This window comes from Bacillus yapensis (assembly GCF_005280205.1).
GTDB lineage: Bacteria > Bacillota > Bacilli > Bacillales > Cytobacillaceae > Robertmurraya > Robertmurraya yapensis.
Map to the genome: position 1 here is coordinate 1 of NZ_SUND01000019.1, position 57,671 is coordinate 57,671.

General features: G+C 37.5%; 49 protein-coding genes, 1 pseudogene and 1 other annotated feature (1 of these 51 running past the window's edge). Of the genes and pseudogenes, 9 read left to right on the forward strand and 41 right to left on the reverse strand.

The features are described from left to right. Positions 1-115: 115 nt before the first annotated feature. The 14 genes and pseudogenes from radC to FAR12_RS19220 all read right to left on the reverse strand — a co-directional run. Positions 116-589 (reverse strand): annotated as a pseudogene (radC, locus tag FAR12_RS19155) (RadC family protein); the annotation flags it as partial. A gap of 55 nt (positions 590-644) precedes the next feature. Beyond that, positions 645-1,217 (reverse strand): Maf family protein, encoded by a 573-nt coding sequence (locus tag FAR12_RS19160; protein WP_126410387.1) that lies wholly within the window; start codon positions 1,215-1,217, stop codon positions 645-647. Positions 1,218-1,538: 321 nt separating this feature from the next. Beyond that, positions 1,539-2,597, reverse strand: a complete 1,059-nt coding sequence (locus tag FAR12_RS19165) for an SPOR domain-containing protein (protein WP_170972258.1) — start codon at positions 2,595-2,597, stop codon at positions 1,539-1,541. Positions 2,598-2,707: 110 nt separating this feature from the next. Continuing rightward, positions 2,708-3,703 (reverse strand): LysM peptidoglycan-binding domain-containing protein, encoded by a 996-nt coding sequence (locus FAR12_RS19170; protein WP_126410389.1) that lies wholly within the window; start codon positions 3,701-3,703, stop codon positions 2,708-2,710. After that, the gene (locus FAR12_RS19175) at positions 3,700-4,344 is read right to left on the reverse strand and encodes a PilN domain-containing protein (protein ID WP_126410390.1); all 645 of its coding nucleotides are present in this window, start codon (positions 4,342-4,344) and stop codon (positions 3,700-3,702) included. Before FAR12_RS19175 ends, FAR12_RS19170 begins: the two co-directional genes overlap by 4 nt. Further along, positions 4,345-5,331, reverse strand: a complete 987-nt coding sequence (gene pilM / locus FAR12_RS19180; RefSeq protein WP_126410391.1) for a type IV pilus biogenesis protein PilM — start codon at positions 5,329-5,331, stop codon at positions 4,345-4,347. Between the two features lie 12 nt (positions 5,332-5,343). Continuing rightward, a complete protein-coding gene (locus FAR12_RS19185) occupies positions 5,344-6,102 on the reverse strand; it encodes a prepilin peptidase (RefSeq protein ID WP_126410392.1) in 759 nt (252 codons plus the stop codon). Between the two features lie 42 nt (positions 6,103-6,144). Then, a complete protein-coding gene (locus FAR12_RS19190) occupies positions 6,145-6,576 on the reverse strand; it encodes a type IV pilin protein (RefSeq protein ID WP_126410393.1) in 432 nt (143 codons plus the stop codon). Between the two features lie 99 nt (positions 6,577-6,675). After that, positions 6,676-7,881: a type II secretion system F family protein gene (locus FAR12_RS19195; protein WP_126410394.1), complete on the reverse strand. Its 1,206-nt coding sequence runs from the start codon at positions 7,879-7,881 to the stop codon at positions 6,676-6,678. Position 7,882: 1 nt separating this feature from the next. Continuing rightward, complete coding sequence (locus tag FAR12_RS19200; protein WP_126410395.1) at positions 7,883-8,923, reverse strand: type IV pilus twitching motility protein PilT; 1,041 nt, start codon at positions 8,921-8,923, stop codon at positions 7,883-7,885. Between the two features lie 11 nt (positions 8,924-8,934). Further along, on the reverse strand, positions 8,935-10,599 hold the full coding sequence (locus tag FAR12_RS19205) for a GspE/PulE family protein (protein ID WP_126410396.1): 1,665 nt from the start codon (positions 10,597-10,599) through the stop codon (positions 8,935-8,937). Positions 10,600-10,623: 24 nt separating this feature from the next. Then, complete coding sequence (locus FAR12_RS19210) at positions 10,624-11,907, reverse strand: G5 domain-containing protein (protein WP_126410397.1); 1,284 nt, start codon at positions 11,905-11,907, stop codon at positions 10,624-10,626. Between the two features lie 18 nt (positions 11,908-11,925). Beyond that, entirely contained in the window at positions 11,926-12,663 is a 738-nt protein-coding gene (locus tag FAR12_RS19215; RefSeq protein WP_126410398.1) for a PRC-barrel domain-containing protein, read from the reverse strand. A gap of 137 nt (positions 12,664-12,800) precedes the next feature. Beyond that, complete coding sequence (locus FAR12_RS19220) at positions 12,801-14,618, reverse strand: hypothetical protein (RefSeq protein WP_126410399.1); 1,818 nt, start codon at positions 14,616-14,618, stop codon at positions 12,801-12,803. 284 nt (positions 14,619-14,902) lie between these two features. Between FAR12_RS19220 and FAR12_RS19225 the strand changes: the two genes are divergently transcribed. Genes FAR12_RS19225 through FAR12_RS19235 form a run of 3 tightly spaced genes read left to right on the forward strand, consistent with a single transcriptional unit; the run spans position 14,903 to position 17,158 of the window. Then, positions 14,903-15,406, forward strand: a complete 504-nt coding sequence (locus FAR12_RS19225; RefSeq protein ID WP_126410400.1) for a type IV pilus modification PilV family protein — start codon at positions 14,903-14,905, stop codon at positions 15,404-15,406. Between the two features lie 5 nt (positions 15,407-15,411). Next, positions 15,412-15,927: a hypothetical protein gene (locus FAR12_RS19230; protein ID WP_126410401.1), complete on the forward strand. Its 516-nt coding sequence runs from the start codon at positions 15,412-15,414 to the stop codon at positions 15,925-15,927. Continuing rightward, positions 15,911-17,158 carry a hypothetical protein gene (locus tag FAR12_RS19235; RefSeq protein ID WP_126410402.1) on the forward strand — a complete coding sequence of 416 codons (1,248 nt, stop codon included), beginning with the start codon at positions 15,911-15,913 and terminating at the stop codon, positions 17,156-17,158. Before FAR12_RS19230 ends, FAR12_RS19235 begins: the two co-directional genes overlap by 17 nt. A gap of 255 nt (positions 17,159-17,413) precedes the next feature. Here the strand turns inward: FAR12_RS19235 and FAR12_RS19240 are convergent, their stop codons facing one another. From FAR12_RS19240 to FAR12_RS19250, 3 genes are all read right to left on the reverse strand, one after another. Beyond that, on the reverse strand, positions 17,414-19,129 hold the full coding sequence (locus FAR12_RS19240) for a GGDEF domain-containing protein (protein ID WP_126410403.1): 1,716 nt from the start codon (positions 19,127-19,129) through the stop codon (positions 17,414-17,416). Between the two features lie 106 nt (positions 19,130-19,235). Further along, the gene (locus FAR12_RS19245; RefSeq protein ID WP_126410404.1) at positions 19,236-20,531 is read right to left on the reverse strand and encodes a bifunctional folylpolyglutamate synthase/dihydrofolate synthase; all 1,296 of its coding nucleotides are present in this window, start codon (positions 20,529-20,531) and stop codon (positions 19,236-19,238) included. A gap of 106 nt (positions 20,532-20,637) precedes the next feature. After that, on the reverse strand, positions 20,638-23,283 hold the full coding sequence (locus FAR12_RS19250; protein WP_126410405.1) for a valine--tRNA ligase: 2,646 nt from the start codon (positions 23,281-23,283) through the stop codon (positions 20,638-20,640). 59 nt (positions 23,284-23,342) lie between these two features. Further along, positions 23,343-23,574, reverse strand: a binding site (T-box leader). A gap of 186 nt (positions 23,575-23,760) precedes the next feature. On the opposite strand from FAR12_RS19250, the gene FAR12_RS19255 reads away from it, so the two are divergent. Further along, a complete protein-coding gene (locus tag FAR12_RS19255) occupies positions 23,761-23,952 on the forward strand; it encodes a hypothetical protein (RefSeq protein ID WP_126410406.1) in 192 nt (63 codons plus the stop codon). Positions 23,953-23,966: 14 nt separating this feature from the next. Here the strand turns inward: FAR12_RS19255 and ysxE are convergent, their stop codons facing one another. From ysxE to FAR12_RS19275, 4 genes are all read right to left on the reverse strand, one after another. Then, complete coding sequence (gene ysxE / locus FAR12_RS19260; protein ID WP_126410407.1) at positions 23,967-25,028, reverse strand: spore coat protein YsxE; 1,062 nt, start codon at positions 25,026-25,028, stop codon at positions 23,967-23,969. Positions 25,029-25,130: 102 nt separating this feature from the next. Continuing rightward, entirely contained in the window at positions 25,131-26,225 is a 1,095-nt protein-coding gene (gene spoVID / locus FAR12_RS19265) for a stage VI sporulation protein D (RefSeq protein ID WP_126410408.1), read from the reverse strand. 193 nt (positions 26,226-26,418) lie between these two features. Further along, positions 26,419-27,243 carry an aminoglycoside adenylyltransferase domain-containing protein gene (locus FAR12_RS19270; RefSeq protein WP_126410409.1) on the reverse strand — a complete coding sequence of 275 codons (825 nt, stop codon included), beginning with the start codon at positions 27,241-27,243 and terminating at the stop codon, positions 26,419-26,421. Positions 27,244-27,485: 242 nt separating this feature from the next. Continuing rightward, positions 27,486-28,067 (reverse strand): TetR/AcrR family transcriptional regulator, encoded by a 582-nt coding sequence (locus FAR12_RS19275; RefSeq protein ID WP_246010451.1) that lies wholly within the window; start codon positions 28,065-28,067, stop codon positions 27,486-27,488. Positions 28,068-28,268: 201 nt separating this feature from the next. Between FAR12_RS19275 and FAR12_RS19280 the strand changes: the two genes are divergently transcribed. Next, the gene (locus tag FAR12_RS19280) at positions 28,269-28,979 is read left to right on the forward strand and encodes an SDR family oxidoreductase (RefSeq protein ID WP_126410410.1); all 711 of its coding nucleotides are present in this window, start codon (positions 28,269-28,271) and stop codon (positions 28,977-28,979) included. A gap of 285 nt (positions 28,980-29,264) precedes the next feature. Here the strand turns inward: FAR12_RS19280 and FAR12_RS19285 are convergent, their stop codons facing one another. Continuing rightward, complete coding sequence (locus tag FAR12_RS19285; RefSeq protein WP_126410411.1) at positions 29,265-30,161, reverse strand: PhzF family phenazine biosynthesis protein; 897 nt, start codon at positions 30,159-30,161, stop codon at positions 29,265-29,267. A 700-nt stretch (positions 30,162-30,861) separates the two neighbouring features. On the opposite strand from FAR12_RS19285, the gene FAR12_RS19290 reads away from it, so the two are divergent. From FAR12_RS19290 to FAR12_RS23570, 3 genes are all read left to right on the forward strand, one after another. Continuing rightward, entirely contained in the window at positions 30,862-31,794 is a 933-nt protein-coding gene (locus FAR12_RS19290; RefSeq protein ID WP_126410412.1) for a HamA C-terminal domain-containing protein, read from the forward strand. A 35-nt stretch (positions 31,795-31,829) separates the two neighbouring features. Continuing rightward, entirely contained in the window at positions 31,830-34,346 is a 2,517-nt protein-coding gene (locus FAR12_RS19295) for a DEAD/DEAH box helicase (RefSeq protein WP_126410413.1), read from the forward strand. Between the two features lie 92 nt (positions 34,347-34,438). Next, positions 34,439-34,654: a hypothetical protein gene (locus tag FAR12_RS23570; protein ID WP_212734400.1), complete on the forward strand. Its 216-nt coding sequence runs from the start codon at positions 34,439-34,441 to the stop codon at positions 34,652-34,654. A 131-nt stretch (positions 34,655-34,785) separates the two neighbouring features. Here FAR12_RS23570 and FAR12_RS19300 read toward each other — a convergent pair whose 3' ends face one another. The 7 genes from FAR12_RS19300 to hemA all read right to left on the reverse strand — a co-directional run bounded on the left by FAR12_RS19300 (position 34,786) and on the right by hemA (position 41,898). After that, the gene (locus FAR12_RS19300; RefSeq protein ID WP_126410414.1) at positions 34,786-35,091 is read right to left on the reverse strand and encodes a DUF4870 domain-containing protein; all 306 of its coding nucleotides are present in this window, start codon (positions 35,089-35,091) and stop codon (positions 34,786-34,788) included. Between the two features lie 568 nt (positions 35,092-35,659). Continuing rightward, positions 35,660-36,946: a glutamate-1-semialdehyde 2,1-aminomutase gene (gene hemL, locus FAR12_RS19305; RefSeq protein ID WP_126410415.1), complete on the reverse strand. Its 1,287-nt coding sequence runs from the start codon at positions 36,944-36,946 to the stop codon at positions 35,660-35,662. 48 nt (positions 36,947-36,994) lie between these two features. Further along, entirely contained in the window at positions 36,995-37,972 is a 978-nt protein-coding gene (hemB, locus tag FAR12_RS19310; protein WP_126410416.1) for a porphobilinogen synthase, read from the reverse strand. Positions 37,973-37,984: 12 nt separating this feature from the next. Then, positions 37,985-38,746 (reverse strand): uroporphyrinogen-III synthase, encoded by a 762-nt coding sequence (locus FAR12_RS19315; RefSeq protein WP_126410417.1) that lies wholly within the window; start codon positions 38,744-38,746, stop codon positions 37,985-37,987. Beyond that, positions 38,743-39,678: a hydroxymethylbilane synthase gene (hemC, locus tag FAR12_RS19320; RefSeq protein ID WP_126410418.1), complete on the reverse strand. Its 936-nt coding sequence runs from the start codon at positions 39,676-39,678 to the stop codon at positions 38,743-38,745. Before hemC ends, FAR12_RS19315 begins: the two co-directional genes overlap by 4 nt. A gap of 21 nt (positions 39,679-39,699) precedes the next feature. Then, positions 39,700-40,533: a cytochrome C assembly family protein gene (locus tag FAR12_RS19325; RefSeq protein ID WP_126410419.1), complete on the reverse strand. Its 834-nt coding sequence runs from the start codon at positions 40,531-40,533 to the stop codon at positions 39,700-39,702. A 15-nt stretch (positions 40,534-40,548) separates the two neighbouring features. Further along, entirely contained in the window at positions 40,549-41,898 is a 1,350-nt protein-coding gene (gene hemA, locus FAR12_RS19330; protein ID WP_126410420.1) for a glutamyl-tRNA reductase, read from the reverse strand. A gap of 243 nt (positions 41,899-42,141) precedes the next feature. Here hemA and FAR12_RS19335 point away from each other — a divergent pair, with 243 nt between their 5' ends. Further along, positions 42,142-42,627: a LiaI-LiaF-like domain-containing protein gene (locus FAR12_RS19335; protein ID WP_126410421.1), complete on the forward strand. Its 486-nt coding sequence runs from the start codon at positions 42,142-42,144 to the stop codon at positions 42,625-42,627. Positions 42,628-42,700: 73 nt separating this feature from the next. Here the strand turns inward: FAR12_RS19335 and yihA are convergent, their stop codons facing one another. The 12 genes from yihA to ilvB form a co-directional block, all read right to left on the reverse strand. Next, a complete protein-coding gene (yihA, locus tag FAR12_RS19340; RefSeq protein WP_126410422.1) occupies positions 42,701-43,282 on the reverse strand; it encodes a ribosome biogenesis GTP-binding protein YihA/YsxC in 582 nt (193 codons plus the stop codon). Further along, entirely contained in the window at positions 43,282-45,606 is a 2,325-nt protein-coding gene (gene lon / locus FAR12_RS19345; RefSeq protein ID WP_126410423.1) for an endopeptidase La, read from the reverse strand. Before lon ends, yihA begins: the two co-directional genes overlap by 1 nt. A gap of 194 nt (positions 45,607-45,800) precedes the next feature. Further along, positions 45,801-47,468, reverse strand: coding sequence for an ATP-dependent protease LonB (lonB, locus tag FAR12_RS19350; RefSeq protein WP_126410424.1), 1,668 nt, complete (start codon positions 47,466-47,468; stop codon positions 45,801-45,803). A 444-nt stretch (positions 47,469-47,912) separates the two neighbouring features. Beyond that, the gene (clpX, locus tag FAR12_RS19355) at positions 47,913-49,178 is read right to left on the reverse strand and encodes an ATP-dependent protease ATP-binding subunit ClpX (RefSeq protein WP_126410425.1); all 1,266 of its coding nucleotides are present in this window, start codon (positions 49,176-49,178) and stop codon (positions 47,913-47,915) included. Positions 49,179-49,626: 448 nt separating this feature from the next. Continuing rightward, a complete protein-coding gene (gene tig / locus FAR12_RS19360; RefSeq protein WP_126410426.1) occupies positions 49,627-50,910 on the reverse strand; it encodes a trigger factor in 1,284 nt (427 codons plus the stop codon). A gap of 158 nt (positions 50,911-51,068) precedes the next feature. Continuing rightward, complete coding sequence (locus FAR12_RS19365) at positions 51,069-52,097, reverse strand: tetratricopeptide repeat protein (RefSeq protein WP_126410427.1); 1,029 nt, start codon at positions 52,095-52,097, stop codon at positions 51,069-51,071. 115 nt (positions 52,098-52,212) lie between these two features. Further along, a complete protein-coding gene (gene leuD / locus FAR12_RS19370; RefSeq protein WP_126410428.1) occupies positions 52,213-52,812 on the reverse strand; it encodes a 3-isopropylmalate dehydratase small subunit in 600 nt (199 codons plus the stop codon). Between the two features lie 13 nt (positions 52,813-52,825). Beyond that, on the reverse strand, positions 52,826-54,235 hold the full coding sequence (gene leuC, locus FAR12_RS19375) for a 3-isopropylmalate dehydratase large subunit (RefSeq protein WP_126410429.1): 1,410 nt from the start codon (positions 54,233-54,235) through the stop codon (positions 52,826-52,828). Between the two features lie 80 nt (positions 54,236-54,315). Next, positions 54,316-55,428, reverse strand: a complete 1,113-nt coding sequence (gene leuB, locus FAR12_RS19380) for a 3-isopropylmalate dehydrogenase (protein WP_126410430.1) — start codon at positions 55,426-55,428, stop codon at positions 54,316-54,318. Between the two features lie 19 nt (positions 55,429-55,447). Continuing rightward, positions 55,448-56,461, reverse strand: a complete 1,014-nt coding sequence (gene ilvC / locus FAR12_RS19385) for a ketol-acid reductoisomerase (RefSeq protein ID WP_126410431.1) — start codon at positions 56,459-56,461, stop codon at positions 55,448-55,450. A 30-nt stretch (positions 56,462-56,491) separates the two neighbouring features. Next, entirely contained in the window at positions 56,492-57,010 is a 519-nt protein-coding gene (gene ilvN / locus FAR12_RS19390) for an acetolactate synthase small subunit (protein ID WP_126410432.1), read from the reverse strand. Next, positions 57,007-57,671: the final stretch of an acetolactate synthase large subunit gene (gene ilvB / locus FAR12_RS19395; RefSeq protein ID WP_126410433.1), read on the reverse strand. 1,054 nt of this gene lie beyond the right edge of the window; only the last 665 of its 1,719 coding nucleotides appear in the window; its start codon lies beyond the right edge, outside the window; its stop codon occupies positions 57,007-57,009. The genes ilvN and ilvB overlap by 4 nt, the downstream gene beginning before the upstream one ends.

Consider the following 57,671-nt stretch of genomic DNA (forward strand, 5'->3'; position numbering starts at 1 on the left):
ACATGCTACACTCCCCGCTCGGTTTCCCTTACGGATAAGTTGGCTGATGATAGGGTAAAGATTGTGATATCTCCCTACTGCTTTGCTAAAGCAGATTTCCTAAATGCCCTTATGGGCGCACCACCTCTCTAGGGTGTACGATCGAAGCATTCAAACTTCCAATAAAAATGGTTTGTTTGTGGAGCACCTGATTTTTCGTGTTTAAATATAAACAAACAAAATGCTCCTGTGATAAAAATCGCATATCATTCATGACATAGTTCGCGCCATCTTCAGGAGAACGGATGACATATCGGTCATCATAGGCAAGGTTAGAAATTCTTCTCCCAATTTCAACAGCAGCTAATACTTGTATAGCTTTTGCTTTTCCAATTCCTTTTATTGCAGTAATTTCAGCTAAGGTGGCATCTTTTAATAAACGTAGGCCATCAAAGCTCGTCAATAGACGATTTGAAAGTTGTAGAACGGATTCATCCTTCGTTCCTGTTCTAAGTAAAATCGCAATTAATTCATGATTAGAGAGACTTTCAGAGCCACTCTGTTCAAATCGTTCTCTTGGGCGTTCGTTTTCTGGGAAATCTCTAATCATTAAAGTTTCCGCTTGCAAGTCTTATTCCTCCTTGTGTCCTAGTCGCTCTAGAACATTAAAAGGGAAGAGGATATCCAAGCTCTTTTAATTCTCTGATAGTTCGAGATAGAGGCAAGCCAACCACCGAATAATAATCGCCGTTGATCTTCTTTACAAGAAGTCTTCCAAAGCCTTGGATTCCGTAAGAGCCTGCCTTATCTAATGGTTCTCCGGTGCTCACATAGCTTTTGATATCATCATCTGATAAGTTCCAGAACTCGACATCGGTCTTTTCGTAAAATGTTGTACTTTTTGTTGGTTCTATAATCGACACACCTGTATAAACAGTGTGTGTCCTACCAGATAACAACTTGAGCATTTCTACTGCTTCATCGCTATTCCCTGGCTTTCCCAAGACTTGTCCATCTGCAACGACAATCGTGTCAGAACCAATGACAAATGCATGAGGGTTTGCCTGTGAAACATGTTTGGCTTTTCGCTCAGCCAAATCCATTACTATTTCTTCAGGGGTATTTTCTGGATTGTAGGACTCATCAACATCCGAGCTCGCGATTTCAAAGTTTAGTTTTAAACTTTCAAGAAGTTCTTTTCGCCGTGGAGAAGAAGAGGCTAAAATGAGGGTTTGCATCAGATCACCTAACCTTACCGTATCAGAAAGGGAGATACAACTTAATCGTACCAAATATTTCTGATATTTTCTATTGAATAAATTTAAAAATTTCTACAATTTAATTATTTCTTTTATGTAAGTAGATTTTTTCATTCTTAAACATGAAATAAGTAGCCCCATCGAATAATACGACGTATAAAGTCGCTACTAAGTTTCAATATAAATAAGTTTACACCAAAAAGGAGCCTTTTCCAAATGGATAAGCTCCTTATTTTTTACAATTCAGACTATCTACTCATCACTATTTCCCAGAAAATAATCGAATGAACTCGAAATTTGTTACTTCAGTTGGTTATAAACTCCTAAGAAATTGAGCAAATGCTGTTGAGCATTTATAAGGAGGGTGGCATCATTTTTTTCTCCATAGCTTTTGATATTTTCACTCGCCCCATCAAGCTCTGCTTTTATCTGTTTAACCTGTTCGTTTTCAGCTGCTTTTAAGCCATTCCATTTTTCTAATTGTCCATTTAAGGAATCTAGTCTATCGGATGGAATCGAATTTGAAAGACTGGCGGTTGTAATTGTTTCCAAAAGAGACTGATAGAGGGAAGGAGATAATTCTAGTATATTTTTATCTGATTCCTGTAATTCGGATAATGATGGACCTCCGAAGGCAACTTCCTTCGAGAAGGTCTCAATTCCCTTGCTTTGTACTTGAGTTCCTATTGATTTGGCATTCTCTATATTATCCGCAAGCCCTACGTATATATAGGAGTTATTTTCGATTTCAATGACTTTTGTCGGAACACCCTTTGTTGCCATTGATTGTGCCTCAGCCTCAGCGTTTTCAGGTGTAGAAAAAACACCTGCTTGAACCATATAGGTTGTGATTGAAGGGAGATCGATTGAAGCTTGTCCAGTTTGACTTTGATCCTCATTCGGTGTATCCTCCGTTACAGGTCCTGCACTAGGCTCATTCGCCGAATCAGATATGACCATTTTTAACATCAAAATTCCAAGACTTCCGCCTAATAAGACAGCGAGAAAAATCGTTAATATAATGGAGGGAAGGACACCTTTTTTTCTAGGTCCTTTCAGCGGACTTCCTTTGTACCCTTTACCTTTTTTTGTTTTTGATTGGGTAACAATGGTATATTCCTTTAGCTCATCATCCTCAATTTCCGGAAGAATCCATTCAAATTCATCTTCTTCCTGTGCTTCTTGGGCGGCTGCTGTTTCTTGCTCCGTAGCCTTTTCCACAGCATGTAGAGGTGATTTTTCTAAAACTGGTATGTCATTCTCCTCTTTTTTAGGAGTTTGTTTATGCTCTTCTTGTATAGGACTCTCTTTTCCATTTATTTTGATCGTGATAGTTTTAAAATCTCCTGGCTTGTCCAATGTGTGTCCTCCTTCCATGTCGAATGCAGGTTTGCATCAAACATAACATAATGGACAAAAAAAATAACAAGACTTTTGTCGTCTTGTTATAGAGATTTTCGTCAAATTTTTTAACGTGAGGGAATCCTTAAAACTTGCCCAACACGAATTTGATCACCTTTTATTTGGTTGTCTTCCTGAATAAGAAGGATTCCAGATTTATACTCATCAGCGTAAAATTGCTTAGCAATCTTCGTCAACGTATCTCCTGATTGCACGATGTACTCTTGCGATTCCGTGCTCTGGTTTTCAATAAAAGTATTAACATCTTCACCCGTCTGCTCAGATTCAACTGAGTTCCCGTTTTGAATTGGTGCTTCAGACTTTGAAGGTTCCTCACCAGAATATTCACCAAAATTACTTAAAGGATTCTTTTTATCCGCTGGCTCAGGTGCCTCCATTTTTGGAAGTCTATCGATTAAGTCTGCTAGAGTTGGCATATAAAAAGCAACTAATACAATTTCATATCGCAAAGGCAGATCCGATTGGCCTTCTTCTATTATTTCCTCGTCTTCTTCGGTAAAATCGATAGATTCGATAATTGTAATCCGCTCTGAGTTTTCCAGAATGCCAATAAACTCTTCGAATTCAAAATAAGTTGGGGACTCGACATTGATCGTAACAGTTATCTTTTTAAGACCTGACGGTAGAGAAACGGACTTCCCGCTATCTTCTGTTTCTGATTCGACATCCTGACCTGTTGCTATACTTTCTAGATCTTCAGATTCCTGGTTATCCTCTAGTTCCTCACCATCCTCAAATTCCATATTCTTTACAAAACTACCAGATACGACTTCTGCTTTCTCAATATCAAGAAGTAGCTGCTGAGACATCGGCTTAACCGGTACCAGTTTTTGCAGGGTAACAGAACTATCAAAAGTGGTTCGATTTGTATCTGTTATCTTATTTTGTAAGGTTGATAAAATTTGTTCTTGAGTTGTTAGCTCATTCTCCTTTAATGAGATTTTCTCCAGCTTAGGATATAGGACAAAGTAGAACACGCTTATAAAGAAAAGAATTAGCACGAAAATAGTTGTGACTGTAATTAACTTTTCCTTTCGATTCATATACCATCTCCTCCTTCTGTGGCGGAGGAGTTATTTTTCTTAAAAAACTCTCGATTTAATTTAACTTCATATTGCCCGAGGTAGCGAGGAATATATTTTTCATTTGTCAGTCTACTTTCATCTGGTCCCTCGTCCGTTTCACCAAACTTTTTATCATAAAATTCGGTCTCAGTATCTAGGCTATTTAATTTTGCATTGCTCACCCAATCCGATTCGAGTAAAGCATTTAAATAATAAGCTGCTTCACGGCTTGTTTCAAATTGCACTTCAAACTGAACTGTGCCCGTTTCTTCATAAGTAAAGGTTTGAATAAAGCCGCGCTCAGGAAGCAAAGCCGTTATATTTTGCAAAACTGGGACTGCTTTTATCGGATAAGCCTGTGCCCACTGAACAGTTCTTTCCAGCTCCGATAATGAGTCAGAAGCTTCATACGATAAAATCTTCTCCTGTTCAGCAGCTACTAACTGCTCGGTTGTGGAAATTTGCTGTTCCAAGCTAGCCAGTTTATTTTCATAGGATCGATTAAGAAAGTAAGCAAAAAATCCACCGAAAAGGAGGATTGCGGCCGCTATGATCGTTAGCAATAAAAGGGATTTATTTTTTACCTCCCGTTGAGGTAAAAGGTTGATCTCGATAAGCATTTATTCCACCCCTTTTAAGGCAAGCCCTAGTGCAAGATTGAAAGTGTACGGAAGATCTTTGGGTCCATTTTGAAAAGATGAGATGGTTTCTAGAGGAACAGCGAATTGTCTTTCTAAATCCTGTTCAATCTGAGAAAGCATCAGATGGTCACCTGCCAATAACAGCTTCGAAACCTGCTTATTACCCTGATGTAAAGAATATCGATAAAAATCCATTAAGCGGTTGATTTCTTTATAGACATCATCTAGTTGAAAAGACAAATCAGATGGCTCCCCTACATACTTTAATTCATATTTCCCATCTCTAGTTAGCTTCTTATCCCACTTCTCCTCATCAAACTCCAAAGGAAGATGATGCATAAAGAATGGGATCGTATTTTCAAAGATACAAATATTTACATCGTTCAATCCAAATTGGACAACAAGCAAATTCTCACCCTTATTTGCATCATTTAGATGATGGTACAGACGATACAAAGCTAAAGGAGAGATCTCTGCTTCGATTGGAGTTAACTTTGCGTCAGTAAGAAGTTCTCTATATTCTAGAACCGGCTCTTCCTGAGCAGCAAAAATCAAAACTTCCTGCCTTTCCTTATCCTTTGAGATGACAACTGCATCGAAGACAGGTTCATCAAATGGCAAATGAATACTAGTACCTAGCTCTAAATACAAGTATCCTTTTAGCTCATCTTCCTTCACTTCTGCAGGAATAGATACCTTACGAATGATCACAAAAGACTCTGGAATTAAGAAACGAACATTGCGCTTCCCTAGCTTCCAATCTTCTACACACTCTTCTAATATATGTAATAGAGTTTCATACTCATTGATTTTCCCATTTGTAATAATTCCATTCGGCAACAACCGCTCTTCCCATTTACTAGGGACCAGTGGCTTTGTTTGCTTTAATTCTAGGTAGCGAATGGAATGGTCATTTATTATTATATTTGCAACTCGTTTTTTCCGAGAAAAGAGTGATAAACCCATATGATGTACCCCTTATAAACCTGTTATTAATTGAAGATACAATAGAATAATTTTTTCATAAAAGAAATAGGCTACCAAAGTTCCCAAAGCAATAAAAGGACCAAATGGGATTGGCTTTTTTCGTTCAATTAGCTTAAATAGTAGAGCAATACCGCCAACTATTCCGCCAAAAAGAGTTGCTAGGAAAAATGATAAGAGCATCGTCTTTGTTCCTAACACAAACCCTATTAAGGCAAACAGTTTAATATCTCCTCCACCCATGCCGCCTTTACTAACAATCGCAATGACTAGCAATAGGGTAAATCCAATGACAGCTCCCAGGAGCGAATCCCACCACGGAGTGAGAGGAACTATGAAACGTTCCAATAAAAAAATCCCCGCAAACACGATTAAAATTTTATCAGGGATTAGCATATACGTAATATCTGAAACAAAGATGATGACCAATAAAGAGATCATTGTCCAAGCGACAATCAACTCAAGAGACCAGCCTAATACGAAGGGAGCTAGCGCAAAAAGCATACCTGTTACAAGCTCCATAATGGGATAGATAGGGGAGATGCGCGACTGACATTGACGGCACTTTCCCCCTTGAATGATATAGGATAGCACTGGAATTAATTCCAATGCCGTTAACGTATGATGACAGTTCGGACAAGCCGATCGTGGTGTAACAATAGATTTCTTTTCAGGCACACGAAGACCTACTACGTTGAAGAAGGAACCGAGAAAGAGACCATATAAAAAAGGTAGAATATAAGCTGTATTCATTGTCTCAATCCCCCGTCTACTACTTTATAAATATTTTTTATCTTAACTTCCAGATTTAACTTCCTTAACTTTCACATTATCAGAAAGTAAGTTTTCCTCAGTTACATTACTGATTGTTTTGCCATCTCTGGTAATAGTAATTGCTGCGTATGTGTATGCCCCGTCCTCTGGAGTAATTGTAATAGAATAATCAGTTTCAGATTTAATATCTAAAAACTGCTCTAATGTTTTATCACCATCATCAGTCAATAAAGTTGGAGCATTTATTGTTGTTGAAGAAGCATAAAGTTTTGCTGCGTTTAAAACTTGTATAGCGTCGGCTTTTAGGGCATCCTCTTTTGATTTTTCAATAATTCCACCAATACTAGGCACAGCAATCGCCGAAACGATCCCCAAAATAACAATAACCGCCAATAATTCCACTAATGTCAAACCACGCTGATTTTTAAGTCTCTTTTTCAAGTTCTTAATCATTCTGTCATCTCCTTTTTTATAGTACTTATTTACTATTATAATTTTACTCTACGAAACTTGTAAATAAAAATAATACTTTGTAAATCTTTGTCTTTTTATCTATCCTACCTGGTTAAAAATTTCAAACATCGGTACCATAATAGAGGTAACGATCGTTCCGACAAGACCCGCCAAAAGCACAATCATCAACGGTTCAATCAATGCTTTTATCCGATCGGTACTATTTTCGACTTCCCTCTCGTAGAAATCAGCTACTTTTCCTAACATCGAGTCTAGAGCACCCGTTTCTTCTCCAATCGCGATCATTTGAGTAATAAGAGGAGGGAATACCCAGTGCTTTCTCATCGGCCCCGTCATCGATTGTCCGCTTTCAAGTGCGTCACGTGACTGGCGAAGGACTTTTGCAATCACTTCATTTTCAACAACATTTTCGACAATCGACATCGCTTGTAAAATCGGTACTGAGCTGCTGAACAAAGAGCTTAATGTTCTTGTCATCCTTGCCAAAGCAGCTTTTTGTAGCATTTTCCCAAAGAACGGGATTCTCAATACAAAATAATCCAAATAATATTTCGAGTTTTTGTTATTTCTCAGGATAAGAATAACAAAAACGAAAGCCAACACTAGCAAAACGACTAACCACCAAAATTTCTGCATAAAACTACTTGCAGATAAAACAAATTGCGTAATGGCAGGGAGTTCACCGCCAAATTCGGCAAACATATCGACAAAGGTTGGCACAACTGTTACTAATAGAAAAATAACAACGGCTATCGCGACAATACCCACGGCAATTGGATACGCAAGAGCAGACTTGATTTTTGCTCTTGTATGATGTTGCTTTTCGAAATGGACAGCCAGACGCTCAAGCGTTTCATCCATACTTCCACCTGCCTCACCTGCACGAACCATGTTCACAAACATTGATGGAAATATCTTTTTATGCTTCGCTGTAGCACTCGACAGAGATTTCCCTTCTCTTAAATCTAGTTCAATCTCTATTAGTGCCTTACGCAAAGGTTTGCTTTCTGTTTGCTCTGCCAAAATATTCGTCGATTCCACAACAGAAACTCCAGCTTTCAACAACGTTGAAAACTGTCTTAAGTAAATCACCATATGCTCTAGCTTCACCGGTGAGCCAATCGAGATATCCCTTGTCAAAATAGACTCTTGCACTTCAGTTATCTCTAAAACTCTTATTCCATCAGTCCGGAGCCTTTGCATTGCGTCTCGTTTAGAAGAGGCATTTACAAAGCCTTGTTTCTTACCTCTTCGATCTCTACCAACATATTTGAACCTTGCCATCTTAGCCGATATTCTCCTGTAAATATGGTTCCGCCAAGTCCTTTGCAATGATATCTGCATGAACGAGCTCTCGAATACTTGCATCTAACGTATGCATGCCTTGAGCTCTTGAAGTCTGCATAACATTGACAATTTGATAGATTTTCTCATTTCGGATCAAATTAGCTACCGCTGAATTATTGATCAAAACCTCTGTCGCGACCCTTCGACCTTTATTGTCCCTCGTCTTGAAAAGACGCTGTGACACGATTGATACAAGGACAGAAGCCAGTTGAATTCTTATTTGTGACTGTTGAGAAGGCGGAAAGACATCAATAATACGATTAATGGTTGCCGGTGCACTTGAAGTATGTAATGTTCCAAATACTAAGTGACCTGTTTCTGCCGCAGTAATTGCAGTTTGAATGGTTTCTAAATCACGCATTTCCCCTACGAGAATGACATCAGGGTCCTGTCGTAGTGCTGCTCTTAATCCATTAGCAAAATTATTCGTATCAAAGCCAACCTCACGCTGGTCAATAATCGAATGGCCATGTTTATGCAAATACTCAATCGGATCCTCTAACGTAATGATGTGTTTTCGCATCGTTTGATTCATATGTTGAATGAGCGATGCCAAAGTGGTAGACTTTCCGCTTCCCGTAGGTCCAGTAACCAATACTAACCCCTGTGGTTTTTCAGCAATTTTTTTAAGTACATTTGGAAGCATTAGCTCTTCAATTGTCGGGATCTTTGTTGGTACAATTCTCACAGCTAAGGACACACAAGAACGCTGAAAAAATGCATTCACACGAAATCTGGAGACTCCCTGAATTCCATAAGAAAAATCCAGTTCCCCTTTTTCCTTAAATTGAGCCCACATATTGTCAGGAATCATCGATTTTGCCATGCCCTCTGTATCTTCTGGAGTAAGGATGTCCTTCCCATAACGCTTCAATTCACCATTGATCCTTAACACAGGTGGAACTCCGACAGTAAAATGAATATCCGATGCCTTTAATTCATAGCCTGATTTTAGCAAATAATCGATTTTGTCCTTCATGTTCTCCACCTCTATTCAGGGATTGCCACTCGTAATATTTCTTCTGTAGTCGTCAAGCCTTGTTTCACTTTTAACAAACCATCGTCAATGAGAAAAATCGTTTTGCCTTTAATCGCTAATTCTCTCAGTTTCGCAAACGACTCTCTGTTCATAATCACTCTTCTCATTTCATCATTCATGACAAGCACCTCTTGTACCGCAATACGTCCCTTGTAGCCTGTCATATTACAAGATGAGCAACCTTTCCCACGGACGATTTTTTCAATTCGCATGCCCCGTTTGGCAAAAATCTCTTGCTCCCGCTTCGTTGGGAATTGTTCCTCGGCACAATCTCTACAAACTCTCCGAACTAGTCTTTGTGCCACTATTCCACTTAGGGCAGAAGCTACGAGAAAAGGCTCGACACCCATATCAAGGAGCCGCGTAACTGTTCCGAAAGAGTCATTCGTATGAATCGTACTTAATACTAAATGACCTGTTAAAGATGCACGGATGGCAACTTCGACCGTTTCCTTATCACGGATTTCTCCAACCATAATGATATTTGGATCCTGTCGTAAAATGGAGCGCAGACCTGCAGCAAAGGTCATCCCAATATTCGGATTCACCTGTATTTGATTGATGCCTTCTAACTGATACTCAACTGGATCCTCAACTGTAATAATGTTTACCTCTTCAGTATTCAGCTTGTTTAAGGCAGCATACAAAGTTGACGATTTCCCTGACCCTGTCGGTCCTGTAATTAAAACAATTCCGTTTGGTTTTTCAATCAAATCGGAAAATCTTTTTAAATTGAGCTTATTAAACCCAAGTTTATGAATATCGTTCAAGGAGCTAGATAAATCGAGAATTCTTAACACCATTTTTTCCCCAAAAACCGTTGGCAATGTGGAAACACGCAGGTCAATTGGGTGAAACTCTAAATTCACTTTCATTCTTCCATCTTGTGGAACGCGGTGTTCCGTTATATCTAAGTTCGCCATAATCTTTATACGAGCTGTCAATAAGCTCTGCAAATGCTTCGGTAAAGTCCGCTCCGTTCGTAGTACTCCATCAACTCGGTAACGAATAACCACCTTTGTTTCCTGCGGATCAATATGAATATCACTTGCCTTCATTACAACGGCATTGGATAGTAGTTGATTCACCAAGCGGACAACTGGGGAATCATCTGCACTAATGCTTTCTTCCTTAACAGCATCATTAACAGGGAGTTCACCCATTAACTCCTCGAAGCCTTCATCGATATCGTAATACTTATTAATCGCACGCAAAATATCGTCTTTTGTGGCAATCGCTGTTTCAATTTGAAATCCCGTCGAAAGACGTAAATCGTCAATGGCAAAATAGTCCATTGGATCAGCCATCGCAACGAAAAGCTTGTCTCCATCTTTCTTTAGTGGAATCAACTGATTTCTCTTCGCCGTTTCTTTTGGAATCAAATGGAATAGCTTTGTGTCAAAGGGATAGCGATATAAGCTAATCAGTGGAATTCCCAGCTGAAATTCTAACACTTCAATTAGCTGTTGCTCGGTAATATATCCTCTTTGAAGCAACGCATCTCCTAGCTTTTGGTTATTATTTTTCTCCGATAATGTAGATTGAAGCTGATCCTCTGAAATAAGACCAGCTTCAACAAGTAAATCTCCAAGACGTTTTCGGGTTTGTTGCTTCATTTTTTGCTCCCCGCTTTTTGGTGATTATTTTGGTATTTCGTTTTCTTTCCCCCATAGAGACTCATCTAGATTCGAATCCTTATTCTCGGGAGCTTCATTTGTGCTCGAAGGAGATTCAGTTGCCGGTTCAGCCCCATTAGTAGTAGGAGGGAGGCTAGTACTTTCTTCATTGACAATTAATCCTTGTACTTCGATCTGATGAATAGGTGGATAAAAATCTTCAGCTACTTGTTCTTTTTTTATCACAGTACCTTGTTCATCGCGCTGCTCTTTGTACACTTTAATTAATTGCCCTTCCTTACCCTCAACCTTAACTTTAATTTCAGTAGGACTAAGTTTTGGGTTGAATTGGCGAATGATTTTAGGCTTGAAGCTTTCCTTCTCAGCCGTGGTTACGACATATTGATATAATAGCTCAGGTCCTCTTAACGAAACTATGATGCCATTATCCTCTTCGGTAAACTCTATAAAATAACTAAACTCATTGGGATTAGAAAAAATAAGGTCTTGATTCAATTCGATATCTGCTTTCGCTTCAAAACCAAGGGTTGCGTATGTTGGAAGCTCATTACTAATATGCCTTTCGATGATCGTAAAATTGGTTGGTAACACCACTTCATAGATCGCAGTAGCAATCTTGCTTAAAGTTTGCGAAGAACTGTTTCCAATTTCATTGTCTATGTAATTTAGTAATGAGAATTGTGAGGTTGCCCCGATTTCGATAGACTTACCTAGAAATAGTCCAAGCTCTCCCTCGTTATCAACCTGGATCGACGACTCATGGAGTGTAGCCATTTCACTTTCTTGGCTATTTGCTAAATAATCTTCAAGGCGAAATTGGTAGTTTCCTGCTTCTAGCATCGAAGCAGTTGCCAATAGATCGCTTTCTAATACATCAACCTTAAGATTTTCTAACGGTAAAGATGTAGAAAATGAGGATAAGAAATCCTCTAATCGCTCCAATTGAACCATCACAAAATTTGTCTGTCCCATTTTTACTTGTTTAATGGAATTCTCAAGGTCAAAATTAAAAATGCTTACATCTAGTGGCTGACTTTTTTCCTTGTATTTCAATGTAATCGTTGTTTCATTGAGCCATTTCGACAATTGTTCTTCTGATAGCTGAAGAGCTTCTTCTGATGATTTCCCGTCAATTGTGAGAGTACCAATCGTAGTCCCTTTAGAAAATAGCTCATTATGATTTATGACAGAAACATACGCGTAGGCACCGAAATGTGAGAAACCCATAATGTACGTTATGCTCATGGTTAAAACCAGAAACAGCTTGATCACTTGCTGATTCCTCACATTGATCGGCCTCCTTAATTACGCCTCTACATTCATAGAAAGTTCAACAACGATGCTTGGACCTTCTTGTTGTGCTCTTTCTACATGTTCTGGAGTTAAGATCGTGCCTTCATAAAATAGAACATTTCCATTTTTATCATAGACATCCTTCGTTAACGTCTTTCCAGAAAGTAATTCAATTTGCTTTTCTTTTAATGCACGTACTTCTTCATCTTCTACTGTGCTCGTTAGTTCTTCAACTAATTCAGGTGCTGTTCCATCTAATTCTTCCACAGAATTTAAGAAGTGAGAAGCAGCATCCTCATTCACAATAATAATATCCTTACCAAATGTAACGACTGAATCTGATGAAAGGGCAACTTCTTTATCTGCAACCTTTAATTGCATGCCAAGAATATTACCTGTATCTTGATCGACAAAGTATTCAATAACTTCCCCGATTAATTCACCTTTTCTCGTCATTACTTTTGTGTTTGTAATCTTAATCTTTTTGTTAACCAATTGATTGGCAATAGGTATTTCATTTAAATCAATTACAGCGCTCTCACTATCCACTGTGACAGCAAATTCTCCAATTCCGACAACCTTTTTAAAAGGAATTGCTTTTACACTAACCTGAAAATCTTCATGTTCAATCGTTAAAAAATCAACTGAACCTTTATCAGGATTAATTACTAAAGATTTAACTTTCCCTACTTGATTTCCGTCTGCGATGCTAATAATTGGTAAACTGCTAATTTGAGTACTTTTCTTCATTAAATTTTCACCACACCTAATCTATAAGTTCACGAAACTATAATATCTGAATAAATTTTACCATGAAGTACCCGAATTCGACATATATAGATAAAATTTACTCATTTGATACATCATTTTAACATGTTATAGGAATTTCATCGTGTTTTTCCGCAATTTTGTTCATATAAAAATTGAATTTCCATATCCAAAATTGGATAATTTGTGAATTTACTACGTAAATCAGTTAAAAGTTCCTGCAATTTTTCTAATTGCTTCTTGCTTATGTAATGCTCAATTAGCAAGCTAGCAAATGTATAATAATCCTGAGCTGGTAAGTCTGGATGTAGATGGTCATTAATATACTGCTCGTATTCGTCAGCTTTCATGTGTTTCCTCGCTAAGTGAAGCTGAGAAACCATTGTGTGAAAGAGCTGTTGTTGGAGAACTGATTTTTGTGTCTCTGCCTTGGTTGGAGGGACCTCTTCAAACGCAGTTACATCATTTTCAAGCTCAGAAGTAGCATCTGATTCTGGCAGTTCTTCACCTAGTACCAAATCTTCGTCAATAGTGCTTGCCTCTAGTTCTTGCTCGTCCTCTAGTACTAGTTCGTCTGTATCAAGGTCTAAAGAAACAGCTGCTTCACTTTGAGCTAGATTTAATTCATTTAATAGAGCTGATTCCTGCTCTTCTGTATCTACTAGTACATTGTCATCATCTTCTCGTGATAGTTGCTCTACATCAAGCTTCACATCATTTTCAGATGTTATAGTTTCAATCAGAAGTTCCTTATCAACAAAAGTAAGCTCTGGAATAACATCCTCGCTCAATTCTGAAGCGATTAGTTCCTCCATTACCTCATCAGTTTCGGAATCGTATGTAGACTCTTCAGTAAGTTCATCCTGCTCTTCAACAGACGATGCTTCGCTTACCTTTTCATCAATTAACTCAAGTTCCTCTTGCTCCACTTCATCAGGCTCTTCTGTATGGGATTCAACAACTTCAGTCTGAGTGACTACTACTTGATTTTCTTCAAGCTCAACACCTTCTATCAGTTGCTCAATCTCAGACATGTAACTTTCTTCTGGAAGCTCTTCTTCCTGCTTGGCTATAGACTCTTCATTCAGTTCTACTTGTTCTTCAGCAACTGATGGTTCGTCAACCGTTTCAGGACTGAGGATATCTTCAACTAACTCAAATTCCACAGACTCTACTTCAGAGATTTCTTCTGCAAGCGATTCTTCGATAGTTACTTCAGTCTTGGAGACTTCTGTATGTTCTTCCTCAGCCTCGGCATCGTCTATTAACTGCTCAATTTCAGACATATAACCTTCCTCAGGAAGTTCTTCCTCCTGAACGACGGTACCGTCCGAATCTTCAGCAATTTCTTCACGTTTCGATAAAAATTCGATTTCCTCTTGTGGCAACGAATCAATATCTACAGTCTCTTCGATAGTATCCTCAATGAGTTCATCGACTTGGAACGCTTCCTCAGTAGGATTATTTTCATCCTTAGAAAGTAGGTCCTCATCTGTCTCAGATGGAGTATGTATCTCCATTGAAATCTTTTCTTCTTCAAGTTCAGCTACTAATGCAATGTCACTCGCAACTGGAAGATCATCCTCATCAAGATTTACTGGCGTATCTTCAGTCAGTAGTTTTTTCTCCGATTCAACTGGAACATTTTCAATCTGTACATCTTCTTTCACATCTTCTTCAACGGTCTTGCCATTCGCGTATAAAAGTTTACTAAACTTTCTATCCAAAATGTATACAGTGAGAACGATGAGTAAGAGAATGATTCCCCCTGCTTGCCAGACTGGGAGGCTACTTTTGACCATAAGGCCTAGATTTGCAAAAACAAATGCAATCAAGATAAGTAAACCTTTCCCTTTATGGGATAATCCTAAGGGCAAGAAGTAAATAATGGGTACTAAAATAATGAGTGAAATTATTGACACAATAAGCTCTTCCATTCATTCACCCCTTTTTGGTATAAAAATCCTATATTTCCGCATTCATATATGACTTTGGATGTCTACATTTTTCTCTCTTTATTTACATTTCTCGACTCTTACATATTGTATAATAAAATAAATGATTTTGAAAGATTACTATAAAAGTTAATTTCAAGGGCCTTCAGTAGTTTTCATAATTCTTATTCTAATTATTATGAACTACTACTAATCTAGTATATTGAACACAAAATTTGTCGTATAATTGATTCAGTTCTATATAAGGTAATTAAGGAGGATTTTTGATGGATTTTCAAGAAGAAAAAGGCTTTACGCTTATAGAAATTCTATTATCCATTGTCATCTTAACGATTATCTTAGTATCGATCATGAATTTCTTCCCACAGATGGGTCTTTTTAATCGACATAATCTCGAAAAGACCGAGGCTATTAATCTAGCAAAAAAGGAATTAGTAGAGTGGCAGAATAAATTTTCAAAGTTAACTAGGGTCAATTTTGAGTACTTTTTGGATTATCCATCCAAGAGTATCATCCCCGAATATGAACACTCTGTAGATCATAATGGCACACGATATTATATCTTTGAGGAAAAAGAGCCCTCTACTGATTATAAAGTTGAGGTTTCTTTAAAGAAGGATTCAGATTTAGAGGAAGATTTAAAGAAAAATTCAGTCTCAGTAGATTTAGATAAGTTAACAAAAATACATCGAGTACACGTGAAAATTTTGAACGACAATAATACTTTAATTAGTGAAATCTACGGTTATTATTTGAATATAGAGGAGTAAGAGAAATGTTTAAAAAAAATGAAGTTGGGATTACTCTCATAGAACTTCTCCTTACACTCAGTATAACAGTCACAATCGGAATCTTAATTTGGAGTGTCTTTTTTCAAGGATTCAACTATTCCAACAAAGCCATGACAAATAACCAATTGCAACAGGAGGCAAATATCATAATTAATGGTTTGGCAAAATACCATCGCAACTTTGAAGTAAATTTAGAGGAAGATTCAAATTCAGAATTGAATTCATACATGGTTAAGTCCTCAAACTGTAAAATTAGTATATCCGCAGTTCCCCCAAATACAACGGAAGTTTTTCAGCATCCACAACTCTGTTTTAAAGCAAATATAACTGATGATGAAAATAATGGCACTGAAAGTACAATTATAATTCACCCAGATGCAAAAGATGTTTCTTTGACCATTAAAGTTAGTGGTACAGATGATCAGAATAGTAATTCTATTATTATTGACACTGTACTATCTCGTTTGAAACGTGGTGATATAGATGAAGAAAATTACTAATGAACAGGGGTATGCTCTCATAACTGTTTTGTTAATAATCGTAATTTTTATGATGCTAGCTTTTTCCTTTATGGGACAAGCTGCTAACAGTATTAAACAAAATGGTGTTATCGAGGAGAACTCTCAATCAGTTGCATTGGCTGAGATGGGCGTTATATATTTCGAGCATGCAGTACGTGCTCTCAATACATCTGTTATTAATGAAATTAAAAATTATGATGAAAATGATGAAAATGATGAAGAGAATTGTAAACTCTACCAGGAACAATACGAAAAACTAGCGATTTGTAAAATGACAAATGCTCTAAACTCAATTACTCTCTCTAAATCTATTGAAGGAAAAACAGACTCTCTTTTTAGTATTAATAGTTTAGTAGATGACGATGACAACGTTTTAAAAATCATAATTTTCAGCACAGGTAAAGAGAAAGATAAGGAAACTACGATTAAAGCAACATTAACAATTGATTATACTCAATTAATACTTAAGGAAGACGAGGATAACTCTGAGAATCCAGTTGAAGAAATTATCATCGGAAAAATAATACCTGATCCAGGGGATTTATCAACTTGTAGTAAGTATAGGGAAGAGTTTACTAATATTATATGCCAGGTTGATGGGGATGCAAATTATGGAAATCAGCTAGAGTTTGAAGATTCAACATTTAAAGTGACCGGCAATTTGACAGTTGGAAATATGAATAATGAAGATATTAATAACTCTACCCTATTTATTAAAGGAAATATGAATGCTGGTAACATGAACAAACTAAACAATGTGAATTTACATGTAGGCGGAGCAGGTACTTTCGGAAATTTTAATGGTGGTGGATTAATTGATTCAACAATCGAAATAGTAGGAAATGCAACAATAGGAACTATGGATCTCAAAAACTCTAAGATATTTATTCGAAGTAAGACAGTAATGGGAAATATTAATAGCATGGAAGACTCTATTATTTACATTGATTCAGATGCTACAATTGGCGGTGTAAATTTAAATCACGAGTCTACTATTTGTGTAAATGGTCAACTAACTATTGGCCACATTAATGATCATAGCAATAACACGAGCAAAATTTATGCAAAATCTACTATTCCTGCAAACAAACAAGGGGTTATTACTAGTCTAACTGCTTTTGACAATTCCTGCGGCCGGAACACAGATGAGGGTTTACCGATAATATGGGGAGATGCGCCAGTTACAACAGAAGAATATGAATATCAATAAAAGTTAAAGTCAGAATTAACTTTTGGATCAGAGTATTTCTATTTTTGTTATTCCATATTTTCATATTAGAAAACTATTGATTGAATCGTAATGTGGTAACTCCTATAAGAAGACCAGGAGAGACTTCCGGCGTACAAAGCACTTTATAGCTCTACCACGCCCGCGGAAAGCGTCCGTCTGGAGTGGAAATCTACAACTTATACTCAGCAGCAAAAAGAGGAGATCCCAATCTAATTATGGGACATCCTCTTGCTCTTATTTCACATATTCCGCAACTTTATTTCTTCCGTTCTGTTTTGCACCTACATAAAGTGCTCTATCTGCGTGCCTAATGAGTGACATGGCATCTTCTGCATCGATTGGGGCACAGGCAACTCCTATTGAAGCTGTAATCTGAATCGTCATTTCCGCTTGCTCTTCTTGAATATGCTCTGTTAAAACAAATGGTCGATTCGCAATGATCTGTCGAATAATCTCCGCCATTTGTAGTGCAGCATATTTATCAACATCAGGCAGCACGATAAGAAACTCTTCTCCTCCATATCTAGCCACGATTCCAGTCTCTTCCTCGATATAACCCGCTAGGCGATTCGCAATCTGTTGCAGAATTTCATTTCCGCTTTGATGCCCATAGGTATCATTCACAGATTTAAAATGGTCTATATCTAGCATAATAACGGACAGACACTTTCTTCTACCGCTTACTAGCAAGTTATATTCTTCATTCAACTTTCTTTCAATGTAGCGATAATTATAAAGCTTCGTTAAGGCACATCGTTCACTATCTTCTCTTGTTCGTTCATAGTGCTTAGCATTTTCAATCGAAACAGCAAAATAAGAACTGAGAATATCGACAATCATTAGCTGAGCTTTTTCATAGGCACGTTTTTGTTGGGATGCCAAAAGAAGAATTCCGATTACTTCATTACTTCGGACAATTGGAACACAAATAATACTTTCCACTGACTTTGGCATATACCCTTCTACAATATCTTTCCATTCTTTTTGTGAATGGTATAGAACAGCCTTTCCAGATTGCCAAACATGTCCGCTAATGCCCTCGTTCTTTTTCAACGGTAGAACATCCATAAATTCATCAGTGTCTTTTTCGACTCTTCTGATTAATTGTAGCTCGTCATCCACAACATCCAATATGTATGCAAAGTCAACAGGGAACATCCCTGTAAGCTTTTGAATATATAAGTCTATTACTTCTTCCACATTCAAGCGCTCGGCAAGCTCATGACCGATTTCAGCAGCATTTTGCAGGTAATGATTTACCTTATCACTAGAATGATAGAGGTTTAATATCACTGCTAAACTCGCAAAAGGAATACTCACAAAAACAATCGAAATTAATCCTACCTCTTGATACAGAATGTATAATATAAGGCCAATTGGGAGTATAAGAGTCGTAGTCACAGCCTCCCAAATGAAATCTTGGTCGAAAACATCCCTTTTACGTTTTTGTACAACATATGCAAAAAACGTTAAGATGAAATGATTTAGGAGGAAATAAACAAATGCATAACCAAATGCTAATAAAAGATTTTTCGGGCTATCCATTAGATCGATACCATGTGTACCACCAATCGCATAATAAATAAGCCCACTGGCGACTGATACAACAAAAAACATGAACCAGTTCAACGGTAACCGATACATGTGCTCCTTAGGTACTCTTATTCGAATCAAGACTACGATAAGTGCTAATTGCATAAAAATAACTTCTGCAAAGAGACCAAAAGTGAGGAATACTGTAAGTGATACCCATTGAATGTAGAAAATAGGTGTATTGTTGATGATTAACGGCGTACCTGCAACAAAGAGTGTCAAAAATAAAAAACACAAAACATCAAAATTCAGTAAGTTAGTAGCAGGGGGATAGAAATGATAGGTAAGTCCAATTCCAACCGGCACTACTGAGAGCCACAAAAGCCAAATATTTCTTTTTACATGTGGTTCTATCAATCGAATCCCCTCCTCTACAAGTTAGTAAAATAGTCATAGTTTCCAATTATTAGTTTATCAAATTTTCTAACTTTTGTCACATATTTTACTATTTCACAGCGGTGAATTATAGAGTTTTTTCTACAAACGGTTTGACCTCTGATAAGAAGTAGAGGGAGCCCGTGATTATAAGCATCTCTTCCTTATTTAGTAATTGAAATTCTTCCGTAATTGCCTGTTTCCAATCAGATTGAATCCTTTTGTCTGTTCCTGTACTAATCGCAAAAAGCTGTTCAGCATCCGCTGCTCGAGGATAATCAAAGTCAACAAAAGTAATAGAATCCGCAATTGAATCTAGTTTTGCGATCATTTTGTTCAATTTCTTATCCCCTAGAGCCGCAAAAATCACTCTCTTTTTCTTATCTTTGTATCGTCTGCTTAGTTCATTTACAAGAGTAGTAATTCCTTCTTCGTTATGTGCGCCGTCAAGAACGATTAGAGGATAGTGAGAAACAATCTCGAAACGACCTGGCCAGTACGCCTTTTTCAATCCAGAAAGAAAATGAGCATCATCAATAGCAAAGTCCTCTTTTAAAAGAAGTGCTGCCATTACAGCAAGAGCTGCGTTCTCTGTCTGATGCTGTCCATACATCGAGATTTCGATATTTTCAATCGTTTGGAAAGCTGTTCGAACAGTAAAACGTTCTCCCTTTTCAATCGACTCATGATTTTCAATGGAAAACTGTTCCCCAAGCTTATAAATAGGTGCGTCTTGCTCGAGTGCTTTTTCCTCGATCACGCTGTACGCCTCCGGCTGTTTTACCGCTGTTAAAATCGGTGCGTTTCTCTTAATAATCCCTGCTTTTTCAAAAGCAATCTTCTCATGGGTTTCGCCTAAAATACTCGTATGATCTAACCCAATGCTTGTAATAATTGATAACATCGGTTCGATAATATTCGTAGAATCAAACCGGCCTCCAAGTCCAACCTCATACAACACAATATCAACCGACTGAATATGGGCAAAATAATAGAAAGACATCGCTGTGATGACTTCAAATTCAGTTGGTGCCCCTAGATCCGTCTCTTCAAACTCTTCACTCAACGGTTTGATCAAGTTAGTCAACTTAATTAGCTCCTCATTGCTCATAGGGAAACCATTGATAGAGATTCTTTCGTTGAACTGCTCAAAATAAGGTGAAGTAAAGGTACCTACTCTTAGCCCTGCTTCTTCTAAAATCGAACGCAAAAACGTGACGGTTGAGCCTTTCCCATTTGTACCGCCAATATGAACAGTTTTCAATTTTTTCTCGGGATGATCAAGTCGCTCCATCATCCATTCCATTCTCTTTAAACCGGGTTTTATCCCCAACCTTAAACGGGCATGAATCCAATTCAAAGCTTCCTCATATGTATGAAACATCAATGTATCCACCCTTTTTTCTGTGTCAGCCACAGCCTTGAAAAAATTTTTTATACACGGAAGACGAATCCTACTAGATGGATTCGTCTTCTCTTAACCTATTTGCTTATTCACCTTTTAATTCTTTAATACGAAGTTCTACAATTGTTTTCTTTTCAAGATAATCTTGTTCTTTCGCACGTTCTTCTTCGATAACCTTCTCAGGTGCTTTTTTTACAAAGCCTTCATTGCTTAATTTCTTTTGAACGCGCTCAACTTCCTTATTCCACTTATCAAGTTCCTTCTCAAGACGAGCAATTTCTTCTTCAATATTGATGAGCCCTTCAAGTGGTAAAATGATTTCTGCTCCTGTTACAACAGCAGACATTGCCTTATCAGGAGTTGAAACTTCAATGCCTAATACAAGCTCTTCTGGATTACAGAAACGCTCAATATAGGAACGGTTCTTTTCTAATGTATCAAGAATCCCGGCATCTTTCGCCTTAACAATCATTTTAATCTTTTTGCTTAATGGAGTATTTACCTCTGCACGAATGTTACGAACAGAACGAATCATTTCCACTAATAGCTTCATTTCAGCTGATGCTTCACTGTCGGAAAGCTCTGCATTCACTTCAGGCCATTTAGCAACAGTAATGGACTCTCCTTGATGAGGGAGGTTTTGCCAAATTTCTTCTGTAATGAATGGCATGAATGGATGAAGTAAACGCATTGTATTATCAAGAACATAAGCTAAGATCGAACGAGTCGTCTTTTTCGCTGCTTCATCATCTGAGTACAATGGTAATTTAGCCATTTCGATGTACCAATCACAGAAGTCATCCCAAATGAAGTTATAGAGAACACGACCAACTTCACCAAACTCATAACGGTCTGACAATCTTGTTACGGTATCGATCGTTTCGTTTAAACGTGTAAGAATCCATTTGTCTGCAACAGATTTTTCGCCACTCAAGTCGATTTCATCGTAAGTTAAGCCTTCCATATTCATAAGGGCAAAGCGAGAAGCATTCCAAATCTTATTGGCAAAATTCCAAGTTGCTTCAACTTTTTCGATGCTAAAACGTAAATCCTGTCCTGGTGAGCTTCCAGTTGATAAGAAATAGCGTAAAGAATCTGCACCATACTTATCAATAACATCCATTGGGTCCACACCATTACCAAGAGATTTACTCATTTTACGTCCTTGCTCATCTCTTACTAAGCCGTGAATTAAAACATCGTTGAATGGACGCTCTCCTGTGAATTCAAGCCCTTGGAAAATCATTCTCGATACCCAGAAGAAAATAATATCGTAACCAGTTACAAGTGCCGCAGTTGGGTAGAAGCGTTTAAAATCAGCTGCTTCCGTATCTGGCCAGCCCATTGTTGAAAACGGCCATAAAGCTGAACTAAACCAAGTATCCAATACATCTGTATCCTGCTCCCAGTTTTCAATATCTGCTGGAGGTTCATGATCAACATAAACTTCACCTGTTTCTTTATGGTACCAAGCAGGAATGCGGTGTCCCCACCATAACTGACGGGAGATACACCAATCACGAATATTCTCCATCCAGCGTAGATATGTTTTTTCAAATCGGTCTGGGACAAAATTAACTTTCTCTTCTTTTTCTTGAAGAGCAATTGCCTCATCAGCAAGTGGTTGCATTTTAACGAACCATTGAGTAGATAAATACGGTTCAACTACTGCTCCACTTCGCTCTGAATGCCCAACTGAATGCATATGCTCTTCAATTTTAAAGAGGATGCCTTCTTCTTGAAGGTCCTTCACAATTTGCTTACGGCACTCAAAACGATCCATTCCTTTGTATTTACCAGCACGGTCATTCATTGTACCGTCCTCGTTCATCACTAGGATACGTTCTAAATTGTGACGGTTTCCAATTTCAAAGTCGTTCGGATCGTGAGCTGGCGTAATCTTAACAGCACCTGAACCAAATTCCATATCCACATAATCATCGCCGACAATTGGAATTTCACGGCCAACGATTGGTAAAATAACGGTTTTCCCAATTAGATGCTTGTAACGGTCATCCTCTGGATGAACTGCAACAGCCGTATCACCAAGCATTGTTTCAGGACGAGTCGTTGCTACTTCAATATGACCTGATCCGTCTGCTAGCGGATATTTCATATGATAGAAAGCACCTTGAACATCCTTATAAATAACCTCAATATCGGATAAAGCCGTTTTTGTAGAAGGATCCCAGTTGATGATATACTCACCGCGGTAAATAAGCTCTTTTCTATATAAAGAAACAAATACTTCACGAACAGCCTTTGACAAACCTTCATCAAGAGTGAATCTTTCGCGGCTATAATCTAGACCTAGACCGAGCTTAGACCACTGCTGACGGATATGTTCCGCATACTCTTCTTTCCATTTCCAAGTTTCTTCAACAAACTTTTCGCGACCTAAGTCATAACGACTTTTTCCTTCGTTACGAAGCTTTTCTTCAACCTTCGCTTGTGTAGCAATTCCGGCATGGTCCATTCCAGGTAACCATAATACATCATAGCCCTGCATTCGTTTCATACGAGTTAAAATATCTTGAAGCGTTGTATCCCATGCATGTCCTAAGTGAAGCTTCCCAGTTACGTTTGGAGGCGGAATTACGATTGTGTAGGGCTCTTTCTTTTCGTCACTTTGCGCTTCGAAAAATTTCCCCTTTAACCACCAATCGTAGCGACCCTTTTCAATGGAATTGGGATCATACTTTGTAGGCATTGCTAATTCATTAGATTCCATAGTCTATCTTCCTTTCCTGATTACTAACCTTATACAAATAAAAAACTCCATTCGCCTTAGAAAAGGACGAATGGAGTTGCTTCGCGGTACCACCTTTTTTCCAACCAAAATAGAATACTTGATTGGCACTTAAATCGATAACGGTTTTCCCGTCTTTTACTACTCGAAAGTTCTTTCATAAAAGATGCTCAAGGGCGACTTCCTTTGGAATTACTTAGAAAACCTTTCAGCTAATGGTTTTCCTCTCTAAAAGTCAGTGTCCATAGTACTCTTCCCTATCAAAGCCTATTCCTTATTTATATATTCATTATACTACCTAAAAACGAAGGGTAACGTCAATAAGGATATCCGATTTTTTTATATTATATACATGTTTCTGATCATTGTTCCATTCAGGAAAAGTTTTAGACACAATCCAGAAACTGTGGACATAAATTAAATTAAGGCTCTTTTACTAGTAGAAATGGAGGGAAAATGATGAGGAGAAGATATAATCCGTATTCGCTTCCGCCTTGGCTGCGAAAGTCGCGAGGGGTGCTTGGGCAGTTTATTATTCCATTTTGTATTTTTCAAGGAGTTCGAACACTCCTGTTCCCAACTGCGTTTGATGTACTATTTTTAATCGCCCTTATATTAATTGCTTTTGCTTTCAAAATGGACTTGATTTAGGAGCCCGTTTTATATTAATCTTGGGCTCCATCCTGTCCCTCTGCTTCAGCCTGTGCTGCCTCTTGTGCTAATTTCTTCTGCCTTTCAATTTCATCGATGCGCATGACAATATATTCAATATTTTTCAACTGCCAATATTGTCTTTGCAATCTTTGAACAAACTTTCGCTCATTCTTGTTTGTGGATTTATAATAATCTTCTACAATTCTTATAAAAGGACCTGGTTGTGCAAAATAGCTTAAGAGCAGATGCAATTCGTCTTCTTTTAAAGGAAAATACTTAAAGTATGTGTAGAGCCAATCTACACAATCCTCACTATTCTTTGGGTAGGTCTTCAAGGCTCTTGATAAAAATGGCAACAAATCATGCATTGGAGAACCTTGTCTGCTATCCTCGAAGTTAGCAAAATAGCCATATCCCCTGTCATCAAAAATAAAATGCTCTGTCGATAACTTTCCATGGGAAATGACAACCCGTGCTTTGTTGTCATCCTTTGTTTTCTCAAACCATTCTTTAAATTGATTGGTTGAATAGCGAAGGGCCTGACTAATATCATTATAATAAAGACAAAAGAGCAGCTCGAACGGAGACATATACCACTGATTTTCACAATGCTCTAAGAACCCTTCAACAAATTCATTTTCCGTTTCCCATTCGTGAATGGTAGCCTCATAATGCTCCTGTTTCTCTTCTTTATTTATTGAGACCTCTCGGACTGATAAGGTATGAAGCCTAGCTAATTCCCTGAACATTTGCTTATGCCGCTCATCCTGATCTTCCTTTACTTCATTCGGTAGCCACGGCATTAAATAATACAAATGATTTTGGTGAATAATGGCATATCGTCCATCTAACGTCGGGTAAATAGGAACAATTCGATTGTAGCCCCTTTGATAAAGGTACTGTACGTTTTTAATAAAATTGGTACCGTGTGTCGGAGGAATTTTTTTCAATGCAAAGACACCTTTGTCCCCATAAATTCTACTCACCTTCCCAAAATCTTCCACAAAATGAGGGGTTACCCCAAAATGTTTCAAAATCGGAGAAACTTCCTTCAATTGATTCCTTTTACTCACCCGAAACCACTTCTTCCCTGTACATAATAAAATAGCCGAGCAGGTTTTTCCTCCCCACCCAGCCTGTTTTCATCATGTGTATATTAAGGTCCCTTAGCTACGTTAATTGTGAGCAACTGTAGCTGGAATATAGAGAACCTGCCCCTCATAAACATCTTGATTAACCTCTAAATGATTCACCTTCAACAGTTGTTGAACAGAAATATCATATCGCTCAGCTAATAAATCAAGCGTATCTCCATTTTGAACAATGCAGACCCTTAGCTTTGCTACATCCTCCTCATTCTCTTTACGAGCCAAGAATTCAGTTATTGAGATACCTTGCTTTTTCGATTTCTTCTTTTTCTTTTTCTTACTTTCAACTTCCTCTTCTGCAGGAGATTCTTCTTCGAAGGATGGCTCCTCGTATTCTATCTCCGCTTCTTCCACCGTCTCAGGCTGGTTCAAATTAGCCTCAGCATTCGATCCATATTCACTTCTTTGAGCTGAGAAAGATATATCTGGATAGTCTGGCTTTTCTGCTTGATAGACTTGAAGAGTTGGAATACTCTCTTGCTCAATTTCAATTGGCGCAGCCTCATCTTCAGGCTCTTCAGAAGTTTTTCGTGCTTCAACCTCAAACGGTTTAAATAGTTGTGCAGTCGGAGAAACCGGTTCTTCAAATTCCTGTACCTCTTCTTCTAGACTTTCCGATTGGTTCAGCTCAGGTCCACGGAAGGCAAACTCGTGCACTTGCACTTCTTCTTCGACCTCTAATTCTTCCTTCTGTTCATCGCCTTTTAAGCCGGTAATCGTTAAATCCGCAGTTAGCTTCATACAGCTTCGTTCAGGAAATGCATAATCAAAGGATTCAATTTCAACATCAAGATCATAGATACTAGCAATCCGGTGTTGTGGAATCGTAATATCCACTGGGAACCGATGGGAAAATTCTGTGATCCCTTCTCCTCTTTCCTCTACCTGCTGAATAAATTTAGGTGATGCAGGGAATTCTTCTTCTTCCACTTCTACGGAGTGGCGTTTGTACTCTCCTGTTAATTGCAATGCCCCTTCGATCGTTACGTACTGATCATTTTCATGAATGGTTATATTTGGGTCAAGCGAAATTGTGATTAACTCCGCTACTTCCTGTCCTTTTTGAAACCATACCGATTCTTCCAAGGAAAAACGTAAGAATGACTCATTTCCTTCAGACAAAGCGACTCCTCCTTTCGTATCCTCCCATTAATCACCATGTCATTAACAATTTATGAGTAGGCAAAGTCTTTTATGATAAATTTGCATATAAAAAAAGCCACCAAAAGTGGTGACTACATCATTTCACATTTTATTCAACAAACGCGCCCTTTTCTTGAATAAGCATTCACATGATAATTAGCTGGTCTAGTCTTTATTCAACCTGACTTTTATACACATCATTACAATAATCAAGTATGTATTTCATACACTGTATAGTATCATTAACCCGTTGTTTCTTAGAATAACAGTAACGAACGTTTACACCTTCTCGAATACTAATCGCTTCTAGAATGATATCATGCCATCTTTTTGGCATATAACTGATTGCATATTTACCCGCATCTACTTTTGAAATGACATCATGTTCTTTAAGTGTATAGAATTGACGCAACATCCCAGTAATAGACCATTGTAATTCCCAATCCACAAATTTGTTAGGCACTAGAAGCGCTATTCCTTTGAATCTTTCATTTCTTATTATTCGATTTAACCAATAGGTGTTCATATTGTTTAACACATAATCCACTAGATCACTTTCATCAACATCAAAATGAAATGAAGTTATCTTAGGTCCAATTATGTTGACTCCTTTGTCTTTCAAAATCCACCAAGTAATCGGATTAGTAACATGATTGCTCCAACCTACCTTGCCTTGGTTTACGCATAAACATTTTTTTATTTCAGTTTGCTTCTTGCCCATGTCTTCCCAAAGTAGGTAGCATCCGTCCATCCCTGTCTTTTTGTGTTTATCTTCTAATTCTCTATGGATATTAGATAATACTTTTACCTCTGCTTTAGTTAGTTGGCGATTTACAATTCCAACAAAGTCAATATCACTAGAGCCACTAATATAAGCGTTTAGGGCAACTGAACCGTATAAATATAATCCTTCAAGTGTATTAGGAATTCGCTCATGAAATAATGACATATACTCACTTAGAATTTTTTGGACAGGTATGGGAACTTTTGAATCCATATAATTATTCCTTCTTCCATTTGAGCTTTTTCCATTCGAATAATTCAATTTACAAACAAAAAATCCCTTCTTTTATTCAAAAAAATGGCCTTTACATAAAAAAAAAAGCGAATTTCTTATTCTGGAATTGCGCCCTATTGCTGAAGATAATATATAATTACTATTAGCTGGTTTTATTGAAGATCATAGGACAACAAACACTACTCGTTAATTAAATAAAACTATTTGGCCTATTATTAAATTTAGGAGGTTATGTTATTCCTTTTGAACAATGTCCAAACTTGATCTGCCATATATTCGGGTGGATGCGGCTTTTGGTTTATAATCCACCATTCTAAAGTTCCTACAAAAGCCGTTGCAGTAAACTCTATAATTATTTCCTTGTCCATCCCTTGATTAATACCCTGCATATCGATCTTTTCTTGAATACTAGAAGTAAGGTTTTTTTGTATACCTTCCCTGAATATTGAAGTTTTTTGACTAGAAAGCATTGAAGAAAAGAATAGAAAATTCTCCTGTATATAATTAAATAAAGATTTCAAAGCCTCTTTAGCCTCATTCTCATCTACTTTTTCCTGTATAAACTTAGTTAAAGTACAAGAAGAAATCATTTTGTCCAAATGATCTTCTATACACCTATTGAGTAGGTCATATTTATCAGTATAGTGAAGATATATGGTTCCTCGATTTACATTTGCCCGTTCAGAAATATCATTTATGGTAATCCGATCAAATTCCTTCTCAGAAAAAACTTCAAGAAACGCCCTGTTTATGGCTTCTTTTGTTCTAAGAATTCGTCTATCTGTTTTATTTCCAATAGCCATCTTTCATTCACCTCCGTTTTTAATGAACACAATTCAAACGTTTGTTGTATATTGAACAAACGAGTGATGATTAGCGATTGTAATTCCTTTTCCTATCTCTATAATAATAATCAACGGCCGCATTATGTACAACACGTGTTGAATAAAATTTGTTTTAAATTTTGGAATAAACATTGAAATTACCTAAAGGAGCGTTAACAATTGGAAAATTTGAAATCTAAGGTAATCATTATAACAGGAGCATCGAGTGGAATTGGAGAAGCAACTGCTAAGTTTTTAGCCAAAAACTGTGCAAAAGTAGTATTAGCTGCCAGAAGAGAAGAACTACTCAAAATAATCGTAAACGAAATAAAAAAGGAAGGTGGGGAGGCTGTTTATATGCAAGCCAACGTGACTTCGGTGGACGATATGCAAAAACTCGCCCATTTTGCTGTGGAACAGTATGGTCGTATTGATGTCCTTATTAATAGTGCTGGAATCATGCCGAATTCTCCTTTAAATGAACTTAAAATCTATGATTGGGATCAAACGATTGATGTGAACATTAAAGGTGTGCTGTATAGCATTGCATCGGTTTTACCAACGATGAGAAACCAGCAATCTGGACATATTATCAATATATCTTCTCTAATGGGACACAAAGTAATTCCAAGTACAACTGTTTACAGTGCGACCAAATTTGCCGTGCGTGCTATAACTGAAGGTCTTCGTCAAGAGGAGTCTCCTAACTCTAATATCCGTTCAACGAACATCTCACCGGGTATGACAGCAACAGGAGTTCTTGAAGAATATCAAGATTATCCTAGCATTTCTCCTTACAGTGTGGCTAGAGCAATTGCATTTGCTATAAATGAGCCCGCTGATGCTGGAGTTAATGAAATTATAATCCGCCCTACACTTCAATCAATCTGATCTAACGATATTACTAGAATGACTGCCCTTGCATGTTATCATGAAGGGCTTTTTAAATTCATTTCCAACTATAAATGCTCCTTTTTAAACTTACCTGTACCAATACTTTAAGTACGGTTCTTCACAAGTTTCTATAAACTTTTAACTATTATCCTCAACAATCTGGCCCTTAAATGAAACTAGACGCATTCTGTATTAGAGAAATGCGCCCTTTTAAGGATCGATACTATTACTAATCCTATACGCTGGCCCATGCTTATTAAACATTTAGCCAGCTGATATCAATTAATTGTATTCCACTTCAAAATCTTTAACGTAAACAGCATTTCCGGTAATCTCTATATCGTAACAATCTTTATTTTTAGAAACCTGCACCATAACCCTGCCATCTTTTTCAATTTCGTGACCTTGCTCTACTATAAGATTTAGAGATTCTTCAAAATGACTATTAATGTATTTAGCATAAAATGCTCCCATTACCCCCGAAGCAGTTCCAGTCACTGGGTCCTCTATTGTACCAGAATAAGGTGAAGAGAAATGACGTGCATGCATATGAGCGTTGGAATCATATGTTTCCAAACAAAATGGATGAATAGATGTTTTGGGCATTTCTTTTAATATAGCAGGGAATAATTTATTATCAGGTTTCATTTTTTGAAATGCATCGAGTTTATTTATTGGAATCAATAATGTCCAAGTACCTGTACTGCCGTATAGAATTGGTAAATCATCATCAATATCCTCTTTTGTCAATCCAATTGAGTTAGCCAAATCTTCTTTTGAACCCTTAAATTCTTCAAATTGTGGCGAAGTTTGTTTCATAGTTATGTATATTTCATTATCTGCAGTCAAATTAATCTTTATCGGTAAAATTCCTGCCTTTGTTTCAATTGTAAAATCCGTTTTTTCACCTAACAAACCTCTTGTTTTTAACGCATAAATAGTTGCCATTGTTGCGTGTCCGCAGAGGTTAATTTCATGACCCGGTGTAAAATAACGAATTCTAAGGTCAGCAACTTCAGATTTAACCGGAAAAGCAGTTTCATTAAAACCTACTTTAAAAGCGATTTCTTGCATTTCCACTTCTGTTAGTTCATCTCCATTTAAAACAACTCCTGCAGGATTCCCTTTATTGGCTACTTGACTAAATGCATCATAATGATGAATCTTTACCGATTTCACGTTTCAATCCCCCTATTTATTTTCTGAATTTTTAAATTTGCCCTTTTATTTTACCATTAATTAATACATCTTTGTTTAATTACCCACCCGTTTGCTTTGCTCAATTAAATGGCTCGTTTGCGGAAAATAATCTTAGTTAAGTGAAAAAGCACTTAAACATTAATAAATGTAATAAAATGAAAAAATAAACTGTTAATGATGTTCTTATTAAATAAAGGCTATCCATGCACGCGCACATTGATAGCCTTTTTCTTATGCGTTTTAATATTTGAAATTGGTGTAACGGAAGCCATTTCAACGTCTCCCCATTTTCTGAATAAGATAAGCGTCTGCCCACAATTTTAAATAAGTCCCCCAAAACCTCCCCCAAATAGATGGGGAAGAATATATAATTCTACAAAGCTGAAAACAAATAAAAAACCCTAAAAACATTGATGTAACAATGTTTCTAGGGTTTTTGTTATTGCTCTTTACAAAGCAATTCAATTAACGAGAGTAGAACTCAACAGATATAGTTTTTTGGGAATAAAGAAGGAAAGAGTGCGAAAATTACCATTATCGCACTCATTTGTTTGTGGTAAAATTTGTATTATAAGTAAATACTCAAAGAATTATTCTAGCTGAAAGTCTATGTCAATATAAAGCTTTACGTGGTTAATGCAACTTTTATAATATTTAGAAATAGAAGGGATATTATTTTATGTCTGAATTTACTGAAATTACTGATGAAATGATAACTAACCTACTTACTCATACAGACTCCTTAATGAATCATATTTACTTTATAAACCAGACTTTTAATTTAAAGCCTAATAAAAGACACTATGGAACATGCATTAATTATGTTGATTTACAAGAATATAGGGAGGAATTTTTAGAGGAACTTGTAAATACAATTTGTGAATGGGTTTATTCAAATACCAAAGCCCAAAAAATAATTGATGAAATGATGAATGATGAAAATCGTTCTATACAAAATGCAAATTCAAAACTTCGGAAGTTGTCTTTAAGCTATTTTCGCGATAGAGATGACCGGAAATTAAATTTGCAGGGTCAAATTGGTGAACTTATTTTATTTAATTTTATTCAACATTATTTTAAGGCTGTACCTCTGATAAGGAAAATGCCTATTACAACGTCAACTGGTCATGAAAGATTTGGTGCTGATGCGATCCATTATAAAAAAGAAAATGATAAAAATATTTTAATTCTTGGAGAGTCAAAAATTTATACAAAAGCTTATAGATTTAAGGCCGCATTTGAAACCTCCATCACCAGTATTTTATCAACCTTTGAAAATCATAGAAAAGAGATTGGACTATATATTTACAATGATTTTCTGGACGAATCACTAGAAAAGGTCGCTAGGGCATATAAGAGGGGGATACTCAAAAACACCGAAGTTCATTTGGTTTGTGTTATTGGATATAACGAGACATCTAAATTGAAACTAACTAGTGAAGCTGAGATAAAAGCTCAATTTGAAAAAATAATTTTAAATCAATGTAAAAAAATAGAAAGTAAATTATTTGAAACGATTGAAGAAAGTTTATTAGAAAGAATTAATTATATTTTATTTCCAGTTTGGGAACTAGATGATTTAGTAAAAGAATTCCAAGATCAAATTCGTTAATCAATGAGGTGATACAATTGTTAGGTGACTACAGAATGAACCAATATGATAGAAGTTTAGTAACAAAATTACTCAAATATGATCTAGAGTTTGTAGCGAAGAAGCTTCAATTCATTAATAATCGTAAAATTACTTTGGAAGATAATGAATTACCAGAAATAATCGGTTTAATCGATGAACTATCTATGAACTCAGATGAAAAGTCTCAAAAAATTGTAACATTGTTGTGTACTTTACTTTTTAAATATAAGCATGAAAATTGGAGTGGGCTGAATGAATTCTTAGTTCTAGCACTTTCAAGGATTGGTTTGTCTCCAACAGCAATAATGGTAGACGAAGACTATGATACTATAAATAACAAACACTTACGTTTTAGTAGTTTTATATCAGAATTGTCCGTCTCGATTAATAGAAGGAACTTCGAAGTTGAAATTATGGGGAATAAATTTACTCTAACAAAATTTCAAAAGGAAGTATGGGATAAAATTGATAAATTCAGAATTATTGGAATATCAGCACCTACTTCTGCCGGTAAGTCATTTGTAATTTTATTAAAAGTAATAGAAAAGTTACTTTTCAAAAAAGGTACAGTTGTATATATTGTCCCTAATTTGAGTTTAGTATCTCAGGTTTCTTCTGATTTTAGAAAAGTTTTAAATAAATTTAGCATAAAGGATTACAAAATTTATAATTCTTTCGATGAGAATGAGAGGTTAGAAAATAGAATATATGTACTTACTCAAGAAAGGGCAATAGGTGCTTTTGCATACATGGAAAACCCATTTCCAAATTTAAGATTTCTGATTGTGGACGAGATTCAAAATATTGAAAGAGTGTCATCAGAAGACGATGATCGATCTAAAACACTGTTTGATACCTTAATAGAATTTAGAAATAATTCATTACCTGACAAAATTTTAATATCAGGTCCTAGAATAAAAAAAATTGAAGAATTAGCAAAAGATATCTTTGGAGAAGACGCAATAGAGCAAGAAACAAAACAGTCACCAGTAGTGAGCTTAACATATTCTGTTAGCAAGAAAGGAAATAAATTTTATTTAAAGCAATATTCAGATGTAATTGAAAAACCGAACGTCTTATCAATAAATAATCCGGAATACATAAATGGAATAGGTAAACAGCGGTATACAGAAAACTTTCATAGATACTTAAAGTCAATAATAAAAGGTCTGGGAGAAGAATCAATAAACATCATTTTTTCACCTAATGCAGTTCAGGCGAGGAAAACAGCCCTTGCAATTAAAGAAGAATCTGGAAGTGCGACTAGTTGTGATAAAGTTTCTGAATTAATTGATTATGTAAAAAGGACGGTTCATCCCAAATACGATTTAGTTGAAACTTTAAAGTATGAGGTAGCATATCATCATGGAAGGTTACCACATCATATTAGAAAAGTTCTTGAGAGTGCAATTACAAATAAATTAATAAAAAATGTTGTCTGTACTACTACTTTAATGCAAGGAGTAAATTTACCAGCACAAAATGTAATAATAAGAAATCCAAATTTATTTATTGATAAAAGACGGGAAAATCCTCCCAAATTATCTAATTATGAATTTGCAAATCTGCGTGGTAGAGCAGGTAGATTAATGAAAGACTTAATAGGAAGAACTTTTGTCCTCGATGAAAACTCGTTTGAGATTGAGACTAATGAGCAGGAGTCACTTTTTGAGTCGTTGGATAAGGAATTAAGGGCTGGATATGAAGATAATTTTAATATTAATAGAGATATTCTTATAGATTGTTTAGTGAATAATACTCCTTCCAATGATGATATAGACAGTTCCTATCTGTTGCCATATATAAGATATAATTTGTTGAAGTATGGGTTAGATGCTAAAAAGAGATTGGAAGAAGTAGGGATAAGTATTCCTGAAAACCAATTAGTGAAAATCAAAGCAGCAGTAGAAAGTTTGTCAGTCCCAAAGGATATTTGTATTCTTAATCGATATTGGGATCCTATTGAGTTGGATAAATTGTATAATGAAAAAAATAGACCTTATTTACCAAGCTCGCCAATTGAAAGAAGTATTTCTAATAATCTGTATTATTTAATCTTATACATGAAAGATAAGGTTCCGTTCTACTACAAAAAGCATTTAGGAATACAAAATGAAGGATTAATTTTTTCTCTTTGTATTAATGCTGAAAAGTGGATAAAAGAGACTTCTTTATCGGAAATTTTGGATACTGAATATCATAATGATTCAAGTAAAATTGAAAAAACTATTTCCTTACTTCAAAATACGATTACATACAAACTTCCAGCGTTATTAAAACCGCTTTACAACATTTTCTTACCTGAAAGTAGTTTTTTGTCTTATTTGGAAATGGGGTCTTATAGGGTTATTACAAGAAAATTAATTGAAATGGGGGTGCCGAGAGAGACTGCATTATTTTTATCAAATAATTATTTAAATGATATTGATGAGGAAGAAATAAACTTAGAAGAAATACTATATAGTAGATTAAGAAACATTAGTAATCATATTAATTACTGGGAAAAAGTTCAGTTGGAAAGTATTCTATAATTATTGATGACCTTTTTGTTATATTACAGTATCTGTATATCTAATTTTAATCTTATATATTAAGAGTGCGAAAATAGCCAATATCGCACTCTTTGCTATTTATAAGAGAAATGGCCCGTATTGATCGGATATTATCGCTATTAGAAAAAATTTGGGAGCAACTGATTACGGCCATAGGAATGTACCACTTCTGCCAAGTTTTTTACCGCCGATTATCACAAGATTTACCACTTGTTGCCAACACGTTTACCATTGGAGGAATGTCAAGAAAACCGCAGATTTACAATGTTAAGGATTTTGAGAGATAAAAAAAGTCTAATTCCTCTGCATTTTTACCGAGGAATTAGACTAATGATCTTCCACAATCGCGCCCGTTTATGGAAGATCGTTATTGAAGCAATGCATCATCATTAAAACGATTAGATTCGTTTAGATTTAATCAAAACCATGATCCAATAATAGGATATCGAAAAGGACGCCCATTAAATGCTTTAACAATTCCAACAATCGGAGCTATTATAGCAATGAGTCCAAAAATAATGAGGAATGGAATCCCGATTAATATCCAAGAAAAAAAAGCAGACACCGAGATTAAAATACCTATCACAATATGAAAAACCAAAGCCTGTAAGGATAAGCTTTTAACTTCTCGATCTGAAATAATAAAATAGGTGATAATGGGAACTAGTATAGGTGCAAACCAAGTACTAGCATGAATCAAAATTTTGAATCCCTTATTTTCCATTTAAAATTACTCCTCTTTGAATCGTAATATTTAACAAACCTTTATTCATTAATTATTATAAAGTGTTGGTTAGAATATTACATCAGGCTATGAACTAAATCGGTATACGACTTTGGTCGTAGTCCAAATCAAAATTCCAGTATGCGAACTATTCTTTCACAATTTCGAGCTACTGAGATTACTCCTACTCCTCTATATTTCCAGATTATGGAACAAGTTAAAAATTCTTTCTTCAACTAAACTGCTCCGTTAGTGTAAGAACATTTTTTACAATCTTAATAGTAAGATTAACATGATTATCTGATAAAAATATCATATCCACTCTCAGATATTTATAGAGGTGAGATTATGATGATTATTGCTCAATATTTATTTTAAATAATCGAACTATGTATTAAACAATCAAACTTTGTTTATAAATCTACAGCATAGGTCTCATACCTTCCGCTCCAACCTTCTTTGAATTACTTCTTATTCCAAGAAACCATTTTGAAAATAAGCTTACATCCAAAGACAAAAAAAGCCGGGCAAATCACAAAAGTGATTCATCCCAGCTTTTTATAAAAATCTATTTCAGCTTTGAAAATGCAATTTCAGCAGCTGCAATTGTTTTTTCAATATCCTCATCACTGTGAGCAGTGGATAAGAATAATCCTTCAAATTGAGATGGTGGTAAGAACACACCTTGGTTCGCCATCTCACGGTAATAGGCACCAAAGTAGTCTAAATTAGAAGATTTTGCTGTTTCATAATTGATGACATGCTCGTTTGTAAAGAAGAAGCCAATCATTGAACCTGCGCGATTCACGGTAATTGGGATATCATATTTTTCAGCAGCCTTTTTCAGACCAGCCTCTAACATATCCCCTTTACGAATGAACTCATCGTAAGATTCTGGAGTTAACTGACTTAGCGTTTCATAACCAGCCGTCATTGCAAGCGGATTACCAGATAGCGTTCCCGCCTGATAGATCGGACCACTTGGGGCAATTTGCTCCATGATTTCTGCACGACCACCATATGCACCAACTGGCAGACCACCACCGATTACTTTTCCAAGACAAGTTAGATCTGGCGTAATACCAAAGTAACCTTGTGCACAATTATAACCAACACGGAAGCCTGTCATAACTTCATCAAAGATAAGAAGAGAGCCATATTGCTTCGTAATTTCACGAAGACCTTCTAAGAATCCTGGAAGTGGTGGAACAACACCCATGTTTCCAGCTACAGGTTCTACGATTACCCCTGCGATATCATCGCCGAATTGTTCAAAAGCAAGCTTGACGCCTTCTAAATCATTATAAGGAACGGTAATGGTGTTACGAGCAACACCTTCTGGAACCCCAGGACTATCAGGTAAGCCTAAAGTCGCTACACCTGAGCCTGCTTTAATTAACAGAGAGTCACCATGTCCGTGATAGCAACCTTCGAATTTTAAAATCTTATTTCGCTTTGTATATCCACGTGCAAGACGAAGCGCGCTCATTGTCGCTTCTGTACCTGAAGAAACCATACGGACGATTTCAATTGAAGGAACTCTTTCTTGAACGAGCTTTGCTAATTCATTTTCCTTTACAGTTGGAGCACCAAAACTTGTACCCATTTCCGCCACTTTTTTAAGAGCTTCCACCACTTGATCATTTGTATGACCAAGGATAAGTGGACCCCATGAAAGGACGTAGTCAATATATTCATTGCCATCAATATCATAAATCTTTGAACCTTTTCCTCGTTCCATAAAAATCGGGTCCATTTGGACTGATTTAAACGCACGGACTGGACTATTTACTCCACCTGGCATTAACTTTTTTGCTTCTTTAAAAGCGGCAATCGATTTTTCATAAGAGCGCATCTTATTCCCTCATTTCCATTGCATTTACTATTTTAAAAAACTTTTAAATTAAGCTTCTCTTAACCATTTCGCGACATCTTTCGCATGGTATGTAATGATGATGTCAGCACCAGCGCGTTTCATGCCTAATAGCATTTCCATGACGACGCCTTTTTCATCTATCCAGCCATTTTGGGCAGCTGCTTTGACCATGGAGTACTCACCACTTACATTATAAATTACTACAGGTATTGTAAAATTATTTTTCACATCGCGAACGATATCCAAGTATGGCATTCCTGGCTTGACGATTAAGAAGTCTGCACCTTCAGCAACATCTGATTCTGCTTCTCTAAATGCTTCTAAGCGGTTCGCAGGATCCATTTGATACGTTTTTCTGTCACCAAATTGTGGTGTACTTTCTGCTGCCTCTCTAAAAGGACCATAGAAAGCAGAAGAATATTTTACAGCATAAGACATGATCGGTACTTCTTCAAAACCAGCTTCATCTAGGCCAGCACGAATGGCCGCAACAAAGCCATCCATCATATTAGAAGGGGCAATGATGTCCGCTCCTGCTTTTGCTTGACTGACTGCTGTATCTACCAATAATTTTAATGATGGGTCATTTAATACTTTCCCATTTTCAACCATTCCGCAATGGCCGTGGCTTGTATATTCACAAAGACAAGTATCAGCAACCACGATTAATTCTGGGTAATGCTGTTTGATTAAACGAGTAGCTTCCTGAACTATCCCGTGATCATGGAAAGCTCCTGTTCCGCATTCGTCCTTTTCATCTGGAACCCCAAATAATAGAACAGATTTAATTCCTAAAGAAACAACCTCTTCGATTTCTGCTAATAAGTTATCTAGAGATAACTGGTACACATCTGGCATAGAAGAAATCTCATTACGAACATTGTTTCCTTCTACTATGAAAAGTGGATAGATTAAATCTTCTACATGAAGATGATTTTCACGAACAAGAGAACGCATCGCTGCAGATTGTCTTAAACGACGATGACGACTAAATGATAAACTCATAATCAATTCCTCCTAAATATTATGTATTTCTAGATAAGCTCCAACTGCTTTAAGCATTTCATAGGATGTATAGATTTCTGGCATGACATGGACGGTCAAGCCGCGCTCCTCACACCTACGTTTTGATACTGGGCCAATCACTGCTACAATACAATCTTGCAAACTATCTAGAAGAGCAAATTCTTTCACAACGTTCATAAAATGATCTATGGTAGATGGACTCGTAAAAGGAAGAACATCTAATTCCTTCTTCTTTAGCAATTGAACTAGTTTTTCCTTACTATCTTCAGGAAAATAAGTTTCATAAATCACAAACTCATCCACAATATGACCTTTATCTCTGAAAAATTGGGCAATCAAATCTCTAGCTAAATTGCCTTTTGGAAGTAATAGCTTGTCTCCTTTTTTCACTACTCGTGAAAACTCTTGAACAAAGCTTTCAGCCACATATTCTTGAGGCTTAAAGTCCACTTGGACTTTGCGTCTTAACAACGATTGTTCCGTCTTTTCTCCAATAACAGCTATCTTTGGAAGCTTTATATCTTCTGTTCCTATTAATGAAAAAAACGTTTCTACCGTTACATTACTCGTGAAAATAAGCCAGTCATATGTATGTAAGCTAGGTATCTGTTGATTTTCGACCGCACGGAAGGCAAGAAGGGGGATTTCAACTGGCACTCCCCCAAGCTCATCTACAATAGCCGAAAAGGATTTAGCGTTCTTCTTCCCTCTTGGAACAAGAACCTTTTTTCCACGTAAAGTGGCGGAGCTCATTCTCCCTCTAGCTCCTTCTTCACCTGATCAATAAGGGCCTTGGCTCCTTTATCTGTCAAATACTTAGCAGCTGCATTTCCTAATTCTTCAGGATTTGTTCCTTCTAGACGTTCTTTGTAAATCGTTTTTCCATCTGGAGATGCAACCAATCCTGTGAACACGATTTTCTCGTTTTCATCGATATAAGCATAACCTGCAATCGGCACCTGACAGCCGCCCTCCATTTTATTAAGGAAAGCACGCTCTGCTCTTACCGTTTGATCCGTTTTCGTGCAAGTAAATTTTTCTAAAAGGCCAAGTAGTTCTGTATCGTTTGCTCGACACTCAATTGATAAAGCGCCTTGTCCGACAGCAGGAAGACATACCTCTGGTTCAAGGAATTCTGTAATCACATCACTTGCCCAGCCCATGCGAGAAAGACCAGCTGCTGCTAAGATAATGGCATCATAATCTTCTGTGTTTAGCTTTTCTAAACGAGTATCAATATTTCCACGAATCCATTTAATTTCCAAATCAGGACGAACTGCAAGAAGCTGTGCTGCGCGGCGCAGACTGCTCGTTCCAATAACGGCACCTTCCTTAAGGTCTTTCAATGGAATATGTCCCTTTGAAATTAATACATCGCGATGGTCTTCCCTTACAGGTATAGCCCCAATCGTTAAACCTTCAGGAAGTACTGCTGGCATGTCTTTCATACTATGGATAGCAAGATCGATTTCTCCATCTAACATCGCTTGTTCAATCTCTTTAACAAAAAGACCTTTTCCACCAACTTTTGAAAGGGTCACATCAAGGATTCTATCCCCTTTTGTCACGATTTCTTTCACTTCAAAATCATAAGAAGGGTCGATTTTCTTGAGTTGCTCAATTACCCAATTGGTTTGGGTTAAAGCCAGCTTACTTCGTCTAGAACCAACAATAAATTTTCTCATGAGAGCCTCCTGCTATTAAGTCTATGAATTCCAAATATGGAAGGACGATAATTGTCCTGATAGAAAAAAATTAATTAAGACGATTAGAAATGACGCTAAATTCCATAGGGCCAAGTTCTTCCCTTGAATTCCTTTCCCAACACGTAAATACAAATAAACGCTATAGACCGTGAGGACAATAAAGGAACCGATTACTTTTGCATCGTACCAAACAACATCTGGGAGCTTCATATATGCCCATTGTAACCCTAGAATAAGTGCCAATAAAAGCATCGGCACACCAATCACATTTAATACATGAGACATATGCTCAAGCTTTGCCAAATCCGCGATACGGATCAGCTTTTTTCCCCACTTCTTCCTTTTCAATAAATCGTACTGTATAACATACAATAATGAGAATACAGAAGAGATAGAGAAAGCGCCATAAGATAGAATCGCCATCGTAATATGTATAAAAAGAAGCTCCGATGCAAGTTGTCCAACCATAACCTCGGATTCATATTGAATTGGGGCAAAGGTATGGATAACCATAATCGCAAAGCCGACGACATTCGTAAAAAACACAATAAAATCGACCTTCATTAATCGATTGATCCCTAGTGATAATGAAACTAGGACCCAGACATAGAAATATAGTCCTTCGAAAATCGTGAGTACAGGGAATCTACCTGTATCCATCATGAAAAGCACTAAAAATATCGTCTGTAAAATCCATACAAACGCAAGTAACCAGAAGGCAACTTTGTTTGCTTTCCGGTTACTGTAAAGAAAATCAATGAAATATAATAAAATGCTCAATGCATACACAATAATCGTAAGTTCATGAAGCCGAGTCATATATTCTTCAATCATAGTTAGGACCCCTTTTTATGATTGAAAGGAAGCCTGTGGTGTAGCAACAACAGCTTTCTTAAAATCGCCTACTTCTTTCGATTCCTGCTGTTCTTTTACAAGTTCTTCAATGTTGAAGATTTTCATAAATAACGCTAATGATTCATCGGCATCTTTACATCCAGATAATTCTTTTACCTGCAGGATTGGATCCTTCAAAATCTGGTTGATAATGCTCTTCGTATGCTTATTTAGTACTTTTATATCCCGTTCAGATAAGTGTGGTAGCTTACGTTCAATGCTGTTCATCGTTTCAGCTTGAATTCCTTGTGCTTTTTCTCTTAAAGCAGCGATGACAGGGACAACACCAAGCGTATTTAACCATTGTTTAAACTCTACAATTTCAGCTTCAATCAACAACATAACTTTATTTGCTTCATGTTGACGTTCTTGTAGATTAGCTTCGACAATACCTTCTAAATCATCAATATCGTACAAGAAAACACCTTCAAGCTCTGCAAGCTTTGGATCAAGATCACGAGGAACGGCGATATCCACCATAAACAATGGCTTGCCTTTACGCATCTTTTCTACGTCTTCCATCATATCTTTTGTAATGACAAAATCCTTTGCACCTGTTGAGCTAATTAAAATATCGGCTTCTAAAAGGGCGCATTGAAGCTCATTCAAAGATTTTGCTTGTCCGGAAAAACGCTCCGCTAAGCTTTGTGCTTTTTCAAAAGTTCTATTAATAACCGTCACCTTGCTAACGCCGTTGCCATAGAGGTTCTGAATCGCTAGTTCACCCATTTTACCAGCACCAACAATAAGAACATGCTTATCTTCTAATGAACCGAAAATCTTTTTTGCTAATTCTACAGCTGCATAGCTAATGGAAACTGCATTTGCACCAATCTCTGTTTCAGAGTGAGCACGTTTCGCAAGTGTAATGACTTGTTTAAATAAGTGATTAAATACCGTACCCGTACTTTTAATTTCTTGTGCCTGAAAAAAGCTTGTTCGGACCTGACCTAGAATTTGTGTTTCACCTAGTACCATAGAATCTAAGCCACAGGCAACATTAAACAGATGGTCTAATGCCCCATCTTGTTCATAAGCAAATAAGTATGGTGAAAATTCTTGTTGAGGAATATCAAACCACTCTGACAGAAATTCTTTTATATAATAACGGCCAGTATGGAGCTGGTCGACAACAGCATAGATCTCCGTACGATTACATGTTGAGACAATAACGTTTTCGAGTATGCTCTTTTTCACGCTCAATTTCTGCATTGCTTCCGCAAGAACAGAAGGGTCAAACGTGAGTTTTTCACGAATTTCTACAGGGGCAGTTTTGTAATTTAGACCGACAGTTAGTATATGCATGCTTTTTTCGCACCCCCACTTGATAATCACAATTACTTAATAATAATTATAACATGAAATAATGCAGAAAGATTTTATAAATGTGAACATATGGTGAATAGCTGTGATATTATATAATGCGTAAACACCAAAATATTAAAATTATCCTACAAGAGGATTCGCAAGTTTACGACAAAGTTCGTCCTCTAGTACCATAACAAAAATAGCTTGCCTATTCAAGTAAACAATATTGGAAGTGAAACAATGAAAAATCAACGTATTTTCCCAGGGATTATCCTTTTAGGATTCGGGATCTTTTTTTATTTACAGCAATCACAAATTACTCTGTTTCAAGGATTTGATACTTGGCCAACCATCCTACTCATCGTTGGAATTGCCTTTTTATTTCAAGGATATATGGCAAAGGACCACGAAGCAATTTTACCCGGCGTTATTTTAGCTGGATTTGGCCTACATTTTCACGTTATTGAGAGATTCTCAATCTGGCCAAATTCGATTGGAGCTTTCATTCTCATAATTGCATTAGGCTTCCTTCTCCGCTATCAAAAGGTTGGCGACGGGCTCATTCAAGGAATTTTATTCTTAGTATTATCAATTGTATTGCTTTTTTATGACAAAATTACCGGATGGTTAGGATTAATTGAAAACGGAACAGCCGCCGTGTGGGAATTTTGGCCAATTATACTGGTTGTTTTTGGAGCCTATTTGTTGTTTATTAAGAAGAAATAGTGCTGTTCGTCCTGGACAAATGATAGACCTACATAAAAAAGCTTAGCAGTATCACTCTGCTAAGCTTTTTTCCTTACATATAACTCTTAATCACTGACCAAGCTTCGTCTTTTCCATGTCCTGTTTCGGAAGAAAAGAGGATGATATGGTCATTCGGGTGTAATTCTAAAGTTTCTTTTGTCACTTTAAAGTGTTTCTGCCATTGTGATTTTGAAATTTTGTCTGCCTTTGTTGCAATTACAATACACGGAATACCGTAATGCTTCAAGAAGTCATACATCATCACATCATCTTGCGTTGGGGGATGTCTTAAATCAACAATCATGATGACCGCTTTTAACTGCTCTCTCTTCGTTAAATATGTCTCAATCATCTTGCCCCAAGCTTCTCTTTCCTTTTTCGAAACCTTTGCATACCCATAACCAGGGACATCGACAAAATGTAAAATCTCATTAATCAAATAGAAATTTAACGTTTGCGTCTTTCCTGGCTTCGATGAAATCCTTGCCAAACCTTTTCGATTCAGCATTTTATTAATAAAAGAGGATTTCCCAACATTCGAACGTCCTGCCAAAGCAAACTCTGGTAAGTCGGTTTCCGGATATTGATCTGGTTTCACTGCACTAATTACAATCTCTGAACTAACTACTTTCATTACTCTGCACCACCACTCAAAGCATGCTTTAACACTTCATCCACATGAGTAACAGGTACAAACACGAGATCATTGCGCACACTTTCTGGAATATCTTCTATGTCTTTTTCATTGTCTTTCGGTAAAATAATTTTCGTAAGTCCCGCACGATGGGCACTTAATGTTTTTTCCTTCAATCCACCGATTGGAAGGACACGTCCTCTTAGCGTAATTTCACCTGTCATACCAACTTCTTTTCGAATTGGCTTTCCAGTTAACGCTGATACAAGTGCGGTCGCCATTGTAATCCCGGCTGATGGGCCATCCTTTGGCACCGCTCCTTCAGGAACGTGAATATGAATATCATGTTTCTCATGAAAATCAGGGTCAATTCCGAGTTCTTTTGCTTTCGAGCGGATATAACTAAACGCCGCTTGAGCAGATTCCTTCATTACATCGCCTAATTTTCCTGTTAAAATAAGCTTCCCTTTTCCTGGGGATAAGGAAACCTCAATTTGTAATGTATCTCCACCGACTGTTGTATAAGCAAGACCTGTTGCTACTCCAACTTGGTCTTCTAATTCAGCCTGACCATAACGGAAAATCGTTTTTCCTAAAAACTCTTCCACGTTTTTCTCTGATACGATTACTTTTTTCTTTTCGTTAGAAACTATAATTCGCGCCGTTTTTCTACAAATAGCAGCTAATTGGCGTTCCAAGCTTCGTACGCCTGCTTCTCTTGTATAGTAACGGACAATTTTCTGAATACCGTCTTCACGAACTTGCAACTGAGATTTTGTCATGCCATGATCTTTAATTTGCTTCGGTAGCAAGTGATCCTTGGCAATATGAATCTTTTCCAACTCAGTGTATCCGGCAATGGTGATGATTTCCATACGGTCTCTTAAAGGGCCTGGGATCGATGATAAATCATTCGCCGTCGCAACGAACATGACTTTAGACAAATCATATGTTTCTTCAATATAGTGATCGCTAAAGTTATGGTTTTGTTCTGGGTCTAAAACCTCTAACATTGCTGCAGAAGGGTCGCCTCTAAAATCACTGGACATTTTATCGATTTCATCCAATAAGAAAACAGGATTTATCGTACCAGCTTTTTTCATTCCTTGAATAATTCGTCCAGGCATCGCACCTACATAGGTTCTTCTATGGCCACGAATTTCTGATTCATCCCGTACACCACCGAGGGAAATGCGGACAAAATTACGATTCAGGGAACGAGCAATGGAACGCGCAAGACTTGTTTTACCTACTCCAGGAGGTCCAGCTAAGCATAAAATTGGTCCCTTTAGCGAATTCGTCATCTGTTGTACAGCTAAATATTCTAGGACCCGTTCTTTTACCTTTTCAAGACCATAATGGTCCTCATTCAATATTTTTTCTGCTTTGTTAATATCGAGGTCATCATCTGTCGCATTTGTCCAAGGCAAGCTTATGAGCCAATCAAGATAATTACGAATAACCGAGCTTTCAGCAGAAGTCGATGGAACCTTTTCATAACGGTCTAATTCCTTCAAAGCAACTTTTTTGACGTTCTCCGTCATATTCGCCTTCTCAATTTTCTCCGTTAATTCAGCGATTTCACCAGTCTTGCCTTCTTTATCGCCAAGCTCTTTCTGGATTGCCTTCATTTGTTCACGCAAATAGTATTCCTTTTGCGTTCTTTCCATCGATTTCTTAACTCGTTGGCCAATTTTCTTTTCTAAATTGAGCACTTCTTTTTCGTTATGAATGATTTCGATTAAACGATTAACTCTTTCTTTTACATTAATCGTTTCAAGGATTTCCTGCTTTTCCTTCAGCTTCAATGGAAGATGAGAGGCAATGATATCTGCTAATCTTCCCGGTTCTTCGATATCCACTAAGCTAGAATAGGTTTCAGCCGAAATCTTTTTCGACATTTTTATGTATTGCTCAAAATATTCAAGGAGCGTTCTCATGAATGCTTCATCTTCAACATCTTTTTCTGCCCCATCAACGTACGTTTTCAGGCTAACTGCATAATGATCCTTTTCATCAAAAAACTTGATGATTTCGGCTCTTTTTAACCCTTCAACTAAAACACGAATCGTCCCGTTTGGAAGCTTGAGCATTTGTTTGACCTTTGTTAAGGTCCCCATTGTGTATAAATCCTCTTCAAGAGGTTCATCTATGGATATATCTTTTTGAGTAGTTAAAAAAATGAGACTGTCATCAACCATTGCCTTTTCTAAAGCTTGCACAGATTTATCCCGGCCCACATCAAGATGCAAGACCATTGTAGGATATACGAGTAAGCCACGAAGCGGCAGGAGGGGGACGATAATGTCTTTCTTTTTCGCCATTCTCTAGCACCTCCAAATGCATATGTATCTTCAAAATTTAAGGATAATTCATTGTACAATTCTATCGTATTTGCTACCAATAGTCTATTTTAAGGCACATGAAGTATTTTTATTATCTGTTTTCTAATTGCCCTATTATACCGAAGACAAATAAAAACCTCGGTTTTCTAATGCAACCGAAGTTTTTATTTAACCTAAATACTTTCTTTTTTCTTCAGTTCGATTGATGCTGTAATCGCTTGTTGTGTTGGGTTTTCTTTTAATAGGGCAACATCAAATACTTCTGATAAGTGAGTAACCGGTACAATATTTATTCCGTCAATTTCATTCAAAATAGATTGGAGGTTTTCTTTTGGAATAATGACCGTCGTTGCACCAGCCTTTTTCGCCGCCTTGATTTTTGGATAGACTCCGCCAATTGGTTTCACATTGCCGTGAATACTTATTTCACCAGTCATCGCCACAGTATGGTCAATTGGCCGTTTGTAAATTGCAGAATAGATGCCCGTCGCCATCGCAATCCCTGCAGATGGCCCATCAATTGGTACTCCACCAGGAAAATTCACGTGGATATCAAATTCATCAGCCGGTACACCCATTGAACGAAGAACCGTGATTACATTTTCAATCGATCCTCTTGCCATACTCTTTCTCTTAATCGACTTACTTCTATCTCCAATGCTTTCCTCTTCAACAATTCCGGTAATATTAATCGAACCCTTTATTTTAGCCGGGATAGCCATAACTTCGATTTCTAATAAAGATCCTGTATTCGGTCCGTACACAGCTAGCCCATTAACTAAGCCTATAGAGGAAAAGTTCATTATTTTTCTTTCCATACGAGGTGTCAGCTGACTTGAATAAACGACCCATTCAATATCTTCGTCCTTGATAAAATCCCGATCCTCTTGAATTGCAATTCCAGCAGAGGTTTGAATTAAATTAACTGCTTCACGACCATTTCGCGCATAGTTCGCAAGCGTGGCCAAGCCTGTTTCACTTATTTTCAATCTTACTTTTTCTGCTGCTTTTCTTCCGACCTTTTCGATTTCTTCTTCTGTTAGTTCACGGAAAAAGACTTCCATACATCTTGACCGGATCGCAGGAGGAATTTCGCTTGGTGTCCTAGTTGTGGCGCCAATAAGACGAAAATCCGCAGGCAAACCATTTTTAAAAATATCATGAATATGAGTAGGTATTTGGTTGTTTTCTTCATTATAATAAGCACTTTCTAGAAATACCTTTCGATCCTCTAATACCTTTAAGAGCTTATTCATTTGGATCGGATGCAATTCACCGATTTCATCAATAAACAATACCCCGCCATGCGCATTCGTTACAGCACCCTGTTTTGGCTGTGGAATTCCAGCCTGACCCATGGCACCTGCCCCTTGATAAATCGGATCATGAACGGAGCCGATTAGCGGGTCAGCAATTCCTCTTTCATCAAATCGAGCAGTTGTTGCATCTAATTCGACGAACACAGAAGAATTTTTAAACGGAGATTTCGGATTCTTTTTTGCTTCTTCTAAAACTAATCGAGCAGCAGCTGTTTTTCCAACACCAGGCGGTCCATAAATAATGACGTGCTGCGGATTAGGTCCACACAACGCTGCCTTTAATGCCTTAATGCCGTCCTCTTGTCCAACGATGTCTGAGAAGGTAGATGGGCGAACCCGTTCTGAGAGCGGTTCAGTCAAAGAAATGGACCTCATTTTTCTTAATTGGTCCATTTCTTTTCTCGATTCCCTATCTATCGATACTTTTTGGGTACGCTGATTCCTTAGTAAATTCCAAAAATAAAGCCCTATGACAATCCCGAAAAAAAGCTGGATAAATAAGGCTATCGCTGTCCAACTCATTGGTTTTCCCTCCTGTATCTCTAGCTTGTTTGTATACTTGCTAGTATCTCCTTCTCAAGTTTGGAATAAACAAGATTTTTTGAGAAAACTTCCTTCATTTAAGGTGGAGAGAAATAAGTTACGTCTTTCTATTAGACGATTACTTTGCATAGTCCAACTAGAATGGAGTTCGGGCACTTATCATCAATTTCTGGGAAAATACGGCGGAGTTATGCGCCTGGGAAGTGGTAGTGGAGTGAGATGGTAACGGAAAATTCTTTAACGCCAGGTTGAGGAGGAGATTGAGGAAACCTGACCGACATTTCCACTTTGTACGCCAGGTCCAAGAGGATTACACCTCGACCTGACCGACAAATAGAAGAACTCGCAACAAAACAAAAAACTGCCCCACAAGATCATCTAATAAATGACCTAACGGGACAGTTTTCCTAGTCAAAACATTGCTTACGCAGATGTTTTTGTTTCTTTTTCAATTAAAGTGCCATCGTTTAATAAAAGCTTAGGCGCGCTATTGTCAGTAACAGTTTCCTTCGTAATAATACATTTTGTAATATCATCACGAGATGGTAAATCGTACATCACATCAAGCATGATTGCTTCAATGATAGAGCGAAGTCCACGAGCTCCTGTCTTACGTTCAATTGCTTTTTTCGCAATTTCCTTAAGAGCGTCTTCTTCAAAGTCAAGCTCCACATTATCAAGCTCAAGCATTTTTTGATATTGTTTCACCAATGCATTTTTAGGCTTTGTTAAGATCTCAATTAGTGCGTCTTCATCAAGAGGAGTTAGACTCGCAATGACCGGTAAACGACCAATAAACTCAGGAATAAGACCAAATCTTAATAAGTCCTCAGGTAAAACCTTTGATAATAAGTCCTTATCTTCAATCTCATGCTTTTTCACATCTGAACCAAATCCAATTACCTTTTGGCCAAGGCGACGCTTAATAATCGGTTCAATGCCATCAAATGCTCCACCGCAGATAAACAATATATTCGTTGTATCAATTTGAATGAATTCTTGGTGAGGATGCTTTCTTCCACCTTGTGGAGGAACGCTCGCAACCGTACCTTCAAGAATTTTCAATAATGCTTGCTGCACACCTTCACCAGATACGTCTCTTGTAATAGACGGGTTCTCTGACTTACGAGCAACCTTATCGATCTCATCGATATAAATAATGCCTTTTTCCGCTTTTTCAACATCATAATCAGCTGCTTGAATCAGTTTTAATAAAATGTTTTCAACATCTTCACCAACATAACCAGCCTCTGTAAGTGATGTTGCATCTGCAATTGCAAAAGGAACATTTAAAATACGAGCAAGAGTCTGCGCAAGTAATGTCTTACCACTACCTGTTGGACCAATCATCGCAATATTACTTTTTGATAACTCCACATCATCAATTTTACTGTTAGAGTTGATACGTTTGTAGTGGTTATAAACAGCTACAGCTAAATTCTTCTTAGCTTGGTCCTGACCAATTACGTATTCGTCTAAAATATCACGGATTTCTTTCGGCTTCGGTACATCCTTAAACTCAACTTCCTCTTCAGTACCAAGCTCTTCTTCCACAATCTCTGTGCAAAGTTCAATACATTCATCACATATATATACACCTGGTCCAGCTACAAGCTTTCGAACCTGATCCTGCGTCTTGCCACAGAAGGAACACTTTAATTGTCCTTTTTCATCATTAAATTTAAACAATTTCTTCACCCCTTGAAAAACTTCTAAACCATCTCAGGCCCTGCAGATCTAATCTGTCTTCTATCTAAACTATCTTTACTCAATTCCATTTTACGTGAGTATAAGGAGCAAAAAAATCCTCCAAAAACCCTAGGTCAAGCTTCAAATATTTCGTAGTTATGTATTGCATTGTACCACATTTTATGTAAGGACAGGAAACAATAACCCTTGAAGGTTTGAGATCGATTTAACTTTTCTTGCGTGATGTGGAATTTACTCGTGTACAGTTAAGCTTAACCAAAATTGAGTAACTTAAGTCGGTAGTTTTTGCTAAAGATATTTTTGCAATTACCTGACTTTTTCGTTCATCTCTTGATTAAGTCTTACTAAATAGTATATGTATGAAGATTATTGTATAAAACAAGGCACGATAAAATCGCGCCTTGTTTATTAAAATTTTTCTTATGAATTAGATTGTTTTGCTGTTTTCAACAAGGAAGTTAACGGCTTTACGAACTTGAATGTCCGCTCTAAGTCCATCTAGGCTTCCAAGTGCAGTTGTAATGTTTTCAACAGTCATGTTGTACATTTCAGCCATTTTATTAAGCTCTTCATCAACTTCTTCAGGAGTTACTTCGATGTTTTCTGCTTTTGCAACTGCTTCAAGAGTTAAGTTGATACGTACACGTGTAGCAGCTTCTTCCTTCATTTGAGCACGAAGAGCAGCTTCATCTTGTCCTGAGAACTGGTAGTAAAGGTCAAGATTTAAACCTTGCATTTGGATACGTTGTTCGAATTCTTGTAACATACGATCCACTTCATTTTCTACCAATACTTCTGGTACGTCGATTTCAGCATTTTCTGCTGCTTTTTCAACAACTGCATCACGAACACTATGTTCAGCTTCATGCTTCTTGTTGTCTTCTAAACGTGTTTTGATTTTTTCTTTTAATGCATCTAAAGTTTCAACTTCATCATCTGCATCTTTAGCAAATTCATCATCAAGCTCAGGAAGTACTTTACCTTTTACTTCATGAAGCTTTACTTTGAATACTGCTTTCTTACCAGCAAGCTCAGCAGCATGGTAATCTTCAGGGAATGTTACTTCAACTTCCTTTTCTTCTCCAGCAGCAGTACCAACTAATTGCTCTTCGAAGCCAGGAATGAATTGACCTGAACCTAGAACTAATGAATAGTTATCAGCTTGTCCACCTTCGAAAGCTTCTCCATCAACGAAACCTTCAAAATCCATAACAACTGTGTCGCCATCTACAGCTTTTTCGTTCTCTTTAACAACAAGCTCAGCATGACGCTCTTGAAGAGATTTTAATTCTGCTTCTACATCTTCAGCTGTTACTTCAGTATCAACCTTTTCAACTTCTAGGCCTTTGTATTCTCCAAGCTTTACTTCAGGCTTAACAGTTACAGTTGCTTTAAAAATTAAGCTTTTGCCTTGTTCAACTTGCTCTACATCGATTTCAGGGCGATCTACTGGCTCAATTCCAGCTTCGTCGATTGCCTTTGTATATGCTTCAGGAAGTAAAATATCGATAGCATCTTGGTATAAAGATTCTACTCCGAAACGCTTTTCAAACATTGCACGAGGCATTTTTCCTTTACGGAAGCCTGGTACGCTAACCTTTTGTACTACTTTTTTGAATGCAGCGTCTAAACCTTCGTTAAACTTTTCTGCATCTACTTCAAATGTAAGAACCCCTTGGTTCCCTTCTTGTTTTTCCCATTTTGCAGACATACTAAAATTCCCTCCAAAAATCTATTATCATTTTCATTTACTGATTAAATGATGAATATGTATCGTGAAATCCATATCCAATTAATATGTAAATACAAAAATTACACATTACAACCACTACATTATAACATACGATTTGTCCGTTTCAACTACAGAAGCTAGATTATCGGATAAGAAATTTTTTCTAATTTTCTTATGAAGGAACAAGCCTTTTCCATTTCAGCTAGCTCTACCTTATATTGAATCGCCATATCATCTATCAGCATTTCCACTCCATTAAATTCTAAGCCAATGAGATGATAAGAAGCTGCCCACACACGTGGGTCCTTAGGTTCTAATTCAAATGGAGAAATTAAAAACAGGTGTCTTTCCAAGAGACTCAGCATCTGTTGAAACAAAATCGGGTCCTTATCCTCAATCGGATTTAGTACCTGTTTGATTTCAAGAAACTGCTCGCTCTCTCGAATGGGAACAATAGCTGTTGGGATTACCATTTTCTCCGAATCGAATTTCTCAATATGAATCTCTTTCTCATATTCTTGCTCTTGTAAAATATTTAATAGCATCGTTTTAAGAAAAGGATGACCATCCTTACTTTTTAAGTAATCCTTTACTTCTTCTATGTATGGTCTCACATTTTTATGTGCAAGCTCCGCAATCGCCAAAACCTGTTTATTTGGGTCTCCCTCTAAGGAAAAATTCACAGGCTCCTCAAAATCTAATAAATCCTCGTTTTCTTCCTCATACTCTGAAAAAGTCCTGGCATCTGCCATTCGTTTACTAAAGGCTAGTAATTTCGAAAAATGCTCTTGCTTATCGAGCGGAATTTCCCGTTCTTCCTCTAGTACCTCAATGGTTGTGATAATTTCATCATATTCATGGAGTTGAACAAGAATCATTAAATACAAATCAACCGTTTGAAAATAGTCGCCGATATCTTCCTTCAGCATTTCCTTAGCAAGTTGCTTAGCATTTTGCAAAGCTCCTGCTTCATAGTAGGCTAAAACAAGACCAACATAAATATCCGAATCCTCAGGGGCGAGAGCTTTCGCCTCTTCAAACAGCTGAATAGCCTCTGAAAAATTTTTCTCTTGAAGCTGCTCTAGCCCTCGATCTAGTAACCTCTTTTCAAGGTTTGGAAACAGAATAACATTGCCATCTATTCTCTTTCGTCCCTTTTTCTTCATAAATGTACCGCCTTAAAATTTATTGAGGTAAGTTTAGCATGTACAAGCAAAAAAAACAAAATAGAAGCAAGCGGTTAAAACTAGCCGTCTGCTTCTATATAAAATGTAAGTATCATTAGTTTTGTAAAGCAGCTTCCCGTTGTTGCTCAAAGGCTGAAATTTCATCGTCGAGCTGAAGAGTGATTTCAATTTCATCCCATCCATTCACAAGCATCGTTTTCCAATACTGTGAGATCGGGAACTGTGTTGAAAAACCTTCATGGTCGGTAACACTCTGTTCTTCTAAATTGATGGAAAGAGTAAAGGATTTTTCCTTCCCTTTTGCTAGTAAGAATCCGACTTCCTCTTCTGTTAGAACAATAGGAACGATCCCATTTTTCAAACAGTTTTGATGAAAAATATCGGCAAAAGAAGGAGCGATGACTGCCTTAAAACCATAATCAAGGAGAGCCCATGGTGCATGTTCTCTTGAAGAACCGCAACCAAAGTTTTCATTTGCAATTAGAATTGTTGCCCCTTGATTTTCCGGCTGGTTTAGTTCGAACTCTTCATTAAGTACTCCTTCAGCTTTATAACGCCAGTCGTAAAATAAAAATCTACCAAAACCTGTTTTTTCAATTCTCTTTAAAAATTGCTTCGGAATGATTTGATCCGTATCTACATTGGCTCGATCAAGCGCTACCGCTTTTCCTTCAAATTCTTTGAATCCACTCATTGTAATCCCTCCCTTATACTGCCCCTACTGTAGCCTTGCGGATATCAACGAAATGACCATTTAATGCTGCAGCGGCAGCCATTTGCGGACTCACGAGATGCGTTCTTGCACCTGCACCTTGACGTCCTTCAAAATTCCGGTTCGAGGTAGAAGCGCAATGTTCGCCACTTGGGACCACGTCAGCATTCATGCTTAAGCACATGCTACAACCTGCATCGCGCCATTCAAACCCTGCATCCACAAAAATTTTATCTAAGCCTTCTGCTTCAGCAATTTTCTTAACCTGTTGAGAGCCTGGCACAACTAACGCTCTCACCTCAGGATGTACTTTTTGCCCTTTTACAACCTCGGCTGCCGCTCGAATATCCTCAATTCTCGAATTTGTACAGGAACCGATAAACACATGTTGAATCTTAATATCTTCAATTCTTTGACCTTCTGCTAATCCCATATATGAGAGAGCTCTCACCAGAGAATCTTTCTCTAGTTCGGTCTGATAATCATTTTGACGAGGGATGCTTGCATCTACCTTTGCTGTCATCGAAGGATTTGTTCCCCAGCTGACCATCGGAGCAATATCACTTCCGTCAACGACGATAACCTTGTCATATTCAGCATCTGAATCCGAGGCTAACTCTTTCCATTGCTGGACAACTTGGTCAAAACCTTCTCCTTTTGGAACATGTTTGCGTCCTCGTAAGTATTCAAAGGTTGTCTCATCAGGACTTACTAAACCTGCTCGAGCTCCACCTTCAATCGACATATTACAAATCGTCATTCTCTCTTCCATCGAAAGGTTTTTGATGACATCACCGCAATACTCGATGACATAACCTGTACCAAATCTAATCCCATAAGTAGCAAGAACGTACAAAATAACATCCTTTGCCGTAACACCCTTTGCCAACTCTCCATTGATTTCAAGTTTCAATGTTTTTGGCTTTGATTGCCACAATGTTTGTGTCGCCAAAACATGTTCAACCTCACTCGTTCCGATTCCAAAAGCTAATGCCCCAAAGGCACCGTGAGTAGAAGTATGGCTATCTCCACAAACAATCGTTTTTCCTGGCTGTGTCAGACCTAACTCAGGACCAATCACGTGGACAATTCCTTGCTCTGGACTATCAATGCCCGCAAGTTCTATTCCGAATTCAAGACAATTTTTCTCAAGGGTTGTCATTTGATTTAAAGCGACTTGGTCATCGATTTGCTTACGATTAATCGTCGGAACATTGTGGTCCATTGTAGCAAACGTTTTATCTGGCCTACGAACCTTCCGATTTTTCATCCTTAAGCCTGAAAAGGCCTGCGGTGAGGTAACTTCGTGAACAAGATGTAAATCGATATAGAGCAAATCCGGTTTTCCTTCTTCTCTATGGACTACATGATTTGCCCAAATCTTATCTACGATTGATTTCCCCATCTTTATCCCCTCCTAATATTACTTTATAGTCAAACACGACCTCTAGGGTCGTGTTTCAGTGTTTGAGTAAAGTTCTAGAATCAGACGTAACAACTCATAATGCTTTGAGTGGCTTCATTTTCAAGAATTGTTGCCTTTACTTCTTCAACCATTTCAGTTGTCGAGACTAGCTTTTTCCCTGGTGATGCAATATCTCTAGTACGGTAGCCGTTATTTAATACTTCATTAACGGATGACTCCACCGCTTGTGCCTCAGTCTCTAATCCGAAGGAAAGTCGTAGCATCATCGCGACCGAAAGAATGGTAGCAAGGGGATTCGCAATATTTTGCCCTTCGATGTCTGGTGCCGATCCATGAATCGGTTCATACAGATACGGACCTTTTTCCGAAATACTAGCAGATGGCAACATTCCGAGAGAGCCTGTTAAAACAGATGCCTCATCACTCAAGATATCTCCAAACATATTCTCTGTCACAACAACATCGAATTGCTTTGGATTTCGAACCATCTGCATCGCTGCATTGTCTACAAGCATATGTTCAAGGGTTACTTCTGGGAAATCCTTCGCCACTTCCTCTGCAACTTCTCTCCACATTCGACTAGATTCCAATACATTGGCCTTATCAACAGACGTGACTTTGCCACCACGATTTTTGGCTAACTCAAATGCAAGCTTGATCACTCGAGTCATTTCCTCTTTTTGATAAAACAACGTATCAACTACGACATCACGACCATCCTGGGTAGAACGCTCACTTGGCTTTCCAAAATAAAGGCCACCTGTTAGCTCTCGCACCATTAATAGATCGACATCCTCAATCACTTCTTTTTTCAATGGTGATGCGTCCGCAAGACTAGAATAATAGATTGTTGGACGTAAATTTGCATAAAGGTCGAGCTCTTTACGAATTTTTAGTAAACCTCTTTCTGGACGTAGATGGACAGGTATTTGATCCCACTTCGGACCACCAACTGCTCCTAATAGAACCGCATCGCTATTTTTGCATAGCTCAATTGTTTCATCTGGCAATGGTGTACCCATCTCATCTACTGCGCCACCACCAATTTTCCCATAGGAGAAGGAAAACCGGTGTCCAAATCGTTCTCCAATTGCTTGGAGGACGTCAACCGCACCTCTAGTAACCTCTTTTCCAATACCGTCTCCTGGTAAAATAGCGATTCGTTTTTTCACCATTACCCCTCCATAAAATTTATTTTGATACAACTTCCTTTTTACGATTTTTGTTAACGAACGGCATCATTGCACGAAGCTCTTTACCGACCTTCTCGATTAAATGCTCATTTTCACTTTCATTGATGGCATTGAATACTGGACGGTTCGCTTGGTTTTCAAGAATCCAACTCTTTGCAAATTGTCCATCTTGGATATCCTTTAGAACTGCTTTCATCTCTTTCTTCACTTCATCTGTTACTATACGAGGTCCTGTGACAAAATCTCCCCATTGTGCTGTATCAGAAATCGAATAGCGCATTCCAGCTAAGCCGCCTTCATACATTAAGTCTACGATTAGCTTTAACTCATGTAATGTTTCAAAATACGCTAATTCTGGTTGATAACCAGCTTCTACAAGTGTTTCAAATCCTGCTTTAACGAGGGCTGTCGTACCTCCGCAAAGTACAGCTTGTTCACCAAAAAGATCCGTTTCTGTTTCTTCTTTGAACGTTGTTTCAAGTGCTCCAGCTCTTAACGCTCCGATTGCTCTTGCGTATGCAAGGGCCAATTCTCTAGCCTCTCCAGAAACATCTTGATAGATGGCAAACAATGCAGGTACACCAGCATCTTCCTGGTATGTTCTTCTTACGAGATGTCCTGGTCCTTTTGGAGCAACTAATAGAACATCACAAGTTTTCGGTGGAACGATTTGATGGAAATGAATATTGAAACCATGAGCAAACATTAACGCTTGGCTTGTCAGATTCGGTTCGATTTCTTCTTTGTATACTTTCGGTTGTAATTCATCTGGTAAAAGAATCATGACCACATCTGCTTGTGCCGTTGCTTCTCCAACAGAGTAAACTTCCAATCCATCTTCTACTGCTTTATCCCAAGACTTTCCTTGGCGTAATCCAACAACAACATTTACGCCACTGTCTCTCATATTCAGTGCATGGGCATGCCCTTGTGAACCATATCCAATAACAGCTACCTTTTTTCCATTTAAATATTGCTCGTTCGCATCTCCGTTATAATACATTTTTGCCATTTGTAATCTCCCTCTCTATATGTTTGTTTTTTAAACGATTGATATATTTTTTACTGGATTATTACCGCGTTGAGTTCCTCTTAAGAAGGCTGTTGTGCCTGTTCTTGCTAATTCTTTAATGCCATAAGGCTTAATGAGTTCGATAAAAGCTTCAATTTTATCGGATTCTCCAGTAATTTGAATAACAAGAGTATCCTTGCCAATATCAACTACAGAAGCTCTAAATGGTTCGATTAATGCATTCAGTTCACTCCGGGTATTAGGTGTGGAAAGAACTTTAATTAAAGCCAGTTCTCTCGAAACAATCGCTTGGTCACTAAGGTCTGACACCTTGAGAACATCAATTTGCTTGTTTAATTGCTTCGTAATTTGTTCAATGACACTGTCATTTTCCACATTGACGACACAGGTAATGCGCGAAACTCCTTCAACTTCTGAATGACCAACCGTAATGCTTTCAATGTTGTAATTTCTTTTCGAAAAGAGGTTCGTAATTCGATTTAACACCCCTGGCCGATTGTTTACGGTTAATGTAATAATCCTTTTCATTGCTTTTTCACACCTACCATTTCATTCAAGCCTTTTCCTGGTGCAATCATTGGATACACGTTTTCTTTCGGATCAATACGGATATCAAGCAACACCGGGTCTTTGTTGCTTAGTACTTCTGTAAAAATTTTCTCTGCTTCTTCCTCAGTTTCAATCACATACCCTTTGATATCGTAAGCATCCGCAAGCTTCACGAAGGATGGCTGGATTGGATTTTTGCTGTGTGAATAGCGTTCTTCGTAAAAGAGTTCCTGCCACTGCCGCACCATTCCGAGCGATCCATTATTCATAATGACAATCTTTACCGGTAGATTGAATTCTCGAATCACAGCTAACTCCTGTGTAGTCATTTGAAAGCCACCATCTCCAAGCACCGCTAAAACACAAGCATCTTTATCTGCTAGAGAGGCACCAATACTAGCCGGCAATCCGAATCCCATCGTTCCTAATCCGCCTGATGTTACCCAACGATTTGCCTTAGAGAACTTATAAAATTGAGCTGCCCACATTTGATGCTGCCCTACATCGGTTACGACAATCGCTTCACCGTTTGTTTTTTCATAAAGCATTTCTAAAACCTTTTGTGGCTTAAGTGCATGATCATTTTCATAGAAGTAAGGATATTCTTCCTTCCAGCTTGTCAATGTTTGCAGCCATTCTT

Coding starts and splice junctions, on each gene's coding strand:
- hemB (WP_126410416.1), bottom strand. CDS start 37,972: ATGAGTTTATCATTTAGTCGTCATCGTCGTTTAAGACAATCTGCAGCG.
- FAR12_RS19290 (WP_126410412.1), top strand. CDS start 30,862: ATGTCTGAATTTACTGAAATTACTGATGAAATGATAACTAACCTACTT.
- FAR12_RS19170 (WP_126410389.1), bottom strand. CDS start 3,703: ATGAATCGAAAGGAAAAGTTAATTACAGTCACAACTATTTTCGTGCTA.
- FAR12_RS19200 (WP_126410395.1), bottom strand. CDS start 8,923: ATGAAGGACAAAATCGATTATTTGCTAAAATCAGGCTATGAATTAAAG.
- FAR12_RS19160 (WP_126410387.1), bottom strand. CDS start 1,217: ATGCAAACCCTCATTTTAGCCTCTTCTTCTCCACGGCGAAAAGAACTT.
- FAR12_RS19270 (WP_126410409.1), bottom strand. CDS start 27,243: ATGGATTCAAAAGTTCCCATACCTGTCCAAAAAATTCTAAGTGAGTAT.
- FAR12_RS19295 (WP_126410413.1), top strand. CDS start 31,830: ATGAACCAATATGATAGAAGTTTAGTAACAAAATTACTCAAATATGAT.
- FAR12_RS19215 (WP_126410398.1), bottom strand. CDS start 12,663: ATGAAGAAAAGTACTCAAATTAGCAGTTTACCAATTATTAGCATCGCA.
- FAR12_RS19230 (WP_126410401.1), top strand. CDS start 15,412: ATGTTTAAAAAAAATGAAGTTGGGATTACTCTCATAGAACTTCTCCTT.
- FAR12_RS19335 (WP_126410421.1), top strand. CDS start 42,142: ATGAAAAATCAACGTATTTTCCCAGGGATTATCCTTTTAGGATTCGGG.
- tig (WP_126410426.1), bottom strand. CDS start 50,910: ATGTCTGCAAAATGGGAAAAACAAGAAGGGAACCAAGGGGTTCTTACA.
- FAR12_RS19220 (WP_126410399.1), bottom strand. CDS start 14,618: ATGGAAGAGCTTATTGTGTCAATAATTTCACTCATTATTTTAGTACCC.
- ilvN (WP_126410432.1), bottom strand. CDS start 57,010: ATGAAAAGGATTATTACATTAACCGTAAACAATCGGCCAGGGGTGTTA.
- FAR12_RS19250 (WP_126410405.1), bottom strand. CDS start 23,283: ATGGAATCTAATGAATTAGCAATGCCTACAAAGTATGATCCCAATTCC.
- hemA (WP_126410420.1), bottom strand. CDS start 41,898: ATGCATATACTAACTGTCGGTCTAAATTACAAAACTGCCCCTGTAGAA.
- FAR12_RS19315 (WP_126410417.1), bottom strand. CDS start 38,746: ATGAGCTCCGCCACTTTACGTGGAAAAAAGGTTCTTGTTCCAAGAGGG.
- hemL (WP_126410415.1), bottom strand. CDS start 36,946: ATGCGCTCTTATGAAAAATCGATTGCCGCTTTTAAAGAAGCAAAAAAG.
- leuC (WP_126410429.1), bottom strand. CDS start 54,235: ATGGGGAAATCAATCGTAGATAAGATTTGGGCAAATCATGTAGTCCAT.
- FAR12_RS19185 (WP_126410392.1), bottom strand. CDS start 6,102: ATGAATACAGCTTATATTCTACCTTTTTTATATGGTCTCTTTCTCGGT.
- FAR12_RS19190 (WP_126410393.1), bottom strand. CDS start 6,576: ATGATTAAGAACTTGAAAAAGAGACTTAAAAATCAGCGTGGTTTGACA.
- FAR12_RS19365 (WP_126410427.1), bottom strand. CDS start 52,097: ATGAAGAAAAAGGGACGAAAGAGAATAGATGGCAATGTTATTCTGTTT.
- leuD (WP_126410428.1), bottom strand. CDS start 52,812: ATGAGTGGATTCAAAGAATTTGAAGGAAAAGCGGTAGCGCTTGATCGA.
- FAR12_RS19205 (WP_126410396.1), bottom strand. CDS start 10,599: ATGAAGCAACAAACCCGAAAACGTCTTGGAGATTTACTTGTTGAAGCT.
- FAR12_RS19245 (WP_126410404.1), bottom strand. CDS start 20,531: ATGTTTCATACATATGAGGAAGCTTTGAATTGGATTCATGCCCGTTTA.
- lonB (WP_126410424.1), bottom strand. CDS start 47,468: ATGAGTTGGACAGCGATAGCCTTATTTATCCAGCTTTTTTTCGGGATT.
- FAR12_RS19195 (WP_126410394.1), bottom strand. CDS start 7,881: ATGGCAAGGTTCAAATATGTTGGTAGAGATCGAAGAGGTAAGAAACAA.
- FAR12_RS19235 (WP_126410402.1), top strand. CDS start 15,911: ATGAAGAAAATTACTAATGAACAGGGGTATGCTCTCATAACTGTTTTG.
- FAR12_RS19325 (WP_126410419.1), bottom strand. CDS start 40,533: ATGATTGAAGAATATATGACTCGGCTTCATGAACTTACGATTATTGTG.
- FAR12_RS19300 (WP_126410414.1), bottom strand. CDS start 35,091: ATGGAAAATAAGGGATTCAAAATTTTGATTCATGCTAGTACTTGGTTT.
- FAR12_RS19255 (WP_126410406.1), top strand. CDS start 23,761: ATGAGGAGAAGATATAATCCGTATTCGCTTCCGCCTTGGCTGCGAAAG.
- FAR12_RS19275 (WP_246010451.1), bottom strand. CDS start 28,067: ATGGCTATTGGAAATAAAACAGATAGACGAATTCTTAGAACAAAAGAA.
- pilM (WP_126410391.1), bottom strand. CDS start 5,331: ATGGGTTTATCACTCTTTTCTCGGAAAAAACGAGTTGCAAATATAATA.
- ilvC (WP_126410431.1), bottom strand. CDS start 56,461: ATGGCAAAAATGTATTATAACGGAGATGCGAACGAGCAATATTTAAAT.
- FAR12_RS19225 (WP_126410400.1), top strand. CDS start 14,903: ATGGATTTTCAAGAAGAAAAAGGCTTTACGCTTATAGAAATTCTATTA.
- lon (WP_126410423.1), bottom strand. CDS start 45,606: ATGGCGAAAAAGAAAGACATTATCGTCCCCCTCCTGCCGCTTCGTGGC.
- FAR12_RS19175 (WP_126410390.1), bottom strand. CDS start 4,344: ATGCTTATCGAGATCAACCTTTTACCTCAACGGGAGGTAAAAAATAAA.
- yihA (WP_126410422.1), bottom strand. CDS start 43,282: ATGAAAGTAGTTAGTTCAGAGATTGTAATTAGTGCAGTGAAACCAGAT.
- hemC (WP_126410418.1), bottom strand. CDS start 39,678: ATGAGAAAATTTATTGTTGGTTCTAGACGAAGTAAGCTGGCTTTAACC.